This window comes from Kribbella rubisoli (assembly GCF_004217145.1).
Taxonomy (GTDB): Bacteria; Actinomycetota; Actinomycetes; order Propionibacteriales; family Kribbellaceae; genus Kribbella; species Kribbella rubisoli.
The window spans coordinates 115344-171297 of the sequence record NZ_SHKR01000013.1; the positions used below are offsets into that span (position 1 = coordinate 115344).

54 protein-coding genes and 1 riboswitch (2 of these 55 only partly in view) are annotated in these 55954 nt (G+C 68.2%); of the genes, 27 read left to right on the forward strand and 27 right to left on the reverse strand.

Translation table 11 applies throughout. The annotated features are described in order from the left end of the window. The 3 genes from EV645_RS20555 to EV645_RS20565 form a co-directional block, all read right to left on the reverse strand. On the reverse strand, positions 1-1763 hold the 5' portion of the coding sequence (locus EV645_RS20555) for an ABC transporter ATP-binding protein (protein WP_130445590.1). Its footprint begins 34 nt before the window's first position; 1763 of the gene's 1797 nt are visible here — the first part of the coding sequence; its start codon is at positions 1761-1763; the stop codon falls past the left edge of the window. A 59-nt stretch (positions 1764-1822) separates the two neighbouring features. Then, positions 1823-2827 carry a zinc-dependent alcohol dehydrogenase family protein gene (locus EV645_RS20560; protein WP_130445591.1) on the reverse strand — a complete coding sequence of 335 codons (1005 nt, stop codon included), beginning with the start codon at positions 2825-2827 and terminating at the stop codon, positions 1823-1825. 76 nt (positions 2828-2903) lie between these two features. Further along, positions 2904-3971 carry a PDDEXK nuclease domain-containing protein gene (locus tag EV645_RS20565; RefSeq protein ID WP_130445592.1) on the reverse strand — a complete coding sequence of 356 codons (1068 nt, stop codon included), beginning with the start codon at positions 3969-3971 and terminating at the stop codon, positions 2904-2906. A gap of 105 nt (positions 3972-4076) precedes the next feature. Here EV645_RS20565 and EV645_RS20570 point away from each other — a divergent pair, with 105 nt between their 5' ends. Continuing rightward, the gene (locus EV645_RS20570) at positions 4077-5135 is read left to right on the forward strand and encodes an adenosine deaminase (protein ID WP_130445593.1); all 1059 of its coding nucleotides are present in this window, start codon (positions 4077-4079) and stop codon (positions 5133-5135) included. On the opposite strand, the gene EV645_RS20575 is transcribed toward EV645_RS20570, so the two are convergent. The 6 genes from EV645_RS20575 to EV645_RS20600 form a co-directional block, all read right to left on the reverse strand. Next, a complete protein-coding gene (locus EV645_RS20575; protein ID WP_130445594.1) occupies positions 5127-5897 on the reverse strand; it encodes an ABC transporter permease in 771 nt (256 codons plus the stop codon). The genes EV645_RS20570 and EV645_RS20575 overlap by 9 nt on opposite strands. Beyond that, positions 5897-6877, reverse strand: coding sequence for an ATP-binding cassette domain-containing protein (locus EV645_RS20580; protein ID WP_130445595.1), 981 nt, complete (start codon positions 6875-6877; stop codon positions 5897-5899). Before EV645_RS20580 ends, EV645_RS20575 begins: the two co-directional genes overlap by 1 nt. A gap of 146 nt (positions 6878-7023) precedes the next feature. Next, complete coding sequence (locus tag EV645_RS20585; protein WP_130445596.1) at positions 7024-7719, reverse strand: helix-turn-helix transcriptional regulator; 696 nt, start codon at positions 7717-7719, stop codon at positions 7024-7026. Positions 7720-7776: 57 nt separating this feature from the next. Beyond that, positions 7777-8841: an acyltransferase family protein gene (locus EV645_RS20590; protein ID WP_157997117.1), complete on the reverse strand. Its 1065-nt coding sequence runs from the start codon at positions 8839-8841 to the stop codon at positions 7777-7779. 78 nt (positions 8842-8919) lie between these two features. Further along, entirely contained in the window at positions 8920-9291 is a 372-nt protein-coding gene (locus EV645_RS20595) for a GNAT family N-acetyltransferase (protein WP_242000541.1), read from the reverse strand. 44 nt (positions 9292-9335) lie between these two features. Beyond that, complete coding sequence (locus EV645_RS20600) at positions 9336-10289, reverse strand: helix-turn-helix domain-containing protein (protein ID WP_130445599.1); 954 nt, start codon at positions 10287-10289, stop codon at positions 9336-9338. A gap of 82 nt (positions 10290-10371) precedes the next feature. Between EV645_RS20600 and EV645_RS20605 the strand changes: the two genes are divergently transcribed. Further along, positions 10372-10635, forward strand: coding sequence for a hypothetical protein (locus EV645_RS20605; RefSeq protein ID WP_130445600.1), 264 nt, complete (start codon positions 10372-10374; stop codon positions 10633-10635). Here EV645_RS20605 and EV645_RS20610 read toward each other — a convergent pair. Then, complete coding sequence (locus EV645_RS20610; RefSeq protein WP_130445601.1) at positions 10623-11795, reverse strand: DUF418 domain-containing protein; 1173 nt, start codon at positions 11793-11795, stop codon at positions 10623-10625. The genes EV645_RS20605 and EV645_RS20610 overlap by 13 nt on opposite strands. 103 nt (positions 11796-11898) lie before the next feature. Here EV645_RS20610 and EV645_RS20615 point away from each other — a divergent pair, with 103 nt between their 5' ends. After that, entirely contained in the window at positions 11899-12723 is an 825-nt protein-coding gene (locus EV645_RS20615; RefSeq protein ID WP_130445602.1) for a class I SAM-dependent methyltransferase, read from the forward strand. Here the strand turns inward: EV645_RS20615 and EV645_RS42300 are convergent. Next, positions 12717-12857 (reverse strand): hypothetical protein, encoded by a 141-nt coding sequence (locus EV645_RS42300; protein ID WP_166678253.1) that lies wholly within the window; start codon positions 12855-12857, stop codon positions 12717-12719. The genes EV645_RS20615 and EV645_RS42300 overlap by 7 nt on opposite strands. Before the next feature lie 102 nt (positions 12858-12959). On the opposite strand from EV645_RS42300, the gene EV645_RS20620 reads away from it, so the two are divergent. Further along, positions 12960-13817 carry a DNA-formamidopyrimidine glycosylase family protein gene (locus EV645_RS20620; RefSeq protein ID WP_130445603.1) on the forward strand — a complete coding sequence of 286 codons (858 nt, stop codon included), beginning with the start codon at positions 12960-12962 and terminating at the stop codon, positions 13815-13817. Positions 13818-13866: 49 nt separating this feature from the next. On the opposite strand, the gene EV645_RS20625 is transcribed toward EV645_RS20620, so the two are convergent. Next, positions 13867-14703 carry a hypothetical protein gene (locus tag EV645_RS20625; RefSeq protein ID WP_130445604.1) on the reverse strand — a complete coding sequence of 279 codons (837 nt, stop codon included), beginning with the start codon at positions 14701-14703 and terminating at the stop codon, positions 13867-13869. A 124-nt stretch (positions 14704-14827) separates the two neighbouring features. Here EV645_RS20625 and EV645_RS20630 point away from each other — a divergent pair, with 124 nt between their 5' ends. After that, a complete protein-coding gene (locus EV645_RS20630; RefSeq protein ID WP_130445605.1) occupies positions 14828-15151 on the forward strand; it encodes a rhodanese-like domain-containing protein in 324 nt (107 codons plus the stop codon). Here EV645_RS20630 and EV645_RS20635 read toward each other — a convergent pair. Genes EV645_RS20635 through EV645_RS20645 form a run of 3 tightly spaced genes read right to left on the reverse strand, consistent with a single transcriptional unit; the run spans position 15138 to position 17984 of the window. Beyond that, positions 15138-16265, reverse strand: a complete 1128-nt coding sequence (locus EV645_RS20635) for a sensor histidine kinase (RefSeq protein WP_130445606.1) — start codon at positions 16263-16265, stop codon at positions 15138-15140. The genes EV645_RS20630 and EV645_RS20635 overlap by 14 nt on opposite strands. A gap of 5 nt (positions 16266-16270) precedes the next feature. Next, the gene (locus tag EV645_RS20640) at positions 16271-17428 is read right to left on the reverse strand and encodes a sensor histidine kinase (RefSeq protein WP_130445607.1); all 1158 of its coding nucleotides are present in this window, start codon (positions 17426-17428) and stop codon (positions 16271-16273) included. A gap of 13 nt (positions 17429-17441) precedes the next feature. Next, positions 17442-17984, reverse strand: coding sequence for a hypothetical protein (locus tag EV645_RS20645; RefSeq protein WP_130445608.1), 543 nt, complete (start codon positions 17982-17984; stop codon positions 17442-17444). A gap of 156 nt (positions 17985-18140) precedes the next feature. Between EV645_RS20645 and EV645_RS20650 the strand changes: the two genes are divergently transcribed. The 3 genes from EV645_RS20650 to EV645_RS20660 all read left to right on the forward strand — a co-directional run bounded on the left by EV645_RS20650 (position 18141) and on the right by EV645_RS20660 (position 23179). Further along, positions 18141-18800: a response regulator gene (locus EV645_RS20650; RefSeq protein WP_157997118.1), complete on the forward strand. Its 660-nt coding sequence runs from the start codon at positions 18141-18143 to the stop codon at positions 18798-18800. 94 nt (positions 18801-18894) lie between these two features. Then, positions 18895-22260: a phosphodiester glycosidase family protein gene (locus EV645_RS20655; protein WP_130445610.1), complete on the forward strand. Its 3366-nt coding sequence runs from the start codon at positions 18895-18897 to the stop codon at positions 22258-22260. Between the two features lie 10 nt (positions 22261-22270). Further along, complete coding sequence (locus tag EV645_RS20660; protein ID WP_130445611.1) at positions 22271-23179, forward strand: S66 peptidase family protein; 909 nt, start codon at positions 22271-22273, stop codon at positions 23177-23179. On the opposite strand, the gene EV645_RS20665 is transcribed toward EV645_RS20660, so the two are convergent. The 3 genes from EV645_RS20665 to EV645_RS20675 form a co-directional block, all read right to left on the reverse strand. After that, a complete protein-coding gene (locus EV645_RS20665) occupies positions 23151-24929 on the reverse strand; it encodes a S9 family peptidase (RefSeq protein WP_242000542.1) in 1779 nt (592 codons plus the stop codon). The genes EV645_RS20660 and EV645_RS20665 overlap by 29 nt on opposite strands. An 84-nt stretch (positions 24930-25013) precedes the next feature. Further along, positions 25014-26792 carry an ABC transporter ATP-binding protein gene (locus tag EV645_RS20670; protein ID WP_130445612.1) on the reverse strand — a complete coding sequence of 593 codons (1779 nt, stop codon included), beginning with the start codon at positions 26790-26792 and terminating at the stop codon, positions 25014-25016. Next, positions 26789-28549, reverse strand: coding sequence for an ABC transporter transmembrane domain-containing protein (locus EV645_RS20675; protein ID WP_130445613.1), 1761 nt, complete (start codon positions 28547-28549; stop codon positions 26789-26791). The genes EV645_RS20670 and EV645_RS20675 overlap by 4 nt, the downstream gene beginning before the upstream one ends. 139 nt (positions 28550-28688) lie before the next feature. On the opposite strand from EV645_RS20675, the gene EV645_RS20680 reads away from it, so the two are divergent. Next, on the forward strand, positions 28689-30098 hold the full coding sequence (locus tag EV645_RS20680) for an MFS transporter (protein WP_130445614.1): 1410 nt from the start codon (positions 28689-28691) through the stop codon (positions 30096-30098). Here the strand turns inward: EV645_RS20680 and EV645_RS20685 are convergent. Continuing rightward, a complete protein-coding gene (locus EV645_RS20685) occupies positions 30085-31089 on the reverse strand; it encodes a GTP pyrophosphokinase (RefSeq protein ID WP_130445615.1) in 1005 nt (334 codons plus the stop codon). The two genes, EV645_RS20680 and EV645_RS20685, sit on opposite strands and share 14 nt — an antisense overlap. 161 nt (positions 31090-31250) lie before the next feature. On the opposite strand from EV645_RS20685, the gene EV645_RS20690 reads away from it, so the two are divergent. The 6 genes from EV645_RS20690 (at position 31251) to EV645_RS20715 (ending at position 37164) form a co-directional block, all read left to right on the forward strand. Then, positions 31251-32444, forward strand: coding sequence for an ATP-binding protein (locus EV645_RS20690; protein ID WP_130445616.1), 1194 nt, complete (start codon positions 31251-31253; stop codon positions 32442-32444). A 49-nt stretch (positions 32445-32493) separates the two neighbouring features. Continuing rightward, on the forward strand, positions 32494-33342 hold the full coding sequence (locus EV645_RS20695) for a DUF3152 domain-containing protein (protein ID WP_130445617.1): 849 nt from the start codon (positions 32494-32496) through the stop codon (positions 33340-33342). Positions 33343-33411: 69 nt separating this feature from the next. After that, positions 33412-34242 (forward strand): hypothetical protein, encoded by an 831-nt coding sequence (locus EV645_RS20700; RefSeq protein WP_130445618.1) that lies wholly within the window; start codon positions 33412-33414, stop codon positions 34240-34242. Next, positions 34239-34901: an alpha/beta fold hydrolase gene (locus EV645_RS20705; RefSeq protein ID WP_130445619.1), complete on the forward strand. Its 663-nt coding sequence runs from the start codon at positions 34239-34241 to the stop codon at positions 34899-34901. Before EV645_RS20700 ends, EV645_RS20705 begins: the two co-directional genes overlap by 4 nt. Before the next feature lie 18 nt (positions 34902-34919). Continuing rightward, positions 34920-35038: riboswitch (TPP riboswitch) on the forward strand. Continuing rightward, complete coding sequence (locus EV645_RS20710) at positions 35034-36359, forward strand: purine-cytosine permease family protein (RefSeq protein WP_130445620.1); 1326 nt, start codon at positions 35034-35036, stop codon at positions 36357-36359. (Overlaps the previous riboswitch by 5 nt.) A 121-nt stretch (positions 36360-36480) precedes the next feature. Next, a complete protein-coding gene (locus EV645_RS20715; RefSeq protein WP_130445621.1) occupies positions 36481-37164 on the forward strand; it encodes a class I SAM-dependent methyltransferase in 684 nt (227 codons plus the stop codon). Positions 37165-37254: 90 nt separating this feature from the next. Here EV645_RS20715 and EV645_RS20720 read toward each other — a convergent pair whose 3' ends face one another. Next, positions 37255-37821 carry a methylated-DNA--[protein]-cysteine S-methyltransferase gene (locus EV645_RS20720; RefSeq protein ID WP_130445622.1) on the reverse strand — a complete coding sequence of 189 codons (567 nt, stop codon included), beginning with the start codon at positions 37819-37821 and terminating at the stop codon, positions 37255-37257. After that, positions 37814-38308 (reverse strand): RNA polymerase sigma factor, encoded by a 495-nt coding sequence (locus tag EV645_RS20725; RefSeq protein ID WP_130445623.1) that lies wholly within the window; start codon positions 38306-38308, stop codon positions 37814-37816. Before EV645_RS20725 ends, EV645_RS20720 begins: the two co-directional genes overlap by 8 nt. A 281-nt stretch (positions 38309-38589) precedes the next feature. On the opposite strand from EV645_RS20725, the gene EV645_RS20730 reads away from it, so the two are divergent. Genes EV645_RS20730 through EV645_RS20750 form a run of 5 tightly spaced genes read left to right on the forward strand, consistent with a single transcriptional unit; the run spans position 38590 to position 43027 of the window. Next, positions 38590-39132: a flavin reductase family protein gene (locus EV645_RS20730; protein ID WP_130445624.1), complete on the forward strand. Its 543-nt coding sequence runs from the start codon at positions 38590-38592 to the stop codon at positions 39130-39132. Further along, positions 39125-40168: an ABC transporter substrate-binding protein gene (locus EV645_RS20735; protein ID WP_130445625.1), complete on the forward strand. Its 1044-nt coding sequence runs from the start codon at positions 39125-39127 to the stop codon at positions 40166-40168. The genes EV645_RS20730 and EV645_RS20735 overlap by 8 nt, the downstream gene beginning before the upstream one ends. Then, positions 40165-41004, forward strand: a complete 840-nt coding sequence (locus EV645_RS20740; RefSeq protein ID WP_130445626.1) for an ABC transporter permease — start codon at positions 40165-40167, stop codon at positions 41002-41004. Before EV645_RS20735 ends, EV645_RS20740 begins: the two co-directional genes overlap by 4 nt. After that, complete coding sequence (locus EV645_RS20745) at positions 40980-41693, forward strand: ABC transporter ATP-binding protein (RefSeq protein ID WP_130445627.1); 714 nt, start codon at positions 40980-40982, stop codon at positions 41691-41693. The genes EV645_RS20740 and EV645_RS20745 overlap by 25 nt, the downstream gene beginning before the upstream one ends. Next, the gene (locus EV645_RS20750; protein WP_130445628.1) at positions 41690-43027 is read left to right on the forward strand and encodes an LLM class flavin-dependent oxidoreductase; all 1338 of its coding nucleotides are present in this window, start codon (positions 41690-41692) and stop codon (positions 43025-43027) included. The genes EV645_RS20745 and EV645_RS20750 overlap by 4 nt, the downstream gene beginning before the upstream one ends. A 207-nt stretch (positions 43028-43234) precedes the next feature. Here EV645_RS20750 and EV645_RS20755 read toward each other — a convergent pair whose 3' ends face one another. Further along, positions 43235-44215 (reverse strand): zinc-binding alcohol dehydrogenase family protein, encoded by a 981-nt coding sequence (locus tag EV645_RS20755; RefSeq protein WP_130445629.1) that lies wholly within the window; start codon positions 44213-44215, stop codon positions 43235-43237. A 39-nt stretch (positions 44216-44254) separates the two neighbouring features. On the opposite strand from EV645_RS20755, the gene EV645_RS20760 reads away from it, so the two are divergent. From EV645_RS20760 to EV645_RS20770, 3 genes are all read left to right on the forward strand, one after another. Further along, the gene (locus EV645_RS20760; protein ID WP_130445630.1) at positions 44255-45079 is read left to right on the forward strand and encodes a glycerophosphodiester phosphodiesterase; all 825 of its coding nucleotides are present in this window, start codon (positions 44255-44257) and stop codon (positions 45077-45079) included. 240 nt (positions 45080-45319) lie between these two features. Then, positions 45320-45736: an ATP-binding protein gene (locus EV645_RS20765; RefSeq protein WP_130445631.1), complete on the forward strand. Its 417-nt coding sequence runs from the start codon at positions 45320-45322 to the stop codon at positions 45734-45736. 39 nt (positions 45737-45775) lie between these two features. After that, positions 45776-46744 carry a DUF5926 family protein gene (locus tag EV645_RS20770; RefSeq protein WP_130445632.1) on the forward strand — a complete coding sequence of 323 codons (969 nt, stop codon included), beginning with the start codon at positions 45776-45778 and terminating at the stop codon, positions 46742-46744. Positions 46745-46976: 232 nt separating this feature from the next. On the opposite strand, the gene EV645_RS20775 is transcribed toward EV645_RS20770, so the two are convergent. Both EV645_RS20775 and EV645_RS20780 read right to left on the reverse strand, forming a co-directional pair. Then, entirely contained in the window at positions 46977-48194 is a 1218-nt protein-coding gene (locus EV645_RS20775; RefSeq protein WP_130445633.1) for an arginine deiminase, read from the reverse strand. 93 nt (positions 48195-48287) lie between these two features. After that, entirely contained in the window at positions 48288-48875 is a 588-nt protein-coding gene (locus tag EV645_RS20780; RefSeq protein ID WP_130445634.1) for a dihydrofolate reductase family protein, read from the reverse strand. Between the two features lie 197 nt (positions 48876-49072). Between EV645_RS20780 and EV645_RS20785 the strand changes: the two genes are divergently transcribed. Both EV645_RS20785 and EV645_RS20790 read left to right on the forward strand, forming a co-directional pair. After that, the gene (locus EV645_RS20785; protein ID WP_130445635.1) at positions 49073-49864 is read left to right on the forward strand and encodes a glycosyltransferase family 2 protein; all 792 of its coding nucleotides are present in this window, start codon (positions 49073-49075) and stop codon (positions 49862-49864) included. Then, the gene (locus tag EV645_RS20790) at positions 49861-51405 is read left to right on the forward strand and encodes an MptA/MptB family glycosyltransferase (protein ID WP_130445636.1); all 1545 of its coding nucleotides are present in this window, start codon (positions 49861-49863) and stop codon (positions 51403-51405) included. Before EV645_RS20785 ends, EV645_RS20790 begins: the two co-directional genes overlap by 4 nt. Here the strand turns inward: EV645_RS20790 and larC are convergent. Both larC and larB read right to left on the reverse strand, forming a co-directional pair. Beyond that, positions 51402-52730, reverse strand: a complete 1329-nt coding sequence (gene larC, locus EV645_RS20795) for a nickel pincer cofactor biosynthesis protein LarC (RefSeq protein WP_130445637.1) — start codon at positions 52728-52730, stop codon at positions 51402-51404. The genes EV645_RS20790 and larC overlap by 4 nt on opposite strands. After that, a complete protein-coding gene (larB, locus tag EV645_RS20800; RefSeq protein WP_130445638.1) occupies positions 52730-53446 on the reverse strand; it encodes a nickel pincer cofactor biosynthesis protein LarB in 717 nt (238 codons plus the stop codon). Before larB ends, larC begins: the two co-directional genes overlap by 1 nt. Positions 53447-53557: 111 nt before the next feature. Between larB and EV645_RS20805 the strand changes: the two genes are divergently transcribed. Then, a complete protein-coding gene (locus EV645_RS20805) occupies positions 53558-54040 on the forward strand; it encodes a DUF4446 family protein (protein WP_130445639.1) in 483 nt (160 codons plus the stop codon). Positions 54041-54126: 86 nt separating this feature from the next. On the opposite strand, the gene EV645_RS20810 is transcribed toward EV645_RS20805, so the two are convergent. After that, the gene (locus tag EV645_RS20810) at positions 54127-55719 is read right to left on the reverse strand and encodes a bifunctional phosphatase PAP2/diacylglycerol kinase family protein (protein WP_130445640.1); all 1593 of its coding nucleotides are present in this window, start codon (positions 55717-55719) and stop codon (positions 54127-54129) included. A 94-nt stretch (positions 55720-55813) separates the two neighbouring features. Between EV645_RS20810 and serS the strand changes: the two genes are divergently transcribed. Then, positions 55814-55954, forward strand: the start of a protein-coding gene (gene serS, locus EV645_RS20815) for a serine--tRNA ligase (protein WP_130445641.1). It continues 1134 nt past the right edge of the window; the window shows 141 of its 1275 coding nt (coding positions 1-141); the start codon lies at positions 55814-55816; the stop codon falls past the right edge of the window.

Here is a 55954-nt window from a genome sequence, read left to right on the forward strand (position 1 = left end):
ACCTCGGCCGTGAAGCGCTTGGCCTGCAGGTCGAACATCGTCCGGTACCGCCCGTCGAGGAGCATCAGTTCGTCGTGGCTGCCGAGCTCGACGACCCGGCCGTGCTCGAGGACGCAGATCCGGTCGGCATGCCGGACCGTCGAGAACCGGTGCGAAATAAGGATTGTGGTCACCTCGCGGGTCGCCGTCAGGATCCGGTCGAAGATCGCTGCCTCGCCGCGAACATCCAGCTGAGCCGTCGGTTCGTCAAGCAGCACGAGACCGGCGCCCTGCCGTACTGCGCAGAGCGCCCGCGCCAACGCGACGCGCTGCCATTGCCCGCCGGAGAGATCGGTGCCGTCGCCGTACCCCGTGGCCAGCCGGGTGTCCAGGTCGGCCAGATGGTCGGCGCCCGCGTCGGCGAGGGCGGCACGGATGTCCGCCTCGGGCGCTCCGCCGGGCGCGACGTTGTCCCGCAGGGGTAGCTCGAGCTTGAGGAAGTCCTGGAAGACCGCGGCGACACGCGTCCGCCACGCGTCGACATCGAGGTCGCGCAGGTCGCTCCCGTCGACGCGGATCGTGCCGTCGTCCGGGTCGTACAACCGGCAGAGCAGCTTGGCCAAGGTCGTCTTGCCGGCACCGTTCTGACCGACGACCGCGAGCGACGAGCCGGCCGGAATGGTCAAATCCAACCCGTCGAAGACCGGTTGAGTGGCATGTGGATAACGGAACTTCAGGCCGCGGAGATCGAGCTCGACGGCGCCCCGCGGAACGGTGAGGCGACCTGGCGTCAGCGCGCCGGCCGGCGCCATCGCAGGCTCCAGCCGATGTACGGCGGCGACCGGTGCAGCTGCTCCGTCGAGCGCCCAGTTCAGTCCGCCGAACGCGATCATGCCGACGCCGATCGCGACCTGGGCGAACACGACCAGCCGGTCGAGCTCCAAGCGGCCGCCGATCGCCGCCGCGGCGAGGGCCCAGAAGACGAGACCGTTGGCGACCGCGATGATCAGCAGGCTCCAGATCATTGGTCGCTCCCGCAAACGGGTTGCGGCGTACTGCAACTCGAACAGCCGGCGCCGCCGTTCGGTGAACCGCTGGACCGTCCAGTCCGCGAGGCCGAACAGCCGCAGCTCCTTCGCCGGATCAGGCTCGACCGCCAACTCATAGGCGTAGTGGGCGTGCCGTTGCGCCGACCGGACCTCGGCCGTGTTCCGGTCCTTCCAGACACCGCTCTCGCGGAGCAGCCAATGCGTCGACGCCCAGGCGGCAACGAGCAGCAACGGCGCCCACCAGCTGAACCCGAACAGCACCACCGCGGACGCGACCCCGCCGACCAGCTCAACCAGACTGCCGGCGACGAAGTCGACGTTCAGATACATCGGTGGCCCGGTCTGCCCGTGATCGAACTCCCGCGCAACCGTGAGGTCCTCACTCAGCGCCGGATCCTCGAGATGCCCGATCCCCGGCGGCCCGACACAAGCCTCAGCCAGCCTGTCGTTGAGGTACGCCGACACGCGGCTGCCGAGGTTGGCGCTGACCGCCTGATGCACCGGGGTCAGCACCTGCAGCAAGATGAACGTCACGCCCATCAAACTCAACGGCGCCGCCAGCGCATCGCCATGCTGCACCGCGCCGACCACCCACCCCATTGCGATCGCGAACACCGCAGGCAAAGCCCCGCGCGCCAGCAGCAGCCCCCACCAAGCCGCAGCCAACCGCGCATCAGCCCGCGGCAGCACCCCGAAGAACTGCCACTCAGCCCGCCCGCGCAGCCGTTTCACCATCTGCTCACCATGGCACGCCCCGCCGACGGAAATCTTGAACGTTTGCCGGATCGCGGGGATCAAGCTGCGTGCGAGATCACGACCTTGCCGAACCCGCCGCCGTCGATGTAGTAACGGAACGCCTCGCGGGTCTCCTCGAACGGGAAGACCCGGTCGATCACCGGACGCAGGTCAGCTGCGGCGATCGCCTCGTTCATCGCTTGGAAGTGCGCCCGGTGTCCCAAGGCGATCGGACGCAGTGTGACCGAGGATGTGAACAGCAATCGGGCGTCGATCGGGTCCGCACCACCGAGTGAGCCGACGAAGGCGACCTCGCCGCCGGTCGCCGTAGCCCGCAACGACTCGTTCAGGGTCCCGGCGACATCCACGACGTGGTCGACACCGCGTCCGTCGGTCAGTGCACGCACCTGCTTGGCCCAGTCCGGCGTGAGGGTGTGGTTGATGACCGCATCGGCGCCGAGCTCGAGGAGCCGCGCCGCCTTCTCGTCGCTGCCTGCCGTCGCGATCACCCGAGCACCGAGCAGCTTGGCGAACTGCAGCGCAAACAGGGACACCCCGCCCGACCCCAGGGTCAGGACGTGCTCACCCGGCACCAGACCCTGCCCGCCGACCAGGGCGTTCCACGCCGTCACAGCCGCACACGGCAGAGTCGCTGCCTCGTCGTACGTGAGCTGACCCGGGATCGGTACGACGCCGTCCTGGTCGAGTACGGCGTACTCCGTCAGCAGACCGTCGAGCGAACCCCCGAGCTGGTCCGCGTGGGCGAGGTCGAAGCGGCCGTCGAACCAGCGCTGGAACACGACCCCCATCACCCGGTCGCCGACCCGCACCCGATCCACGTCCGTGCCCACCGCAACGACCTCGCCTGCTCCGTCCGACGCGGCGATGATGTCGTCAGCCACCGGCAGCGGGTAGCGGCCGCACAGGATGTTCAGCTCGCGCGCACTGAGCGAGTTCGCCCAGATCCGAACCAGCACCTCGGTCGGACCCGGCACCGGCACCGCATGCTCCCGCAACCGCAAGCTCTCGAGCCCACCGCCGTACTGAATGTGATAACTCTTCATCGTCTCCACCCGCCAACAGTGCGACCACGCCCCACCCACCCTCAATTCCCGCCCGGGAATGAGGCCACGTCACCGCTCAGTCCTCGCCTGCGGTGGAGCTGAGTTCAGCCTCCAGTTCAGCGACACTCGGCAGTGCAGACTCGAATTCCTCAGGCAGCGAGCTGTTGATCGCGTCGGTCCACTCCGCCACGCCGATCGGCGCCTTGAACCCCTTCAGCGCGTACTCCGCGACGACCTTCTTCTTGTTCCGGCAGAGCAGCAGACCGATGGTCGGTTTGTCGCCCTCCTTCGCCAGTACGTCGTCGACCACCGCCATGTAGAGACCTAGCTGACCCAGGAACGCCGCGTTGAACTTCACCGCCTTCAGCTCGACAACTACATAGCAACGCAGTTCGAGGTGGTAGAAGAGCAGGTCGCAGAAGAATTCCTCGCCGTCCAACTCGAGCCGGACCTGCTGACCGACGAAGGCGAATCCTTGCCCAAGCTCGATCAGGAACTTCCCGACATGCTCGACCAACTTCTGTTCCAGCTCGCGCTCGCGCCAGCCTTCGGTGCTGCCGAGGAAGTCGAAGAGGTACGGATCGCAGGTCGCCTGCTGAGCGAGATCGGACTGCTCCGGCGGCATCGCTGTGACGAAGGTGGTCACGGCCTTCCCGGACCGCTCGTGGAACCGGGCGTCGATGTGCAACGCGAGCACGTCACGGCTCCAGCCGCGCTCGACCGCGGCTGCGGCGTACCAGAGCCGGAGCTCGGCGTCGTCGAGTTTGTCGAGCAAGGCCACGTGGTGGCGCCAGGGCAATTGTGCAACGGTGCGTTGCACAAACGTCGGGTCCGGCCACGCAGCAGCGAAGGCTCGCATGTACTTGAGGTTGCGGGGTGAATATCCGGTCGCGCCGGGGAAGCGGGTCTTGAGGTCCGTGGAGAGCCGGTCGATGACCTTGGTGCCCCAACCCTCCTCGTGTTGGCGCTTCAGGATCTCCTGACCGATCGACCAGTAACTCGCGAGCATCTCCCGGTTCGCGGCGGTGACGGCACGTCGGTGGCCGGTGGCGACATGTACGGAGACGCGGTCGAGCAGTTCCGGGTACCAGGCGGGGAGGGAGGAGCGGGCAGGGGCGCTCTCGAAGCGCGGCTTGTCGTTCATGGCAGTAACGCTTTCGTGGCGACACCCCGGAAACCGAGGGCCTTTCCGGGGCAACCCGGGGCAACTAGGGGCAGATTCTGGGCGAGGCGCTGCGAAGATGGCTGGATGATGACTCCGGAGCAGGTGAATGCGGCGCCCAAGGTTCTTTTGCATGACCATCTTGATGGGGGCCTGAGGCCGGAGACGGTGTTGGAGTTGGCGGGGGAGATCGGGCATGCGTTGCCGCGGGCGGAGGCGCCGGAGTTGGGGGCGTGGTTCGTCGAGTCGGCGGACTCGGGGTCGTTGGAGCGGTACCTGGAGACGTTCGATCACACGGTCGCGGTGATGCAGACGACCGAGGCGATCAAGCGGGTGGCCAGTGAGTGTGTGCAGGACCTTGCGGCGGATGGCGTGGTGTACGCCGAGGTTCGGTACGCGCCGGAGCAGCACCTGACCAAGGGGCTGAGCCTCGAGCAGGTGGTCGACGCGGTCCGGGAAGGGTTCGAGCACGGGATGGCGGTCGCCGAGCGGCCGATCGTGGCGCGGCAGCTGCTGACGGCGATGCGGCACAAGGCGCGGTCGATGGAGATCGCCGAGCTGGCGGTCGCCTACCGGGACGCCGGCGTGGTCGGGTTCGACATCGCTGGCGCCGAGGCCGGCTACCCTCCCACCCGGCACCTGGACGCGTTCGAGTACCTGCAGCGCGAGAACGCCCACTTCACGATCCACGCCGGCGAGGCGTTCGGGCTCCCGTCGATCTGGCAGGCGATCCAGTGGTGCGGCGCCGACCGGCTCGGTCACGGCGTACGGATCATCGACGACATCAACCACGACGGCGACAAGGCCGAGCTCGGGCGGCTGGCGGCGTACGTCCGGGACCGCCGGATCCCGTTGGAGATGTGCCCGAGCTCCAACCTGCAGACCGGCGCGGCCGCGTCGATCGCCGAACACCCGATCGGCCTGCTCGCCAAGCTCCGCTTCCGGGTCACGGTCAACACCGACAACCGCCTGATGAGCGGTACGTCGATGAGCCGCGAGCTGACGCTGCTGGCGGAGGCGTTCGACTACGGGCTAGAGGACTTCCGCTGGTTCGCGATCAACGCGATGAAGTCCGCCTTCATCCCCTTCGACGAACGCCTCGCCATCATCGACAACGTCATCAAGCCCTGGTACGCCTCAAACTGACCGCTGGTACGTCCGGAAAGCCCGAGTGGAAAGCCAGCCGACGATCAACGTGAAGGCCAGCAAATAGGCGGAGTGCCGCCAGACCGACGACCAGTCAGGGCTGGCGGCCAGTGACTGGCGGGCGGCGATCGTGGCCCAGTCGACCGGGTTGTAGCGGGCGGCGACGTTGACCCAGTGCGGCGCGACCGCCGGGTCGATCATGATCGACGACATGAAGGTCAGCGGCAACGAGACGAACTGCGAGATCCCGATCAGCGCCTCCTGCTGCCGCGTGAGCAGCGCGACCGCGTTCGACAGCGACCCGAAGGCCGTCCCGATCAGCATCGACGCGACGATCGTGATCAGGTAGCCGCCGGCCCCGCCGTCGTACCGAGCTCCCGCGGCGAAGCCGATCGCGAACACCAGGATCGTCTGGATCAACGTCGTCGACGCGTTGCTGAGCAGCTGCCCCGCCATCAGTCCGCCCCGGCTCACCGGTGACGCCAGCAGCCGATCCATCACGCCGCGTTCCATGTCCTGGATGAACGCCGTACCGCTCCAGCCGCTCGTCATCAGCGCGGTCATCATCACGATCCCCGGCGTCAGGAACGCGATGTACGACGAATCGCCGAACCCCGGGATACGCACGACCCCCTGGAACAACTGCCCGAACAACAGCAACCAGATCGCCGGCTGGATCAACGTGAACGCGATCAGCGCCGGCTGCCGGTACGACGCCCGCGTCCACCGGCCGAAGACCAGACCCGTGTGTGCAACAGACATCACGCAGCCTCCTCGGCGACCCTGAACGAACGACCGGTGTGCTGCAGATAGACATCGTCCAGTGAAGGACGCGACACCGTCACCGCAACCACCGGAATCGCCTTGTCCTCAAGGACTCCCAGTACGGCGGGAACCGCCGTCGCGCCGCGATCCACCCGCGCCCGCAGAGTGTTGCCCTCGACAACTATCTCGCCGACCCCCGGCAACTGCCTCAACAAGACGCGGACCGAGCCGTCGGTATCCGGATCGACCAGCTCGACCTGCACCGAGTCACCCCGCAACGCCGACTTCAGCGACTCCGGGGTGCCCTCGGCAACGATCTTGCCGTGGTCGACGATCGCGAGCTGCCCCGCCAGCCGATCGGCCTCCTCCAGGTAATGCGTGGTGAGCAGCACGGTCAGGCCTTCCTGGCCGGACAACCGCAGTACTTCGTTCCACAGGTCGGCGCGTGCCTCCGGGTCGAGACCTGTGGTCGGCTCGTCGAGGAACAGCACGCGAGGCTGGTGGACCAGACCGAGCGCGACATCCAGCTTGCGCTGCATGCCGCCGGAGTACGTCTTCACCGCACGACCGCCGTGCTCAGCCAGGCCGAACCGCTCCAGCAACTCGGTGGCCCGGCCCGTAGCGTCCTGCCGGGACAGTCCGAAGATCCGACCGCTCAGGACCAGGTTCTCCAGGCCGGTCGCCATCGGGTCCGAGCTGGACTTCTGCGGTACGTACCCGATCGCGCGCCGGACGCGGTCCTGCTCGCGGACAACGTCGTACCCGGCGACACGCGCCGTACCGGAATCGGCCCGGGACAGCGTGGTGAGGATCTTGACGGTGGTGGACTTGCCGGCGCCGTTCGGCCCGAGCAGGCCGAGTACGACGCCCTCCGGGACGCTGACGGTCAGACCGTCGAGGGCGCGCAGAGGTGGTTTCTTCCGGCCGGCCGGGTACGTCTTGACCAGGTCGACCGCTTCGAGGGCATGCGTAGCCATCAGGTGACTCCCTTGTGTGCTGGGAGCCGGTCCGAGCTGGCTATCCTGATGGATGCGCCTTGGGTGCCAGGTCTTCGGACCGACTCGAGGAACCGCGGCCCTTGACTCCTGGTGTTGCCGCACCGATGAGTCGAGGGCCGCATCTCTTAGTGGGCTTCCGGCGGGATCGCCTTCATCCAGGCGAACTCCTGACCGAAGTACTTGGCCGGATTCTTCAACTGCTCGGCCGGACTGATGCCCTCCTCGAGGAAGAGCTTCCACGCCTGCCGCCAGAACACTGCGCCGCCGAGAGAGCCCGTGCGGATCTCCTCGGCGAGTTGGTGCACGTACGCCGACTCCGCCTCGAGCAGCGCCAGCCGGAACTCCGACTCGACCCAGAAGATCCGCGGGAACTCCATCGCGGTCATGTGCTCGTGCAGCGCGGTCATCTCCGTGATCTCCGCGTCGACCGCCCCGAGCCGCTGCTCGAGCAGCTCGACGGCACGATCCGGAGGCAGCCCGGGCAGATACGCGAGACCGGCCTCCAACGGGTGGAACTCGCGCGACGGCGTACCGAGCAGCTCGGTCAGCCAGTCGCTGAACTCGGCCTGACCGGCCGGGGTGATCTGGTACACGGTCCGCTCCGGCCGGTTGCCCTCCCGGACCGTCTCCAGCGCCTCGATGAAGCCGTGCTTCTCGAGCGCGGACACGACCGAGTAGAGCGAGCCGTAGTTGACCTTGATGCTCTGGTCCTTGCCGCGGGCCTTCAGCATCGTGGAGATCTCGTAGGGGTGCATCGGCCGCTCGCTCAGACTCCCGAGCACGGCGAACGCCAGCGGATTGCCGACCTTGCGCCTGGCCATGAGGCCTCCTCGATCTCGCTTACTCGAAATCGAGTATTAGGTTACGAGTATCCGGTGTCAAGTATTGAGCCAGGCGAACGCTCGCGCGCCGAGCCCGCGCACCCGGAGCTCCGCCAACCCGCGGTACGCCGGCTCCTCGACGTACTTCGTGAGCAGCCAGGCCAGCGCGATCACGCCGACCACTGCGCCGGTGATCTGGGTCAGCCGGCTCGCGCCGAGCTCCATCAGCCGGTACGCGATCAGGTAGCCGACCACCTGGTTGAGCAGGTACAGCCCGAAGGAGATCCGGGCGAGGAACTGGATCGGCCGGCGGAACCGTGCGAACGCTGTCCAGTCCGGCCCTCGTGCGGCGCCGGCGACGAAGACGAGCAGCAATCCGATGCCTAACGAGGACGGCAGGTCCGCCGTGTGTGCGTGCTGGGCAAACACGGTCGCGACCAGGAGGGCACCGAGATGCAGTACGCCGATCCGCCGCTGCGACCAGAGCCAGATCGCGATGCCGATCGCGAACAGTTGCAGGCGATGCAGTCCGAGCCCGTTCCATGTTTGCTGGACCCAGAGTGGGCTGTGGCCGATCCGGTCGTCCCACTGCAGGATCACCGGCGCGATGATCATGATCCAGAGCAGCGTGGTGATCCGCGGCTCGAATCCACGCGGCCCCAGTCCACGCGGCCACAGCAGCGCGGCCGCGCCGAACGCCATCAGCTGGAGCGGCAGCGTCCAGTACGAACCGTCTATGAGCTGGATGCTGGAGTCGAACGAGGCTGCCAGCGTCAGGTTGCCCCACAGGTCGCGCCGCGTCGGCAGGATCCAGTTGCTCGGGCCGAACAGCACCACGACCGTGTAGGTGAACAGCACGGCGACCAGGTACGGCGGGAGCACGCGGCAGACGCGGCGCCACAGCCACCGCGAGGTCGAGCCTCTGCGGATCGTCACGCAGACGAAGTACGCGCTGATCACCAGCAGGATGCTGGCGCCGACCTGGAACGGGTACCGACCGAGCGGTGCGCCGAGCTCAGGGTGCAGGAACGGGCCCTGGTACGTCACGTGGGTGAAGATCACCGCCAGCACCGCCACGACGCGGACCACGTCCCAGCTCAACCTGCGTTTGGAGTCACTCACTGCGTCCGACCCTAGCCAGAGCGTGGGGGGCCGACGCAAATCGAACGTGCCACACGTGTGCGGCGTCACGTCCTCCGGCTAGAGCGGCTTCACCCAGCGAGACCACTCGGGCTGACGCGCATACCCGGCGGTCGACCAGACCCGATGGGCCGGCTCGTTGTCGTCCAGCACCATCGCGTCGGCCCGCGTCCCGCCGTACGACGCGAAGCGGGCCTCGGCCCGGGCGACCAGCTCGCGGCCGATGCCCTGGCGCCGGTGCGACGGAGCGACCGCGAGGCGGTAGAGATGGCAGCGCCAGCCGTCCCAGCCGACGATGATCGAGCCGACGACGACATCGTTGTCCACAGCAAGGATCAACGCTTGTGGATCACGGTCGATCAGCCGCAGTACGGCGTCGGCCGAGTCCGGCGGGCGATGGGAATCCTCGGCGGCATCGGCCCAGAACTCCATTACTGCAAGGGCATCCGACGATTCAGCGTTGCGGTAGGCAACCATCAGCTGGCGGTCTGGAACGTGCGGCGATAATCCTGTGGGGGCACGCCCACCACTCTACGGAAGTGATGACGCAGCAAGGCCGCCGTCCCGAATCCTGATTCGGACGCGATCTGCTCGATGCCCATCCGGGTCTGTTCGAGCAGGATGCGGGCGCGCAGCACGCGCTGGGTGGTGACCCACTTCAACGGCGTCGTACCCGTCTCGGCGACGAAGCGGCGGGCGAAGGTGCGCTCGGACATCTGCGCGCGCCGGGCCAGCGCGGGCACGGTGTGATCGGTGGTGAGGTTGTCGATCATCCAGTCGAGCACCGGCTGCAGGCTCTCCCCCGACGACTCCGGCACCGGTACGTCGACGTACTGCCGCTGGCCGCCGTCGCGCTGCGGCGGGACGACCATCCGGCGGGCGATCCGGGTCGCGACCGCGCTGCCGAGCTCGCGGCGGACCAGGTGCAGGCAGGCGTCGATGCCGGCCGCCGTACCGGCGCTGGTGATGATGTTGCCGTCGTCGACGAACAGCACGTCCGGGTCGACCTTGGCGGTCGGGAACTGCTGCTGGAAACTCTCGGTGTACCGCCAGTGCGTAGTGCACGGCCGGCCGTCGAGCAGCCCGGCCGCGCCGAGGACGTACACCCCGGAGCAGACGGTCAGCAGGATCGCCCCTCGGGCCTCGGCCCGGCGGAGTGCTTCCAGGACCCGCTCGTCGTACTCGTGCCGCCAGGTGGTCGCCGGAATACCGATCAGGTCAGCGTCCTCGAGCTCCTCCAGCCCGTACGGCGCGATCACCTGGGAGAAGGTGCTCGTGTCCATCGGCACGCCCGGGGTGGTCGAGCACACCTTGAAGTCGAACGGTGGCACGCCGTCGGCGGTCCGGTCGAGCCCGAACACCTCCGCGAGCACTCCGAACTCGAACAGCGCGACATCCTCCATGAGCACGACGGCGACTTTGTGCAGCATCTGGCCAGTATGGCAGGAATTTGTCGAACTATGTCAATAGTGCCACTGGTGGCAGGATCTGAATGGTAGAATCATTACTGCCATGACCGGATACGTAGTTTTCGTAGTACTCGTGCTGGCTGTGATCGCAGCTCTGGAGATCAGCAACAGGCGCCACGCGACCGGTCCGGCGACCGGCCCGAAGGGCTCCTGGATCGCCGACGACCGCGACCTGGCCCGGACCAAGCTTGACCTGCTCGCGCTCGGCGCAGCGGCCAAGCCCTTTGCCCACAAGCCCGCCTCGACCACCGGGACCGTGCACACGATCCGCGCCGCCCGGCTGCACCACGGCCGTCACGCGGCCTGATCGAGCCACTTGGGGGCGGTCGCATTCGTGACCGCCCTCAGGGCTCCTTCAATGGGGCCGTAACGGAAGTTGTTGAGCCACAGGTGGCTCAGAATCACCTGCAGGACGAAGATCCCGACGGCGAAGCCCACCATCTCCAGTGGCGACACCTGACCCACCAGGCCGAACCCGACGCCGGTGAAGAGCAACAGCGTCGCCACTGATTGCCCCAGGTAGTTGGACAGCGCCATCCGACCAGCCGGTGCCAGCAGGCGGCGGATGTCCTCGCCGCGATCGGTGTGCATGAATCGCAGCAGCGATGCGGCGTACGCGGCCGACAGGAACGGTGCGGTGAGCACGCTGATCAGCACGCCGCGGGTGTCGCCATTACCGCCGAGCGACGCGTAGTACACGCCGCCGGTGATGCCGACTGTGAAGCCGACCAGTTGGATCAGTCGCAGTACTGCCTCGTCGCCATTGAGATTCTTGAGCAGGCGATGCCGTCCGACCACCATGCCGACCAGGAACGCAGCAAGTGTGGTCGGGCCTTGCACAGCCAGCAGAGACAGCCCGTACGTCGGCAGGGCGCGCACGTGCTCGCCGATGACCTCGCTGAACGAGCCGGCGAGGTTCGCAGTCGTCTGCTGTGCGGCGGCGACCGCAGTACTCGGGTCGAGGATCGCTGAGGTGTCCAGGAACATCGAAGCGACCGCCAGCGTGACGAAGAGGTACGCGTAGATCGCACCGGCGACCAGGAGCGCCGTACGGTCCTTCACTCGACGCATGCCCAGCAGGACGAGGCCGATGATCGCGTAGACGCTGAGGATGTCGCCCGTGATCAGGAAGACTCCGTGCAGTGCGCCGATCACGAGCAGCCCGCCCAGCCGCCGCAGCATCCGCGGCCGGAAGGCGGCGCCCGCCCGCTGCGCCGCCTCCATCTGCAACTGGAAGCTGTACCCGAACAGGAACGAGAACAGCAGGTAGAACTTCATATCCACGAAGGCCGTCGAGAGCCAGCGCACCGACTGATCGAGCCAGGAGTTGTACGCCGGGTCCTCCGCAATGTGGATCGGGAACCCGGAAGCGGCGAAGGTGATGTTGACGACCAAGATGCCCAGCAGGGCGAATCCACGCAGCGCGTCAATGTCCTGAATACGCGTCCGATCGAGTACCCGGCTCATGCACTCCAGCACACCAGCCCAGCCCCCCGCGCACACTCACCCTGAATCCCGTTCGGGGGTAGAGCTACCTCTACCCCCGAACACCCCGAATATCCTCGGACGCGTGACCGACTACAGGGACGTGAACCGGGCCAACTGGGACGAGCGGGTGCCGGCGCACGTGGCGTCGCCCAGCTACCACGTGCAGCAGTTCCTCGCGGATCCGTCGTACCTGAGCGAGGTGGTCCGGTTCGACCAGCCGCGGCTCGGTGAGATCGGCGGGCTCCGCGGCGTGCACCTGCAGTGCCACATCGGCACCGACACCGTGTCGCTGGCGCGGCTGGGCGCGCGGATGAGCGGGCTGGACTTCTCCGGGCCGGCCATCGAGCACGCACAGTCACTCGCCGAGCGGCTCGGGCTGGCGATGGACTTCCACGTCGCCGACGCGTACGACGCGGTGGAGGTGCTCGGCGCCGCGGCGTACGACTTCGTCTACACCGGGATCGGTGCCCTGTGCTGGCTGCCCGACATCCAGCGCTGGGCGCAGGTCGTCGCCGGGTTGCTGAAGCCCGGCGGACGGCTGTTCATCCGCGAAGGCCATCCGATGCTGTGGGCACTCGGCGCCGGTCCGGAGGTCCCCGAGGTGCGGTACACGTACTTCGAGACCGCGGAGCCGATCGTCTGGGACGAGGGCGGGACCTACGTCCAGACCGAGGTCGAGTTCACGACCACGGTCACGCACGAGTGGAACCACGGGCTCGGTGAGACGATCACCGCCTTGCAGCAGGCTGGGCTGGTGTTCGATTCACTGGCCGAGCACGACAGTGCGCCCTGGAACGCCCTCCCCGGTCTGATGACCGAGGACGCGGATGGTGAGTGGCGTCTGACGGTGAATCCACACCATCTGGCCGCCACCTACACCCTCCAGGCCCATAAACCCGCTCAGTGAGCGCGGCGTTGCTGAACCTTCTGGAACGCCTGCTTGATCTTTTGCTGGTTCTCCGGCTTGCTCAGCTCGCGCTGGGCTACCTGGACCAGCTTGGCGACCACGGCGCCCTTCACCAACGTCTTCACGAACCCCATCAGGGCCTCCCTACTCTGTTGTCCACGACGTTACCGTCCGCCACAACCCCCTTCTATGGGTGATCCGCCGGAACTGTCCCTGGCGTCGGGCACACTAGGAGCGTGCCTGAGTTGCCGGAGGTGGAGTCGCTCGCCACGTTCCTGCGGGAGCGTGCGGTCGGGCACGCGTTCGTGCGGGCCGACATCACGGCGATCAGTGCCCTGAAGACGTACGACCCGCCGGTGTCCGCGATGGTCGGGCTGCTGATCGACGATGTCCAGCGGCACGGCAAGTTCCTGGACATCTCCGCCCAGGGCGTGCACCTGGTGATCCACCTGGCCCGCGCCGGCTGGCTGCGGTGGAAAGAGGAGCAGAACACCGGCCTGGTCCGGCCTGGCAAGGGGCCGATCGCGCTCCGGACCGTCCTGGACGACGGCTCAGGGTTCGACCTGACCGAAGCCGGCACCCAGAAGAAGCTCGCGGTGTACGTCGTGCGCGACGTCGACGAGGTCCCCGGGATCGCGCGCCTCGGGCCGGATCCGTTCACGCTGTCGCTCGAGGACTTCAGCGACATCCTCAAGCGCCAGGGCCGGGTCCAGCTCAAGGGCGTCCTGCGCAGCCAGTCCGTGATCGCCGGCATCGGCAACGCCTACTCCGACGAGATCCTGCACGTCGCGAAGATGAGCCCGTTCAAACCCGCGTCGAACCTGTCCGAGGACGAGCTCAAGACGCTGTACGACGCGATGCGCGAGACCCTGCAGGACGCGGTCAACCGCTCCGCCGGCCTCGCTGTGCAGGACCTGAAGTCGGAGAAGAAGTCCGGCCTCCGCGTCCATGGCCGCAAGGGCGAGAAGTGCCCGATCTGTGGCGACATCGTCCGCGAGGTCAGCTTCGCCGACTCCTCCCTGCAGTACTGCGCAACCTGCCAAACCGGCGGCAAGCCCCTGGCCGATCGCCGGTTGTCCAAGCTGCTCAAGTAGTCATCGCGTCGGGCCTGTCCGGCGTTGACAGGTCTCAGAATGCAAGCGGTTACAGGGCAACGACGTACGGCGAGGAGGCCGACCGTCTGCCCGCCTCCAACCGGACCCGCAACTCGTGCCGGCCGGGTGGACCGGCAACCCGGGTCGCCCATCCGACGGACCGGCCCCCCTCGAGTCCGTCGAAGGTCCACGCCTGCTCGGTCGCGGACCAGTCCGATGGCAACGGCAGCTCGACCTCGCCGCGCGCCGGCGTGCGGCCGAAGTTCGTCACGACCACGGTGACCTCGTCGCGGCCCGGGTGGATCGAGGCCAGCACCGTGCCGACCTGCGCGACGAGCACCCGCCGTACGCCGATCGGGATCGCCAGCGGTACCACCCGAAGCGCAGGCATCGGGAACGGACCGATCGTGGTGCGGGTGAGCTGCTGGCCGGTCACGCCGTACCGTCGGCGGGCCAGGCGGATGTGATGCTGGCTATCCGGCTCGGCCATGCCGACGAACCGTACGGCGACATCCATGGCTCGCCGCGCGACCAGGTGGGCCTTCGCGCCAGTTGGAGTGAGGTCCCAGACGCCGTCCGCATTGGCGGTGACCGTGTCCTGCGGGACGATCCGCAGCTTGCCCTGCAAGGCGACGCGGACGACAGGTGACTCGCCGGAGTCAGGCAGCCGGACGACCAGATCGTCGCCGTCGTGGCGCCAGGTCAGCGCACGACCGGTGTGGTCCTCGACGACGTGCAGCGGGGCGGTGGCCAGACCAGGGAGGCGTACTTCGTGGTCCGGTGGACGGCGGGCGATTCGGAGCAGCAGAAGCTCACGACTCCGCAGAATTGCCTCACCCCAGGGTTGCGGTTCGAACTCTCCCGGGATTCCCTGAATCAGCGCCACCGCAACCTCCCTTCGAGCCACGGTCCGAAATCCCCCGCCCGGTGTCAATAGCTTTCCGGACTCCGGGCAACCGCCTTCCGGAACCGGCCGCCTGCGGGTACCGCCGGTCTGCCATGCTTGGGGCATGTTCCGGAACCAGGAGATCCCCGCGGTGGTCGTGGCCGAGCTCGACGACGAGCTGCTCGCCGAGGCGTTCGTGCTCGACGTGCGGGAGCCGGACGAATGGGACCGCGGGCACATCGAGGGCGCCGTGCACATCCCGCTCGGCCAGCTGCAGGACCGGGTCGGCGAGGTGCCGCTCGACCAGAAGGTGCTCTGCGTCTGCGCCGTCGGCGGCCGTTCCGGCATGGCCACCCAGTTCCTGAACCAGCTCGGTCGCGAGGCGATCAACCTCGACGGCGGCATGCACGCCTGGCAGACCTCCGGCCGCCCGGTCAGCACGAACTGAGTCGTTTGCCTTCGGGCAGCACGGCTTCCACCCGCCAGCCGTTGGTGATGGGGCCGGCGGTCAGTTGACCGCCAAGATCCTGGACGCGATCACGCAGACCGGCAAGACCGTAGCCGGTGCCCGACAGTTGCGGACGCTCGTTCACGGAGGCGCCGTTCTCCACGCGAACACTCAGGTCCCGACCTGATCCACGAACGACGACTCGTACTGCGGCACCCGGTGCGTACCGCAGCGCGTTCGTCAGACTCTCCTGTACAACGCGGAAGGCCGCGTGCGCGACGGGCGCCGACACCCCGTCACGCGAACCCTCGAACCGGCACGAGACGTCCAGCCCGCTCCGCGCCGCCCGCGTAACGATCTCCTCGATCAGCGACAGATCCGGCCCGCCGACCTCCACGCCACCGAGCAGCTCGACCAGCCGTCGTAGATCCTCGTGCCCCTGGCGCGCCGACTCCGCCAGCCCGGCGAACACCTGCGACGTACCGACCGGATCCCGGTCCACCAACCGCTGCCCGGCCGCCGCCTGGATCACCATCACGCTGATCGCGTGCCCGACGATGTCGTGCAGCTCGGACGCGATCCGCGCCCGTTCATGCCGTACGGCGAGCTCGGCGAACAGCTCGCGCTCCTCCTCGAGCTCACGCCCCCGCCGCGCGAGCGCCTCGGCCGACTCCCGGTGCAACCGCAGTACCGTGCCGGCCAGGAAACTCGGGACGCTGAACATGACCAGCGGGACCTCGATGTTCTCGCCGAGGACGAACCACAGGACGGCCAGGTACGCCGCCAACACCCCCGCGACAACCCATGAAGCCCGCCCGGACCAACCGAGCGCCGCGACGAGCGTAAGCAGCGCGAGGATCGCGAACGCCGTGTCCGGGAACCAGCCGTAGGCGTTGAGCACGACCGGCACCATCAGAAACGCACCGCCCAGTACGGCGACCAGCCTAGGATGCGTCCGCCACCACATCAGCATGAGCCCGCTCGCCACGAGGCCCGCGGTGAACAGGTTCCCGCCGACCGACGTAGGCCAGCCGTGGATCGCAGTCGGCAGGGCGATGACCGCGGCGACCAGCACCACGATCCCCAACTGCTCGAGCCTGCGTCCGCCGTTCATGTCGCTCAGCCGACTACCGGCAGTTGGGCGACAGCGCCCGCCCGCCCCTTGGTGACCTTCACGTCGACAGAACCGCCCAGCAACTTCGCGCGCTCCTTGGCCCGGGCAACCGCCGCCTTCAGCTCGGCCGCCTCGCCCACTTGTCCGTTCACACGGATCTCGAGCGCATCGTCTTCGAACCGCACCGACACCACGATCGGAGCATCGGCCTGATCGGCCAGCGCGGTCACGAGATGCTCGACGATCCGGTACGCCGAAAGCTCAACAGTTGCAGGCAATGCGCGCGGGTCGCCGGTCACGACCAGCTGCGAGTGCGCCGTACGAAGTCGTGCGAGCAACGTGTCGAGATGAGCCACTGTCGGCGTCGGCGCGAACGCGACATCATCGCCGCGCAGCAGCCCGACGATCTCCCGCATGTCGTCCAGCGTCTGCCGGCTGTCCGACTCGATCGACTCCAGCACCGCCCTCGCCTCCGCGGGCGACAACCCGTCCGCGGACTCGGCCGCCGTGGTCAGATCGGCGAGCCGCTCCTGCAGCAGTCCGTCGAGCTGACGCGAGAGTCGCGCCCGGTCGTCCGCCACGTCGAGCGCCGCCCGCTCGTCCCGCAGTTGCCGCAACTCCGCCTCGCGGTCCGCGAGCTCCTGGTTCAGCGCCGTACGACGACGAGCCGCGAGCCCGACGCCGAACACGATGCAGACGATCGGCAGCGCCAGGATGATCGCGCCCGGTCCCGTGGTCGCGTCGATGACCAGCACGAAAAAGGTCAGTACGACGCTGAGCCCGCACACGATCCACGCGGTCCTCCGCTTGGACGCCTGCGCCCCGAGGAACGCGACCACGAACGCGAGCGGGAGACCCGCACCGCAGCGGGTCACCCAGCCGAACAGCAGGTCGTGCGAGGCCATCGCCAGCACGGAGACTGCGGCGACGGCGAGGATGCCTCGCCGCCACCACAGCACCGGAATCGTCGCCGCCGCGAACACCGGAATCATCCAGAACGAGTGCGAGCTCTGTGCGTGCACCATCGATCCCTCCGCGATGGCGTTGCGCACCTGGGCGTCGGATGTCTGGAGGTTCTCGACCATCAACAGGACGCCGAGCAGGGTGAGACCCCCCGCGATCCCCCAATCGCGGAGCTTGACCCTTCTGAAGACCCCACCCATGACCGGCTCCTACTCAAGCGGCCGTGTGCTCGTGGACCGTCGCCACCGCGGCGGACTGCTTGGTGACTCGATTCTGCACGAGTACGCCGATCCCGTAGAAGAGCGCGATCCCCGGCAGTGCGACCGCCAGTGCGCCCGCCACCGTGTCGATCGACGCGTCCCGCCACAGCATCACGAGCTCGAGCACCACAACGCCTCCGAGACCGATCAGCTGGTTGAGCCACGAGCCGGCGAACCGCGCAACGGCGTACGCGAGCGCGAAGCCCAGCGGAATGACGACGCCGCAGCGCGTCACCCAGCCAAATGCGAGCACATGCGCCAGCGTGGTGACGGCGGTGACGCCGACGACCGCGAGGATGTTGCGCCGGCGCCACAGGATTGGCAGCGTCACCAGCAGGAAGACCGGCAGCATCGCCCACGTGGTCGTCGACAGCGGATGCGGCAGGCCGGCGTCGGTGGCCGTGATGTTCTCGACCATCAGCAACGCACCCGCAACGGTCATGAGGCCGGCCAGTACGTAGTCGAGGGGCCTGATCCCCTTCAAGATCTCGTTCATCGGTTTTGTCCCTTCGTCCCCGGGTCTTATGACCCCATGCAGCGAAGGTAGATTTCGGCGCCCGTCGTTTACGTCTGGCGCAAGAACGATCCTGCGAAGCTCGCGTCGTCCGCAGGGATGACGGCGTAGGCCCCACGGATGACGCACAATCAGCCTGTGTCCGAGAAGATCCGTGTGCTGGTCGCCGACGATCAGACCCTCGTGCGTACCGGGTTCCGGGTGATCCTGGAGGCCGAGGGCGATATCGAGGTGGTCGCCGAGGCCGACACGGGTACTGCGGCCATCCGGCAGGCTCAGCTGGCCGCGCCGGACGTGATCCTGATGGACATCCGGATGCCCGAGCTCGACGGGCTGTCCGCGACCGAGGAGATCCGCCGGCAGCCGGACCCGCCGACGATCATCGTGCTCACGACGTTCGACCAGAACGAGTACGTCTACCGCGCCCTGCGAGCGGGTGCGGCCGGGTTCCTGCTCAAGGACTCACCGTCGACGCGCCTGATCGCGGCGGTCCGCGCGGCCGCGACCGGCGACTCGCTGATCGAGCCCGCGATCACCCGGCGGCTGGTCGAGCGCTTCGTCGAACCGGTCGTCGCTCAGGGACTGCCCCCCGAGCTCGCCACGCTGACCGACCGGGAGCTCGACGTACTGCGGTTGATCGCGCGCGGGCTCTCCAACGCCGAGATCGCGGCCGAGCTCGTGGTGGCCGAGACGACCGTGAAGACACACGTCGCGCGGCTGCTCACCAAGCTCGGGGTCCGCGACCGGGTCCAGGCAGTTGTGGTGGCCTACGAGACCGGATTCGTCAGCCGCCGCTGAGCTGGATTCAAGCTGAACGGTAAGTGAAAGACCTTCCGAATCGGTCGGCGAGACGTTAGTTTGTCACAGCTGTCCGTCCGTTGGGGAGGCTCCTGTGTCGCTCGTCCGTGCATTGACCACAGCAGTAGGCGTCGGCGGTCTACTCGCCGGCGTACTCGTCGATCCAGTCCTCGGGCAGACCGCTCGAGGCATCACCGACGCCGCGATCGCCGAGGACGGCGTACTGACGTCGCGGGTCGACAGCCCGGTCGCGCCAGGCGTGAACTACACGTCGTTCGACCGCCTCGACCCGAAGGGCTGGCAGCGCGGCGACATCCTCGACACCGACCTGAGCAAGCACGGTGTCACCGTGGACCTGGTCAACAACGGCGGCAAGGTGTCGGGCGGCCAGCCGCTCAGCCAGCAGCTTGCCCGCAAGGGCGCGATCGCCGGCGTGAACGGCGACTTCTTCGACATCAACGACACCACCGCGCCGCTCGGCGTCGGGGTGGAATCCGGGAAGCTGACGAACGCGCCGGCCGCCGGCCACAACGACACCGCGGTGATCGGTAAGGACGGGCTCGGCAAGATCGCCGAGTTGTTCCTGCAGGGCACGGTGACCGACGGCGCCACCAAGCTCGAGCTGACCAACCTGAACTCGCCGGCCGTCAACACCGGCGGTATCGGCCTCTACACCCCGGAGTGGGGCGATGCGGCCCGGACCCGGACCGTGGACGGCCTGCCGACCGTGCGCGAGGTGATCCTTCGCGACGGTGTGGTCGTCTCGTCGGCAACCACTCCGGCAACCACCCCGCTGGCAGCCGGCGAGCAGGCGCTGATCGGCCGCGAGGCAGGTGCTGACGCACTGACCGCGCTGCAGGTCGGCGACCATGTCGACGTCGCGTACGGCCTGCGTCCCGACGCCGGCGCTGTCGCGGCCGCGGTCAGCGGCAACTCGCAGCTCGCGAAGGACGGCAAGGTCCCCGACGACGTACCGGACGCTGACCTCGCGCCGCGGACCGCGATCGGGTTCAACGCCGACGGCAGCCGGATGATCCTGCTGACCGTCGACGGCCGGGCGACCGGATCGCGCGGGCTGTCGCTCAAGGAGATGGGCCAGCTGATGATCAGCCTCGGGGCTGACGACGCGCTGAACCTCGACGGCGGCGGCTCGTCCACGATGCTGGCCCGGACGCCGGGCAAGGCCGCGCCGGATGTGGTCAACGACCCGTCCGACGGCGGCGAGCGGCTGATCCCGAACGGTCTCGGCCTGCTGCCGGTCAAGGGCTCCGGCAAGCTGAAGGGCTTCCGCGTCGAGTCGGTCGGCACCTCCCAAGAAGGCCCCGACGCCGACATCTCGCGCAGCTCCCGCGTCCTCAGCGGACTCAGCCGAGTCCTGAGCGCCACCGGGTACGACGAGACCTACGCACCCGCTTCCGGTACGCCGTCGTGGTACGCGGGCAGCAACGTCCGCGTCGACCAGCACGGCGTCGTCACCGGCCGCCGCGCGGGCGACGTGATCGTGACCGCGACCCGCGGCCCGGCGAACGGAAGGTTCCCGATGACAGTCCTCGGTACGCCGACCCGCCTCGCCCCTTCGACCCGCCAGGTGTCTCTCGCCGACTCCACCGCCAAGGGCTTCTTCGAGGTCGACGGGTACGACGCCGACGGGTTCTCCACCTGGATCGAACCGCGGGACGTCAAGCTCAGCTACGACCCGGCCGCCGTCAAGGTAGTTGCCACACGCAACGGTTTCGAGGTCAACGCGCTGACCGACGATGCGGTCTCGACCGTCATCACCGCGAAGGTCGGTGCCCTGAGCACCCAGTTGAGCGTGACGTCGGGTCTGACCAGCACAGTGGTCGACAAGCTCGACGACCTGACCAAGTGGGCGGCCAACGCCGTACCGGTCGGTGCGGCGACGGCGTCGCGATCTGCTGCTGAGGGGCATGACGGCGGGCCGGCGATCGCGCTCGACTACTCGTTGACGGGCAGCACCGCCACGCGGGCGGCGTACCTCTCGCAGACTCCGCAGCAGACGCTGCCGGGTCAGCCGCAGAAGCTCGGCGTCTGGATCTACGGTGACGGCAAGGGGGAATGGCTTCGGGCGAACGCCTACGACGCGGCCGGCGGTACGGCGCAGACGCTGAACCTTGCGGCCACGGTCGACTGGACCGGCTGGAAGTACGTCGAGGCGGACATCCCGCCCGGGCTGACGTACCCGCTGCGGTTCTGGCGGATCTACGTCGTCGAGACCTCGCCGACCCGGCAGTACTCGGGCCGGATCATCATCGACGACCTGACGATCCGGAGCGCACCGCCGGTGACGATGACGCCGCCGGCGAAGGTGATCGACCCGATGGTCGTCACCGACGGGACGGTGACCGGCGACGGCCGCTGGCGGTTCGCGGTGATGTCGGACGCGCAGTTCACCTCCGACGACCCGAACTCGGACTACGTGAAGCAGGCCCGGCGGACGATCCGCGAGGCGCTCGCGCAGAAGCCGGATTTCCTGGTGATCAACGGCGACTTCGTCGACCGGGCGTTCGGGCCGGACATCGCGCTCGCCAAGCAGATCATCGACGAAGAGGTGGCCGACAAGGTTCCGGTGCACTACGTGCCGGGCAACCACGAGACCTACGGACCGGGCGATCTGTCCGAGTGGAAGAAGGTCTTCGGCGCGGCGACCAGCACGTTCGACCACAAGGGCACCCGGTTCATCCTGCGCGACTCGTCGCTCGGGTCGCTGCGGGCCGGCGGGTTCGACCAGATCCTGGATCTGCGCAAGCAGCTCGACTCTGCGGCTACCGATCGGTCGATCAAGAACGTCGTGGTGATGGCGCACCACCCGATCGACGATCCGTCGCCGACGCAGAACTCGCAGCTCGGCGACCGCAAGGAAGCCGCCATGATCGTTCAGTGGCTGGCCGACTTCCGTGCTTCGACGGGCAAGGGCGCCGCGTACATGGCGGCTCACGCCGGGACGTTCGCGGCGACGCGGACCGACGGTGTGCTGCTGCCGCTGACCGGCAACTCGGGCAAGAGCCCGGCCGCTGCGCCGGATGCGGGCGGCTTCACCGGCTGGGCGCTGGTCGGGATCGACCCGCACGCCACGGCTGCGCCGGCCGGGGAGCGGAACTGGTCGGCGCCGGAGCGGTCCTGGTTCCAGGTCGAACTTCGGCCGCATGTCGACTCGCTCGAGTTGGCCGCGCCTACGTCACTCCGCCGCGGCCAGTCCGCCATCGCGTCCGCCACGGTGATTCAGGAGGACCGGAGGGTTCCGGTCAGCTTCCCGGTCTCCGCGGACTGGTGGGGCTCGACCTTCCTGTACATCGGTCCGGCAAAGGCTGCGCCGTTCTGGGCGGTCGCGTCGTACGACCCGGCGACCGGCCAGCTGACCGCTCTGCACCCGGGCACCGCGCAGCTGGGTGTGACGGTGAACGGCGTCTCCAAGAGCACCACGCTGCGGGTCGATTGGTAGCGTCCTCGGCGTGACTGACGTGGTGGTGCCGCAGCGACTGCGGAGTGGTGATCGGGTTGCTGTGGTGGCGCCGTCGGGCCGCGTGGACGGCGCGCGCCTCCAGATCGGCCTGGAGCACCTGAGGTCGTGGGGCCTCGAGGTCGACGTGATGCCGTCGGTGCTGGCCGGGCACGAGCGGTTCCAGTACCTGGCCGCGGACGACAAGGCGCGCGCCGAGGACCTGCGGAACGCCTGGCTCGATCCGCAGTACGCCGCGGTGTTCTGTGCGCGTGGCGGGTACGGCGTGCAGCGGATGCTCGAGTACGTCGACTTCGACGAGCTGGTCGCCGTACGGAAGTGGTTCCTCGGGTTCAGCGACATCACCGCACTGCACGAGCCGCTGAACGCACGTGGTCTGGTGACGCTGCACGGTCCGATGGCTGCTGCTGTGGAGCAGTTGGAGAACGAGGTCGGCCGGGAACGGCTGCGGGCGCTGCTGTTCGAGCCCGCGGGCGTGACTGATCTCCTGGCACCGCGTGGCGCGCGCACTGTGGTCGGTGGGGTCGCTGAGGGACGGCTGTGCGGTGGCAACCTGGCCTTGCTCGCGTCCAGCGTCGGTACGCCGACCTACGCGCCTCCTGCCGGTGTGGTCGTGCTGGAGGAGGTCGACGAGGCCGGCTATCGCGTGGACCGGATGCTGACGCAGCTGTTGCGCGCCGGGTGGTTCGATGAGGTGACGGGTTTGGTGATCGGCGACTTCAGCGGCGTCCAGGATCCGGTCGATGTCGTCCGCGAGCGGCTCGAGCCCCTCGGCGTACCGATGGTCGAGGGTGCGGCGATCGGGCACGAAGCGCTGAATCTCGCCGTACCGTTGGGGTTGCCGGTGCGGCTGGACGCGACCGCCGCGACGCTCACCCCAGGTGCTCTCGCAGGAAGCTGAAGGCCTGCGGGTACGCGTCGAGGCGGTTCTTGAGCTTGGCGAGGCCGTGGCCCTCGTCGGGGTACACCAGCAGCTGGCATGGCACGCCGCGCTTCGTCAGGGCCTCGGTGATCTGCTCCGCCTCCGACAACGGCACGCGCGGATCGTTGGCGCCGTGGATGACGAACAGCGGCGCCCGGATGTCGTCGACCCGGCTCAGCGGGCTCGCTGACTCCAGGAACTCGCGTTCGGTCGCCAGGTAGCCGTACTCGCGTTCGCGCATTGTCCGCCGATAGTCCGACGTGTTCTCCAGGAACGTCACCAGCGAAGCGATTCCGACGATGTCCACACCGGCCGCCCACAGGTCCGGCTGGAACGCGACGCCGGCCAGCACCATGTACCCGCCGTACGAACCGCCCCACAGCGCAGCCCTCTTGGGGTCGCCGCCGATGGTTGGCAGCCAAGCGTTGATCGCGGCCAGATCCTTCACCGAATCCAGCCGCAGTTGCCGGTCGTCGAGTGTGTACCAGCGCTTGCCATACCCGGCCGAGCCGCGGACGTTCGGCACGATGACCGTGTGCCCCTCACCGGCCAGCGCCGAGATGATCGGGCTCCACATCCGCAGCGCCGCACCCTCCGGACCGCCGTGCACATGGACCACGGTCGAGCCCAGGTCCGCCGAGGTAGGCCGGAAGACGAATACCGGCACGTGCTCGCCGTCGAACGACGGCACGCGCAGACTCTCCGGATGGTTCAGCTCGACAGGAACCTCCACTGGTCGAACTGCAGTCAGCTCACCGCTCGGGACAAACCGATACACGGTCGGCGGCGTGACCGGCGAGTTGTAGGTGATAGCCGCGAACGAACCGTCGGACGACCAGATCGGGTCCGGCGTCGCCATCGACAACGCCGCGACGCCGCCGGCCGGCAGGTCAAGCGGTGCGACGAGCGAGCCGTCCTCCAGCCGGTGCAGCGCCACCGCCACCTCGCCGTCCTCCAGCACGGCGACCAGCAGGTGCTCGCCGTCCGGTGAGGGCCACCCAGCCAGGTCGCGAGCGTCATCCACGAGTACGTCGCTCCACGAGGCGTCGACCACGTCGTACCGGCGCAGGGCCATGCGGTCGCGGTCCGCGTTCGTCGACACGAGGAACGCCGACGAGTCCGGAAGCCAGGCGACGGCGCCCTGGTCGTTGTGCGCGTCCTTTGGGGTGAGCTCCGTGATGGTCCGGCTCGACGTCTCGACCAACAGCAGTTGCATCGAGTTCGCCGGGGTGCTCGCCTTCGCGAGGACGACCCACTTGTCGTCCGGGGACGGGTTGACGCCCATCACCCAGCCGCCCTCGTCGTACAGGACGGTCTCGCGACCGGTGGCGAGGTCGCGTGCGACCAGATCGAAGTCGACGCCGTTGCGGCGATTCGTCGTGTAGAGCATCCGCCCGGCCCGCGCGTCGACCAGGTGATGGATGTACTCCGAGTCGTGGACCAGAGGGGTCAGCGTAGGCAGACCGGGCTCTTCGAGATCCAGCACGGAGAGCTGACCGCGCTCGTCACCGCCGGTGTCGTGCTCGATGACTACGCGGCTGCTGCCCGGCACGAACCGGGCGCCACGGCAGGTGTCACCGAGATCGGTGAGCGCTCGCCAGGACCCGTCAGGCGCGACTTCGTTGACCTGGCGGGTGCCGGTGCCGTCATACAGCACGAGCATCCGGCCCTCGTCGTCCACATCGAGGGCCATCGTGGTGGGCAAGGAGAACAGCGTCGTCAGCAGCACGCGTTCATCCTCACACGGCGACGGGTGGATCCGCCGGGATCGCAGTTGATCCTGTGGATAACCGCGGATCCACCCGTCCGTGTGTCAGCGTTCGCCGTGCCAGGAGTGCCACAGAGCGGCGTACGCACCCTGGGCGTCGACCAACTCGTCGTGGGCGCCCAGTTCGACGATCTTGCCGTCCTCGACGACCGCGATCACGTCCGCGTCGTGCGCTGTGTGCAGCCGATGCGCGATCGCCACCACGGTCCGACCCTCCAGAACGGTCGCCAACGACCGCTCCAAGTGCCTCGCCGCGCGCGGGTCCATCAACGAGGTCGCCTCGTCCAGGACCAGCGTGTGCGGGTCTGCGAGCACCAACCGAGCCAGAGCGACCTGCTGCGCCTGAGCCGGCGTCAGCGAGACCCCACCAGAGCCCACCTCGGTGTCCAGCCCGTCTTCGAAGCCGGCCACCCAACCATCGGCGTCGACCGAACGCAGTGCTGCCCACAGGTCGGTGTCCGTCGCGCCCTGCTTCGCCAACCTCAGGTTGTCGCGGACACTGCCCACGAACACGTGGTGCTCCTGGTTGACGAGGGCAACATGGCTGCGGACCTGCTCGGCAGACATCTGGTCCAGCGCCGCACCACCCAAGGTGATGTCACCGACGCGTGGCGAGTAGATGCCGGCCAGCAGTCGACCGAGCGTCGATTTCCCTGCACCAGAAGGCCCTACGAGCGCCACGCGCGCTCCCGGCTCGACCGTCAGCGTCACACCGTGCAGTACGTCGCGACCCTCGAGGTAGCCGAACCGCACATCGTCCGCCAGCACAGTCCGGCCGTCCGGCTCGGCATCGCCATCCGTCGCGGCAGTCTCCACCTCACGGACGCCGACCAGCCGCGCCAGCGACACCTGGGCCACCTGCAGCTCGTCGTACCAGCGGATCATCATGTTGACCGGCTCGACCAGCATCTGGATGTACAGCGCACCCGTGGTGAGTGCGCCGACAGTGATCCAGCCCTGGATGGCGAAACCGCCACCGATCACCAGCACGGCGGCCAGCGCGACCGTGTGGGTCATGTTGATCACCGGGAACAGGATCATCCGCAGGTAGAGCGTGTACCGCTCCCACGCGACCCACTGACCGATCCGGGTGTCACCGAGCTTGATCCGGCGGTCGCCGAGCCGGTGCGACTCCACGGTCCGGCCCGCGTCGACGGTCTCGGCCAGGGCGGACGCGACAGCGGCGTACCCGGCTGCCTCCGACCGGTAGCCGGATGGTGCGCGCCGGAAGTACCAGCGGCCGCCGATGATCAGGATCGGCGCGGCGATCACCACCGCCACAGCCAGCGGCGGCGAGGTGACGACCAGTGCACCGATCAGCAGACCGGCCCAGATCACAGCGATCGTCAGCTGCGGTACGGCGTCGCGCATGGCGTGCGACAGCCGGTCGATGTCGGTCGTGATCCGGGACAGCAGGTCACCGGTCCCGGCGCGCTCCAGCACGCCGGGCGGCAGCCCGACCGAGCGGACCAGGAAGTCCTCGCGCAGGTCCGCGAGCATCTCCTCGCCCATGACCGCCCCACGGAGCCGAGTCATCCGGACGAAGATCGTCTGGACGACCAGGGCGATGACGAAGCCGAGCACGACGTACGGGAGCTGCACATCGGTCTTGCCCTGCGAGAGCTTCTCGACGACGTTGCCGAGCAGCCAGGGCCCGACCATGCCGCTCAGCGCCGCCACTGCGTTGACCAGCGTGAGCCAGCCGAACGCACGGCGGTGCCGGCGGAACAGCATCTTCAGGTAGGCGCGCACAGTCGCGCTGCCTGCCACCGGGAGCCGCACTACTTCCTGCGGGGCTGCCGGGTCGTACAGAGGGCGCTTCACGCCAACTCCTCAACGGTTTGTTCGTCTTCACGGGTTACTGCGGCGCGGTACCGCGGGTTGGTGTGCAGCAGGTCGTGGTGCGTCCCGACCGCGTCGACGCGGCCGTCCGGCACGAACACCACTCGCTCCGCCCGGTCCAGCATCAGTGGGCTCGACGTGAACACCACAGTGGTCCGGCCGGCGCGCAGCAGCTGCAGACCGTCGGCGATGCGCGCCTCGGTGTGCGCGTCCACCGCACTGGTCGGCTCGTCGAGCACCAGCACCTGCGGGTCGACGTACAGCGAGCGAGCCAATGCCACGCGCTGCCGCTGGCCACCGGACAAGGAGCGTCCGCGCTCGGTCAGCACTGCGTTCATCGCGTCGGACTCACCACCAGGCAGCGTCTGCCGCAGTACGTCGAGAATGTCGGCGCACTGCGCGGCGTCGAGCGCTGTCTCCGGAGAGACCGCACCACTCGCCGGCACGTCGAACAGCTCGCGCACCGTCCCCGACAACAGCACGGGGTCCTTGTCCTGCACGAGTACGACGGTCCGCGCCGACTCCAGCGGGATGTCGTCCAGACCGACGCCGCCCAGCAGGACGGACGCCTCACCGTCAGCTGTCGGGCTGTGACCGCCCAACCGGTCGGCCAGCAGGCCACCGGCATCCGGGTCACCTGCGACGACCGCGGTGAAGCTGCCGGCCGGGACGTGCAGGCCGGTGACCGGGTCGAGCAGGTCACCCTGCGGCAGCTGCGCCTCGGCGGTGCCCTTGGTCTCGTCGGTCCGCTGCAGCGACAGCACCCGCGCGGCCCGGCGGGCCGACACCTTCGAGAAGATGAACGCGCTCGCGGTCTCCTCGAACGTGTGCAGCGGCACCAGCATGAACGTGATGAACCCGTACGTCGTGACGAGCTCGCCGACCGAGATCCGGCCCGACGTGACGAGCCGCACGCCCATCCAGACGACGACCACCAGGAACACTCCGAACAGCAGCACCTGCAGCGCCGCGATCAGCGACCACATCCGCGCGCTGCGGACCGCACTGCTCCTGTACTGCTGCGATGCCTCGCGGTAGCGCTCCAGGAAGAGCTGCTCGCCGCCGATGCCACGCAGTACGCGCAGACCGGCGACGGTGTCGGCAGCCAGCTCGGTGGCACGGCCGCCCTTGGCACGCTGCTCGTCGGCGCGACGCTCCGCGGGACCCATCAGCGGGACGATCGAGAACGCCAGCACCGGCACAGCGATGGCGACAACCAGGCCGAGCTGCGGCTCGTAGAACAGCAGGCCGATGACGACCGCGAAACAGGTCAGCAGCGCGGCGGCGAACCGGCCCAGCACCTCGACGAACCAGCCGATCTTCTCGACGTCGCCGCTGCTGACGGCGACAACCTCACCGGCGGCGATCCGGCGGGTCAGCAGGGAGCCCAGCTCTGCAGCCTTGCGCATGAGCAGCTGCTGCAGACGGGACGCAGTGCTGATCCAGTTCGTCACCACGGCGCGGTGGAAGAACGAGTCGGCGCCTGCCTTGGCCGCGCCGAAGGCCAGCAGCAGCCCACCGGCCAGCATCAGCTTGGGCCAGGACAGGTCGATCGCGGCCTGGACGGCCAGACCGACGGCAACCGGAGCGGCGGCGATACCGCCGAAGTAGACAAGCCCCCAGAAGACTGCGAGGGCTTGCCCGCGCAGCTGCTGGTGCTCCAGCCAGATGATGAGTCGGAGGCCGGAGCGGGTGTCCGGCACACCCGGGTCGGCGAATGGGATGAGGCGCAAAGACATGACGTCTCACAAACAGGCATAGAGGGATGAAAGAAGGCACCTGACCAGGCGAATAGATCAAGCCTAGGTGGCCCCGCCGACAGTCCGTCAAACCGTTTTCCCAGCCGGTAGTACAGTCTTCAAGCATGGACGGAGCCAGGTGGAGGATCTGACCCGCGGCCGGCGGTTGCTGGTGCTGGCGATCTGCTGTTCCAGCCTGTTCATCGTCGGCCTCGACTCGACGATCGTGAACCTGGCGCTGCCGGCGATCCGGTCCGAGTTCGGGGCCTCGGTCGCGAAGCTGCAGTGGACGATCGATGCGTACACGCTGGTGCTGGCGAGCCTGCTGATGGTGTCCGGGTCGACGGCGGACCGGGTCGGACGGCGGCGGACGTTCCAGGCCGGTCTGGTGCTCTTCGGGATCGGGTCGTTGCTGTGCGGGGTCGCGTCGAGCATCGACCTGCTGATCGCGTTCCGGGTGCTGCAGGCCGTCGGCGGGTCGATGCTGAACCCGGTGGCGATGTCGATCATCACCAACACGTTCACCAATCCACGCGAGCGCGCCCAGGCGATCGGCGTCTGGGGCGGCGTGGTCGGGCTGAGCATGGCGGTCGGACCCGTCGTCGGCGGTGCGCTGGTCGATGCGGCCGGGTGGCGGTTCATCTTCTGGATCAACGTGCCGGTGACGATTGCCGCCGTACTGATGACTGCGTTCTTCGTGCCGGAGTCTCGCGCGGCGGTCCCACGACGGATGGATCCGGTCGGGCGGGTGCTCGTCGTACTGCTACTTGGCGGGCTGACCTACGGGATCATCGAGGGCCGTTCGGCCGGGTGGGGCTCGCCGCTGATCATCGGGTGCTTCTTGGTGTGCGTATCGGCCGCGGTGACGCTGGTGTACTACGAACGCCGCCGGGAGGAGCCGCTGCTCGAACCGCGGTTCTTCCGGAGTGCGCCGTTCTCGGGAGCCACGCTGATTGCGGTGTGCGGGTTCTCGGCGCTGTCGGGGTTCCTGTTCCTCAACTCGCTCTATCTGCAGTCGGCACGTGGTTTCACGGCACTGCACGCCGGACTGCTGACGCTGCCGATGGCGGCGATGACTGTGGTGTTCGCACCGATCTCTGGCTGGCTGGTCGGCCACCGTGGTCCGCGCGTACCTCTAGTAGTCGCGGGGACGATGCTGACGGCGTCCGGGCTGATCCTGTCGCGGCTGGGGACCTCTACGTCCACCGTGCAGTTGCTGATCGGCTATCTGGTCTTCGGACTCGGCTTCGGCATGCTGAACGCACCCATCACCAACGCCGCCGTGTCTGGCATGCCCCGCTCCCAGGCCGGTGTCGCAGCAGCCATCGCCTCGACCAGCCGCCAGGTCGGCGCCTCACTGGGCGTCGCAATCGCTGGCACTGTGCTCACGGCCCGTCTGGTCGGCCCACTCGAAACAGGCTTCGTCGACGCCGCCAGGCTGTGCTGGTACATCATCGCCGGCTGTGGGGCGTTGGTCCTGATCCTCGGCCTCATCACGACCAGCGCCTGGGCTCGGCGTACTGCGGACGCTCTCGTCAAGGCTGGATGATGGCGGCGCGGGTCAGGGCCTTGAGGCGGCCGCGGAGGATCTTCTGGCGGCGCTCTTCGTCGGGGAACAAGGCCAGGTAAGCGGGGCCGTTTGCTGCGAGCAGGTCGTCGTCCAGCCGACGTACTGTCCCGGCTGGAGCCCTGTGGTTCATCGCGGTCTGGACTGCTTCGCTGTCGATGCCGGTCAGGTGCTCGGTGAGCTGCTCCTCGGTGGTGACGCCGAGGCGGTGCAGGATGCCGAGGATCCAGGCGTAGTGCGTGGTCTTGGCGTGCGGCGCGTCCGGGTAGCGCCGGGTCAGGTACGTCGTCAGCGTGCCGGTCGTCAGGTCCAGCGGGGCCTTGTCGTCCGCCGTGGCCGCCAGCTCGCGGTACAGCCGGTCGATCTCGGTGAACTCGTTGTCGGCCAGCTCCATCAGCGCAGCGGCGAGCAGGAAGCGCCGGTCGAACTCCGGCCTGCGGCCCGGCGGGATGTCCAGCTTGTACCTGATGTCGTGCTCGAACTCGGCCCACGCGTGCTGGACCGCCGTACGGACCTGGATCTCCATCACCAGGTTCTTCAGTACGGCGTACTCCGGCAGCTCGCGGCGGTGTGCGTTCAGCCGGACCAGATAGTGCTTGCTGGCGTATCCGAACACGCCCTGCGCCCGCGTGTGCGCGCCCATGTCGGTGTGCTCGACGATCTCGAACTCTTCCTCGATCACCTCGCACACCCGGTCCACCGCCTCGACCAGGAACGTGATCACCCGCGCCGCCACCAGGTCGGTGATCTGGTTCAGCGGATCGTCGTACTTCGGTCGGCTCGGATCGTCCGGATGCGGCTTCGACGCCTTCGCGAGGAACGACTCCGGGTCCTTGGCACGGGCGGTCGCGGTCAGGTAGTTGATGCCTTCTTCTTCACCGATCAGCTCGTTGATCAGCGCCTCGAGCTTGCGCGCGCCACCGACGTACTGCTGGTGCACCCGCTCGTACACCGCCCCCGCCTGCTCCGCCATGCCGGAACCCTAGGACATGTCCTGGTGGTCTTGCGGTCGCTCGTGGTGTCTACCGCTTTCTAGTCAATTTGCTAGAAAGTTGTAGAGAGTCCTCGCGACACGCTCTGGTTCTTGATTGGTCAATCTACGGAAAACGCTAGACGGGCTCATACAGTGAAAGCATGGATCCGATCCGGAATCCCTATGCGCCCGGCGCCGGCCAGCGGCCGCCTGAGCTGGCCGGACGCGACATCGAGGTGCGGCAGTTCGAGGTGGTCCTCGAGCGGGTCGCGGCAGGCAGACCGGAGCGGAGCCTCGTGCTCAGCGGACTCCGGGGCGTGGGTAAGACAGTGCTGCTCAACACGTTGCGTTCGCAGGCGATCAAGCGGGCCTGGGGCACCGGGAAGATCGAGGCACGGCCGGAGCAGAGCATCCGGCTGCCGATCGCGCAGGCGCTGCACACCGCGATGCGGGAGCTGGGCCATCGGCATCGCGACGATGAGCGGGTCGACCAGTTCAGCGCCGTACTGAAGGCTTTCGCGCTGCGGACCGGGGCGGAGGACCGGAAGGGGATCCGCTGGCATCCGCCGGTGGACGTGGCCGCGGCGAAGGGGCGGGCGGACTCCGGTGACCTCGAGATGGACCTGATCGAGCTCTTCACCGACGCTGCTGATCTGGCTGGTGACCTGTCTGTCGGGGTCGGGCTATTCATCGACGAGATGCAGGACATCAGCCCGGACGACCTGTCCGCGCTGTGCGCCGCTTGCCACGAGATCTCGCAGCAGAGCGCGCCGTTGGTTGTTGTGGGTGCCGGGCTGCCGCATCTGCCCGCCGTACTTTCGGCCAGCAAGTCGTACTCCGAGCGGCTGTTCCGGTATGTCCGCGTCGACCGGTTGGCGCGTGACGCGTGCGACCGCGCGCTGATGGTGCCGGCGGAGAGCGAAGGCGTCCAGTACGACGAGGAGGCGCTGGACGAGCTGTACGCCCAGACCGACGGCTACCCGTACTTCGTGCAGGCCTTCGCCCACTCCACCTGGGACCACGCGCCGACGTCACCCATCACCATCAAGGACGTCGCCGTAGCTGCTCCTGAAGCGTCTGCCGAGTTGACCGTCGGCTTCTTCGGCTCACGGTACGAACGCGCCACCCCGGCCGAACGCGAGTACATGCGCGCAATGGCCGAGCTCGGCATCGGCGTAGACGACGGCTCCGTCCCCACCGCCGAAGTAGCCAGCACCCTAAACCGCAAACCCCAGTCGCTGTCACCCGCCCGAGACGGCCTCATCAAGAAAGGCCTAGTCTTCTCCGCCGAACGAGGAACCGTAGCCTTCACCGTCCCCCACTTCGGAAAATTCCTCCGCACTCGTACGGCTTAACGGAACTGGGGTTTCGTGAGGGGGCAGGTAGTCGATAGGGTCGAGTGTCATGACCACCCGGCGGAGCGGCCAGCGTGCGGGCACGCGTGGGCGGCATAGTCGGCGGAAGTCGTATCGGGGGCAGTGGTTCGCGGTGACTGCCCTGGCGGTGCTGGGGACCGTGGTGGTGGCGCATCCGGATGTGGCGCATCGGGCCAGCCTTGCGGCTGAGGTGGTTGCGGGGGCCAACGAACCCGTGAGTGCGGCGCCGGTGGTCGAGACGCCCAGTGTGACGCCGACGCCGGTGGTGACCCCGACGCAGAAGTTCACCACCCCGTTGCGGCCGGCACCGACCTTGACGCGGAAGCCGAAGAACGCGAAGCCGAACGTGCTGGTGTCGACCGGGAAGCTTGCCGTCGTGCCTGGGTTCAACAAGGCGAGCGGCGTCCGCGACAAGCTCACCTACCGCGTCGAGATCGAGGAGGGGCTGTCGGTCAACGGAGCCGCTGTCGCCGCGGCGATCCACAAGACGCTCACGGACCCGCGCGGATGGCAGGCGCTGCACCCGGTGAGCTTCGAGCGGACCGACAAGGTCGACGCCGATCTCCGGATCATCCTCGCGACGCCGGCGCTGACCGACAAGCTGTGTCTGCCGCTCGACACCGGCGGTGAGGTGTCCTGCCGGGTCGAGGACCGCGTGGTGCTGAACGCGAAGCGGTGGATGTACGGGATCCCGTCGTACAACGGGAACGTCGAGCTGTACCGCAGCTACCTGGTCAACCATGAGGTCGGTCACGCGCTCGGGCACGGGCACTCGACCTGCACCAAGCCGAAGACCCCCGCGCCGGTGATGATGCAGCAGACCAAAGGCCTGGCAGGCTGTCTTCCGAACGCCTGGCCGACCATCAAGGCAACCTGAGAAACAGAGTGTCCCGCAAGCGAGCTACCTCACTTGCGGGACACTAGGTACGACGGGAGGGAGCAGCGAATGTCGTCACAGGACTTCCCGACGTACGGCCGGGGCGATCAGCCCCAGCAGCCCGAGCAGCAGCCCGGCGAAGAGCACCACTACCCCCCGCCCACCCCGTACGGCGGTGGCACGTACGGCACTGGCCGCGGCACTCCGCCGGTCGAAGGCCCGTACGCGCCGCCCCAGCCCTACGGCACCCCACCAGGTCAATACGGCGTCCCGCCGCACGCGCAGGCTGGTCCGCACCACGCCCAGCCGCCCAGCTACCGCCCCGGCATGCCGTACGGCGCTCCGTCGAGCCCCGAGCCGCACGAGCTCCCCGTGTACGGAAGGGAGCAGCCGCGCGACCCCCGTGCTGCCCGCGTCGTCGGTCTGGCCACTGTGATCGCCGGGTTCTACGGTCTGCTCGTCATCTCCGTCCAGCGGGTCTCGCTGCGCGACATCTCGCAGGCGCCGGGCTCACCGCTCAACCACCCGCTCCGCACCGACGTGATCGACGCGATCGGCCAACTGCTGCTCGTGGTCGTCGGGGCGGGCGCGCTGTTCATGTGGATCCGCGACGTACTCGCCCGCCGCAAGGCCGGCCGCCAGCCGGAGCCGGCTGAGCTGGTCGGACTCGGCCTGGTCGCGCTCTCCGCAGTACCGATCCTGGTCTGGCTGATCATGGTGCTGACCACCGGCCTGGGATCCATCGACGGCGCGGTCGACCGGCTGCCCACGGCGTACGGCTGGGGTGGTGCCGGTCTGCTGATCCTCGCGGTCGGTCTGTTCCTCGGGTACCGCGAACTGAAGCCCGACGTGCCCAACCCGGTCGTCCAGGGCCCACCGGTCAAGGCACCCTGGGAGTGAGCGCACCGGTCGTCCTGGTGCCCGGCCTGGGCCTCGGCCCCGAGTCGTACGCCCGGACCGTAGAGCATCTCGTCACGCCGTACCACGTGGTCACCTTGCCCGGGTACGGCGAACCGGCCGGTGCCCGCGAGGACCTGCACCCGCGCGCACTGGCAGTCGCCCTCGCCGAGAAGGTTCGCGGGCGCTCCGTCCTCGTCGGCCACTCCGCCAGCTGCCAGATCGTCGTCGAAACCGCAGTCAGGTACGCCGACCTCGCGCACGCCGTCGTACTTGTCGCGCCGGCAGGTGACGCCCGCATGTCCAGCTGGGTCGACCGTACGGTGCGCTGGCTGGGCTCCGCCGTACCGGACTCGCCCAAGCTGATCCGGACCGTGACCCCGCAGTACGCGCGGACGACGCTGCCGACGATCGCCCGCGCGGTTGAGGCCTCACGGCATCACGACCTGGCCGAAGTGATCTCGCAGGTCAAGGCACCGGTGTTCATCGTCCGCGGCAAGTACGACCTGCTCTCGACGGCGGAGTGGGTCCAGCGGCTCGCCGAGCTGAGCCACGGTGAGGCCCGGAGCTTCGCCACCGGCGCCCACATGCCGGTCGTCACCAACGGTCCGGAGCTCGCCGCTCTCATAGAACGAGCAGCCGCCCTGCCGGAAACTAGCTGACGCGTTAGACTCCAAAGCACAAACCTATGCGGGAGCTCGCACCGAAGACGCGCGGGCTGAGAGGGCGACAGCTTGGGTCGCCGACCGCCTGAACCTGACCGGGTAATGCCGGCGTAGGGATTGGGGTCACTCATGACCGATACCGCTGTTCGTCCTGCCAGCACCACTGAGGCGCCGCTGGTCCTCACCACCGATGCGCCGCGGACGCTCGGCTTCTTCGACCAGTTCACGCTGTGGGGCAACTTCGGCATCTCGCTGTTCGGCCCGGTGACCGGTGCGCTCGTGGCGGCGTACACGGGCTCGCTGTGGCAAGGGCTGCTCGCTGTCGTCGTCGGGTGCGGGATCGGGGCGCTCGTGCTGGGTGGCGCGGCCGTGTTCGGGTCGCACACCGGTGCGCCGGCGATGGCGAGCCTGCGGGGGCTGTTCGGCCGTCGCGGCTCGATTGCGCCGACCATTCTGAACATCGCGCAGAACGTCGGCTGGGCCACGATGGAGATCATCGTGATCTCGCAGGCCGCGGTCGCGGTGACGAGTGAACGCTGGCGCTGGCTGTTCGTCGTACTGGCCGGGATCATCGCGACGACGATGGCGGTCCGGCCGCTGGGCAGCGTGAAGATCCTGCGGAAGTTCATGGTGTGGCTGGTGCTGATCGCGTCGGTCTACCTGTTCGTGCAGGTGCTCAGCAAGCCGGTGCACGCTCTGCCGCAGGACAGCGTCTTCGGCTTCTGGCCGGCCGTCGACCTCGCCGCCGCGGGTGTCGTGTCCTTCGCCCCGCTGGCCGCCGACTACACGCGGCACTCGCGCACCAACAAGGCTGCGTTCGGTGGATCCGCACTCGGCTACGGCCTCGCAGCGATCGGGTACTACGCCCTCGGCGTCGTCGCAGTGGCCACATTGCAGACCAACAGCGACGACGTGATCACCGCACTGGTCACCCTGCCCGCCGGTGCGATCGCACTGTTCGTACTGCTGGTGGACGAGGTCGACGAGGCGTACGCGAACGTCTACTCGACCACGATGGCCGCGCACAACCTGGTCGGCCACATCGACCGCCGGTGGATCTCGGTCGCGATCGGCGTGCTCGCCACCGGGATCGCGCTGATGGTTGACCTAGGCAACTACACACAGTTCCTGTACCTGATCGGCTCGGTCTTCATCCCGTTGTTCGCGGTCGCGATCGCCGACTTCTTCGTTGTCAGCAAGATGAACTGGGACGTGTCCGGTACGGCGAAGTTCCGTTGGCAACCGACGCTCGCGTGGCTGATCGGATTCGTCGCGTACCAGCTGGTCAACCCGGGCACTGTCGCAGGCTGGTCGCCGTTCTGGACCGACGTACAGCAGGCCGTCTTCAACAACCACCCGGTCCCGACCTGGCTCGGCGCGACGTACACGTCGATCGTCATCTCGATGCTGGCCGCGATTCTCCTCGGCCGGATAGGCCGCCGACAGACTGCCTGAACAGATTGCAGGTCAGTCGCGTGGTCCCGGCGTACGGCCGGCGAGGTGACCGACGTACTCGCGTACTTCAGGAAAGGCAGGGCCCTGGTCACTGACCCGGAGTAACCGGAATACTTGCGGCATGCTGAATTCCGCACTGCGCAGCCGGGCCGAGTACGCGGAGCTGGGGGCCGACGGGTTGGCCGCGCGTACGACGCCTGAGCGGGACGCGCTGATCGTCAAGGCCGTCGAGGAGCTGCTGGACGGCAAGGAGTCGGTGCTCGACCTGTGCTGCGGGTACGGGCGGGTCGCGTTGCCGTTGCGTAAGGCCGGGAAGGTCGTCCGCGGGCTCGACATCTCGCCGAACCTGATCGAGGCCGGCCAGGCGAAGGCGGCCGAGGAGGAGCTCGCGATCGACTGGGCGATCGGCTCGATGACCGATCTGCCGTACAAGTGGGACTCGTTCGACGCGGTGATCTGCCTGTGGACGGCGTTCCACGAGCTGTTCGCCGAGGACGAGCAGATCTCCACGATCTGCGAGATCTCCCGGGTGCTGAAGCCGGGCGGGATCGCGATCATCGAGGGCCCGGCCTGGGGACCGGCGACCGCGGCCGAGATCGCGAACGGGATGCGGCAGGGGCCGGAGCACCGGATCGTCACGACCGAGTTCAGCGACAACCGCAGCGGTGTGCACTTCATCCACGACGAGATCAGCTACGGGCGCCTCTGCGCGGCCGCCGGAATCGACGACTACAAGGTCTACAAACGTGACTGGGGCGGACGTCGCCGGCTGATCCTCGAGATCCACCAGCCCGCAACTGACTGACACGTCAGGAGGAGCAGATCCCCACTCCACATTGGGGACCTGCTCCTTGTTTTACCGAGTCTAAAACCGTTCCGGGCAATTCCGGAAAACTCAGCTTTTTGCTTCGAGATTCAGCAAGAATCGTTTGGCGTCCAGCCCGCCGGCGTACCCGGTGAGGGCTCCGTTCGCACCCACGACCCGGTGGCACGGCAGGACGACGCAGACCGGGTTCGCGCCCAGCGCCGTACCGACCGCACGGGCCGCCTTGGGCTTGTCGATGTCGGCGGCAACAGTTCCGTACGTCGTCGTCGCGCCGTACGACGTGTGCGTCGGCAGATCCGTGAGGACGAGCCGCTGGAACGGCGTCGCCAGCGCGAGGTCCACCTCGAGGTCGAAGGTCTGACGGCTGCCGGCGAGGTATTCGTCGAGCTGTCGTCGTACGTCGTCCAGCGGGCGGGCCTGCCGGAGTACGCGCGGGGACACGGCCCGGGCGAGGCGGGTGGTCATCGTCTCCTCGTCGCCGAACGAGCTGGCGACGACGCGGCCGTGGGCGATCGCGAGCAGCATCGTCCCGATCGGGGTGTCGTGCAGCGTGTAGGCGACGTCGGCGTCCGGAAGAACGGGTGGTTCGAGGTCGGGCATGGCGAGCCGGGTCAGCCGGCTCTCGAGATCAGTCATCATCTACTCCGAGTTTGCTGCGCAGGGTCGCGAGCGCGTCGCTGACGAGCCGGCGCGATGCGGCGGGCGTGGTGTCCAGAGCGGCGGCCACGCCGTGGTGGTCCAGGTCGCCGACGTATTTGAGCGTGACCGCGAAGCGTTGCCGCTCCGGGAGCTCGTTGACCGCCCGCCAGAGGTCGGGGTCCGGCCAGGCGGCGGCGTCCGGGCCCTCGACTGTCACCGGCGGCGCCTCGTCCAGCGGGCGCTGCGGTTTCCGCGCCCGGTGTACGTCGGTCGCGCACCGGGCCGTGATGGTGAGGAGCCAGCTGCGCAGGTTCTTCGCCGACGTCAGCGCCGGGTACGCCGCGTACGCCTTCTCCCAGGCGCGTTGCGCCGCGTCGTCGCCGTCCACCGGCCCGGCCATCGCCCGCGCCAGCCGGGCAACGTCGCGCCAGTGCGCGTCGATCAGCGCCTGGAACGGCGGCAGCTCGACCTTCTCCCGAGTCATCACGACAGTAGAACGCACGCAGCGGCCCGCGTGTGAGGGTGGCCGGTCCAGATCACGAGATTGTCTAGTTAGCCAATAGACAATGATGCGAAGATAGCTGACATGACGACGACACTCCTCACCCGCCGTCGCGTCATCGATCTGCTGCGGACGGCGAGCGCCACCTGTCGGTGACGCCTGTTCTGCCACTTCGCTCTGCATGAGGCCCCGTCGATGCCGGCCTCCACCTCCCGCCCGGTAGTTGCTGCCGGTCGTCCCTGCCCCGATTCCGAGGGAGAGACATGTCTTTGCCTGCCCTGAATCGTCCTGCCCTGTCCGTCGTACCCGACCATGCCGAAGAACGGGTGGTGGACGCCGATGTCTACCGGTCCGTCTTCCGTCGCCACGCCGCCGGTGTCGTGGTGATCACCGCGGACGCCGGCCACGGCCCGGCCGGCTTCACCGCAACCTCGCTGGTCTCGATCAGCCTGCTGCCGCCGCTGGTGTCGTTCGCGATCGCCACCAGCGCCTCCAGCTGGCCGACCGTCAGTACGGCGAACAGCCTGGTGATCAACTTCCTGTCCGCCGACCAGCACGGGATCGCGGGCCGGTTCGCGACCAGCGGGATCGACCGGTTCGCCGAGCCGACCAACTGGTCCCGCCTGGCCACCGGTGAGCCCGTTCTCGACGAGGCCCCGAGCTACCTGCGCGCCCAGGTGGAGCACCGCTTCGCCGTCGGCGACCACTACCTGGTCGTCGCGCGCCTTGCCACCCACACCGAACGACGTGAACACGAGCCGCTGCTCTACCACGACGGCCACTACGCGAAAGCCCACCATGTCTAGAAAACGCCTGTACGCCGCCCTTGCCCTTCTCGCCCTGGTCACCGGCTGCAGCGGCAACGCGGCCGCCGACGGAGCCGCCAAGCTCTCGCTGGACGCCGCTCTGCCGACAACGGTCCCCGACGGTACGAAGATCGTCGTCGGCGATCCCGCAACCGAGGTCGCGCTCAAGCTGTCCGGTCAGTACGACAAGGTCTCGAAGTACGTGCAGTTCGCGAACCTGAGCGGCGGTCCGCAGACCACCGAGGCGTTCCGGGCGCACGCTCTCGACGTCGGCTCGGTGGCCGAGATCCCGCCGATCCACGCGACCTGGACCGGGCTGCACGTCAAGATCGTCGCCTCGAAGTTCCGCCAGGACCCGCTGAACCACCCGATCTACCAGCTCGGCATCGCGCCGGGAACCACGGTGAAGACGCTGTCCGACCTGCGCGGCAAGAAGATCGCGTACAGCCCCGGCCAGGCGCAGGGCGCGCTCGTGCTGAAGGTGCTGCAGAAGGCCGGTCTGACCAAGAACGACGTGAAGCTGGTCGAGCTGCCGAGCACCGGTGACGTCTACACGAACGCGCTGGCCGCCAAGCAGGTCGAGGTAGCCCCGATCGGCGGCGTGCAGATCAAGCGGTACCTGGCGAAGTACGGCAAGGACGGCGCGACGACGATCCCGCACGGGATCCGCGACGACGCCGGCCACCTGTACGTGCCGACGGAGTCGCTCGAGGACAGCGGCAAGGCGGCCGCGATCCGTGCGTACGTCGCCGCGTGGGGCGTCGCGCAGATCTGGATCGACACGCACCCCAAGGAATGGATCCAGGGGTACTACGTGAAGGACCAGGGGCTGACCGAGTCCGATGGTCAATGGCTGGTCGACAACGCCGGTCACCCCGACATCAGCGCCGACTGGAGTGGTGCGATCCAGCGCCAGCAGGCCACCATCGAGCTGCTCGCCAAGGAGACCGGCAACAAGGTGATCCAGGCCAAGGACCTGTACGACCTGCGGTTCCAGACCGTTGCCGCGGACGCGATCAAGGCAGGTGCCAAATGAGCGCGACAACCCTCCCCGGGCTGCGGTCCCGCGAGGCGGCGGCGCGTCCCGTCGTACGGCGTCGTCGGCTCGGACCGGGGAAGCCGATCAGGTTCGGGGCCGCGATCGGCCCCGTGCTGTTGCTGGCGATCTGGAGTATCGGATCGGCCACTGGTTGGATCGACCAACGAGTCCTGTCCGCGCCGTGGACCGTGGTGACCACGGCCGCTGACCTGATCGCGGACGGGCGGCTGCAGTCGAACCTGTGGACATCCGCCCAGCGAGCCCTGATCGGGCTCGCACTCGGGATCGTGCTCGGCGTCGTACTGGCGCTGATCTCCGGCCTCTCCCGCCTCGGCGAGGCCGTGCTCGACGGACCGATCCAGATCAAGCGGGCGATCCCGTCGCTGGCACTGCTGCCGCTGCTGATCCTCTGGCTGGGCATCGGCGAGTCGATGAAGATCGTCACGATCCTGCTCGGGGTGTTCATCCCGATCTACATCCACACCCACAACGGCTTGCGCACGATCGACAGCCGGTACGTCGAGCTCGCGCAGACGGTCGGGCTGTCCCAGTGGGAGTTCATCCGGCGCGTGGTCCTGCCGGGTGCGCTGCCCGGGTTCCTGCTCGGACTGCGGTTCGCGGTGACCGGCGCGTGGCTGTCGCTGGTCGTCGTCGAGCAGATCAACTCCACCAGCGGTATCGGCTACATGATGGAACTGGCCCGCACGTACGGACAGACCGACATCATCATCGTCGGCCTCGTCGTGTACGGCGCCCTGGGCCTGCTCTCCGACGCCGTCGTCCGCCTGATCCAGAGGAGGGCCCTCTCATGGCGCCGAACGCTAGCCTCGTAAGCACGGTCCAGGTCCGCGATCTGGTCCGCCGGTACGACGATCGCGCCGTACTGGACGGGCTCGATCTGGACATCGAACCGGGTGAATTCGTTGCCCTGCTGGGGAAGAGCGGCTCCGGGAAGAGCACGCTGTTGCGGGCGCTGGCCGGGTTGGACTACGACGTCGACGGGTCGGGTGAGCTCGCCGTACCGGAGAACGTCTCGGTCGTGTTCCAGGACTCACGGTTGTTGCCATGGGCAAGGGTGCTCGACAACGTCGTACTCGGTCTGAACGGAGCTTTCGATCGCGGTCGCCGCAGTTTGGACGAGGTCGGGCTCGCGGGTCGCGAGCAGGCCTGGCCGAACGAGTTGTCCGGTGGTGAGCAGCAGCGTGTCGCTTTGGCGCGATCGCTGGTTCGGGAGCCGGAGCTGTTGCTCGCGGATGAGCCGTTCGGGGCGCTGGATGCGCTGACCCGGTTGAAGATGCACGTGTTGCTGCGGAAGTTGTGCGCCGCGCATCAGCCCGCCGTACTGCTGGTCACGCACGACGTCGACGAGGCGATCGTGCTGGCCGATCGGGTGATCGTGCTCGATGCCGGCCGGATCGTCGCCGAGGAGACGATCTCGCTGCCCGCGCCGCGGAGTGCGGCCGATCCAGGATTCGCCGCGGTCCGGTCGCGGCTTCTCGACGCTTTGGGAGTTTCGGTATGACCAGACAGCTGCACTTGAACGCGTTCCTGATGAGCACGGGCCACCATGAGGCTTCGTGGCGGTTGCCGGAGAGCAACCCGTTCGCGAACACGTCGGTGGCGCACTACCAGGCTTTGGCGCAGCTGGCCGAGCGCGGGAAGTTCGACTCGATCTTCTTCGCGGATTCGCCCGTGCTGATCGGTACGGTCGGGCGGCGGCCGGCGGGTTCGCTGGAGCCGACGGTGCTCCTCACCGCGATCGCGGCCGTGACGTCGCGGATCGGGCTCATCGCGACGGCGTCGACGACGTACAACGAGCCGTACAACCTGGCTCGGCGCTTCGCCAGCGTCGATCATGTGAGCGGTGGGCGCGCGGGCTGGAACGTGGTGACGACGGCTGGTCCGGATGCGGCGCTCAACTTCAACCTCGCGGACCAGCCGGCGCATGCCGAGCGCTACGAGCGGGCGGCGGAGTTCCTCGAGGTCGCGTACAAGCTGTGGGACTCGTGGCAGGACGACGCCGCGATCGCCGACAAGTCTTCCGGTGTGTGGGCGGTGCAGGAGCGGGTCCAGCCGATCGATCACGTCGGACGGCACTTCCAGGTCCGTGGGCCGCTCAACCTGCCGCGGTCGCCGCAGGGGCATCCGCTGATCGTGCAGGCCGGGTCGTCCGAGGACGGGAAGGGTCTCGCGGCGCGGTACGCCGAGGCGGTGTTCACCGCGCAGCAGACGCTGGAGGACGCGCAGGACTTCTATCGCGACCTGAAGGCACGCACGGCCGCTCTCGGGCGGGACCCGTCCGGGGTGAAGATCCTGCCCGGGATCGTGCCGGTGATCGGCTCGACAGTCGCCGAGGCCGAGCGGCTGGAGCATCAGCTGGATTCGCTGATCCGGCCCGAGTACGCGCGTCTGCAGCTGGCGAAGACGCTCAAGGTGTCGCCCGAGGACCTGCCGTTCGACCAGCAACTCCCCGCGGACCTTCCCGACGAAGACGAGATCGAGGGCGCAAAGAGCCGCTACACGCTGATCGTCACCCTCGCTCGCCGCGAGAAACTAACCGTCCGCGAACTGATCGGCCGCCTCGGCGGTGGCCGCGGCCACAGGACGTTCACCGGCACCCCGGAACAGGTCGCCGACGCGATCCAGCACTGGTTCGAGGCGGGCGCGGCGGACGGCTTCAACATCATGCCCCCAGTCCTCCCGTCCGGCCTCGAGACCTTCGTCAACGAGGTGATCCCGATCCTCCAGTCCCGAGGCCTCTTCCGCACCGAGTACACCGGCACCACCCTCCGCGACCACTACGGCCTACCCCGCCCCACCGGCCGCACCGCATCACTACAGGAAGCAACCGCCTGAACCCGGGCTGGTGCTGGGCCCGCCAGGTGGCCGGCCCAGCACCAACCCGCCGTCAGACCCGGATCCCCACGCCATCACAACTCCTCCAACTCCCGAGAGCCCCGCAGGAGTTCTTACGCCGGCGCAGATTGTGATGGCCTGCAGATCCGCCCCTCCAGCCGACCAAGCCCTCACGCGCGCCGGCGAGCAGCCGCACGTGGGCTTACCTCAGGCCCCGACTCGTACCACGAGCTTTCCGATGGCGCCGCCGTCCTGCATGAGACGGTGGGCCTCGCCGATTTGCTCCATGGTGAAGACGCGGTCGATCCTGATCGGGAGCTTGCCTGCGGCGACCAGGTCGACGTAGCGCTGGAACGCGTCGGCCGGTAGGTCGGAGCTCTCGCCGCCGTACGCCGTCAGCCGGACGCCGTTCGGGATGTAGTCCATCGGGTAGAAGTCCGGGATCGTCCAGTTGTCGCTGAGCATTCCGGTGAAACACACCGTGCCGTGGATCGCGGTTGCTTTCAGCGTGTCCGGTAGGACATTCGTGCCGACGAGTTCAAGTGCTGCGTGAACGCCGTCCGGGAGAATCTCCCGCACCTTTTCCGCAACGTTGCCGTCGTCAACGATCGGATGATCGACACCGAGTTCACGAAGAACATCCAGCCGGTCAGGATTCCGCGTCGTCGAGAACACGGTCAGCCCGTGTTCCTTCGCCAGTACGGCGGCCGCGACGCCCACGGACGACGTACCGCCGCGAACCAGCAACGACTGCCCCGGCTCGATCGCGAGACCCGTGTAGAGCGATCCATGGGCGGTCTGCAGCATCTCCGGCAAAGCGCCGAGTGTCGCCCAGTCGAGGCCGGTCGTCACCGGGATGACCGACGACGCCGGTACGACGGTGTACTCCGCGTACCCGCCGTCGTACTCGCGCCCCATCCCGCCCATCATCGCGACCACCTGCTGCCCGACCGCGAACTCCCCGCCCGGCGCCGCATCGACCGTCCCGGCCGCCTCGATCCCGGGGATGACCGGGAAGCGCGCGTTCGTCGCGAAGCCCGCGCGGAGGTGGTACTCCGACCGGTTCAGCCCGAACGCCTCCACCTTGATCCGCACCCACCCGGCGCGCGGCTCCGGCACGGCGACCCGTCGTACCCGCATCTCCTCCGGCTCCATCGGCCCGTCCAGCACAACCGCCCGCATGTCCATGCCGCCAATCCTGACGCACCGTGTGAAAGAGTTTCCTTCATGCGGAAGCTCCCGCGCGTCGTAGCCCATCGCGGCGCCAGTGAAGTCAGTCCGGAACACACGCTTGCGGCGTACCAGCGGGCGATCGAGATCGGCGCGGACGGTCTCGAGTGCGACATCCGGCTCACCGCGGACGGGCATCTCGTCTGCGTCCACGACCGCCGGATCGACCGCACCTCGAACGGCCGCGGCGTGCTGTCCACGATGAGCCTCGCAGAGCTCGAGGCTTACGACTGGGGCTCGTGGAAGCGTCCGTGGGCCGACCTCGACGACGAGGCCGACCTGCCCGGTCTCGACGAGATGAAGGTGCTCACGCTCGACACGCTGCTGGCGACCGTCCGGGACGCGGGCCGGCCGGTCGAGCTCGCCATCGAGACCAAGCACCCGACCCGGTACGCCGGACTCGTCGAACGCCGCCTGATCGAGGCGCTGGACCGCTACGGCTGGGCCCGTCCGAAACTCGGTTCGGAGTCGCCGGTCCGGGTGATGAGCTTCTCCTGGCTGTCGCTGCGCCGGCTGCGTACGGCGGCCCCCGGCCTGCGCACCGTCCTGCTGATGGACCGCATCCCGCTGCGTTTCCGCGACGGTTCACTACCCACCGGGGTCTCGTACGCCGGCCCGAGCCTGGAGATCGTCACCGCGCACCCGGAGTACGTCGATCGCGCGCAGAAGCACGGGCACCAGGTCCACGTGTGGACGGTGAACGCCGAGGAGGACCTGCGCCGCTGCCGCGAGATCGGGGTCGACGTGGTGATCAGCGACCGCCCGGACGTCGCGCTGAGGGTTCTGGCGGAACCGCCGGAAGAGGTAGGACGTCGTACCTGACCACTTGGTTTGTGACACTTGCGAACGATTTCGTGTGTCATGTGTCACGTGGTCTGGATACGTAGTGAGACGAATGCGGGCGGTTATTGCAACGTTCAATTCCGTCGATTTCGTTACGGTTTCTTCGGATTTAGGCGCGATCTCCGATGCCCTATGTAACGGAATACCTGCGGTGGTTTTCCAGGGCCCGATCGTGGGCAGATGTTCCTGTGGCTGAACCGATCATCGAGGAGACCCTGCTTGTCCTCTGCGACCCTGCCCGCCGACGTTAGCGTCGTGGACGTCGTACTGCCGCATGAAGTGTCCGCGGTAGCGGACGCCCGTCGCCGTCTGGCCGCCTACCTGAAGCGCTACCGGATCACCGATTCCGCTTGTGACGATGCGCAATTGGTGCTCTCGGAGCTGCTGTCGAACGCGATCCGGTACGCACCGCCGTTGCCGGCCGGTGAGGTACGTGCGGCCTGGTGGATCGACCGGGCCGGGATCCACGTCGAGGTCACCGATGGTCGCGGGGACACCGAACCGCAGCGGATCAACGACACCCACCCGGAGTCCGTCGGGGGCCGTGGGCTGGCGATCGTCGACATGCTCACCTCCGGCTGGGACGTTCGTACGGCCGCTCACCACCGGACGGTGCACGCAATCGTCCCGAGCTAGTTCGCACTCGGGCACGTCCGGCTGCAAGACTGCGGGGTTATGGGAAAGAAGTCGCGGCAGCGCGCGAAGAACACGACGACTGTCACTCTGGATCCGGCCGACCTGATGGACGTCGGTCCGCGCGAGCCTTGCCCGTGCGGTTCGGGCAAGCGGTTCAAGCAGTGCCACGGCAAGGACCGGGCCCAGGCCGCGGACGCGTTCGTGGTGCGGCCGTTCGAGGGGCTGCCGGCCGAATGCGACCTGATCGCGTTCCGCGAGATCGTCCCGTCCGGCACCGTCGAGGTCGAGCTGACCGGCGACAACGCAGGCAGGACGATCAACCTCGTCACGCTGCTCCCGATGGCGATGCCGGGCCTGGTGCGCGACGACGAGACGATCTGGATCGGCCTGCAGACACACGCGTCGTCGGGCGATCCGAGCCGCGACCTCGGGCACGCGATCACCGCCGCTCTGCACACCGAGCCGGGCAACCCGATCCAGGTCGGCGACCTGATGAAGGACGGGCCGCGGCTGCAGGACCTGATCGACACCTCGAAGCCGCTCGAGGTCAAGGTGCACGAGGGCTTCGACTACTGGGTCGGCGAGAACGTCGAGGACCCGACCGGTGAGGTCGCCGCCGGCCTGGAGCGTGCGAACGCGGCGGCAGCTCCGACGGTCCGGCTGGAGTCGGTCGACGCGGCGTACTGGACGCAGATCGGCGACCGCATCTACCTGCGCTGGGTCATGCCGCACACCGAGGACACCCTGCTTGACGCGCTGGCCCGCCTGCACGCGGCCGGGTCGTCCACGCTGATCGACGGCAGCCGGTTGATCGGGTCGTTCCGTGCCCTCGGCGTACTCGCACCTGTCTGGGAGCTCCCGGCCGGCACCGAGGCCGCCGACGTCGAGAAGCCGGCGGCCGACTTCGCCACCGCGCTCGAGAAGGCGCTGGCCACCGAGGCACCGCTCACCACCGAGGAGCGGGCCGCTCGAGCCGGTCTCGCCAGCCGCCAGCTCACCATTCGCTGACCGAAACGACGAACGCCCGGCTGAGTCCTTCAGCCGGGCGTTTCGTGTACTTACAGTGGTCTAGGCCGCGAAGGTGATTCTGGGCCTAGGAACGTGGACGGCCCAAGTCCTGCTGACGGGGGAGCAACAGGGCCTGGGCCTAGACAGGAAGAGTACTCACGAAGGTCCTCCGCCACAACCCCCGATCTCACTCCGCGTGTCGTAGGGCTCACGTGACGGCCGGAGCGAGGACTCAGGCGGTCATCGGCGACCGGAGTACGGGGCACGACATGCACCGGGGTCCACCGCGGCCGGAGCCGAGTTCTGAGCCGGAGATCCGGATGACCTCGATCCCGGATTCCTCGAGGCGCGCATTGGTCTCGACGGTCCGCTCGTACGCGATGCAGACCCGCGGAGCGAGGGCGAGAGTGTTGTTCCCGTCGTCCCACTGCTCCCGCTCGGCGGTCACCGGGTCGAGGCCGGTGTCGATCCGCCGGAGGGTGTCGATACCCAGCGCCTTCGCGGCCGCGACCAGGAACGGCTCGGGCTCCGCGATGTGCAGTTGGTCGCCGTCGGTCGTGACCGCGAGCGCCCGCATCTCCTCGGCCATGTTCGGGTACATCAGCACGGCGTCCTTGTCGACCATCGTGCACACGGTGTCCAGGTGCATCGTGGCCCGCTGCTGAGCGATCGGTACGGCGAGAACCGTGTGGGCCAGGTCCTTCGAGAACACCCGTCGCGCCAGTCGCTCCACGCCCGCCGGCGTGGTCCGCTCCCCGACCCCGACCGCGAGTACGCCGGGACCGAGCGCGAGCACGTCGCCGCCCTCGACATGCTCCAGCTGGTGGTCGTACACCTTGTCCACTCCGGCGAACCGCGGGTGGAACGTGTAGATCAGCTCGGTCAGCTGCGTCTCGCGCATCCGGGCCGGCATCGCCAGCGACGTGACCGCCACCGTGTCCTGGATCCAGACGCTCGAGTCGCGGGTGAAGAGCAGGTTCGGCAGGGGGTCGATCAGGAAGTCCTCGTGCGCGAGCAGCGACGTCACGAGCCCGCCCGCCCGGACCTCGTCGTTCCGTACGCCGGCCATCAGCGCCTCGGCCAGCCCGGCCGGATCGAGCTCGCCGAGAGAGGCCTGCAGGTACTCGCGCAGGGTGTCGCCGAGCCGCAGGTCCTCGGTGGCGCCGGCGACCGCCTGGGCCCTGGCCGCCGGATCGGCGAGGGATTCGGTCAGCAGCTCGCCGAGGTACAGCACCTCGACGTCGCGGTCCCGGAGCGCCTGGGCGAACGCGTCGTGCTCGTCCTGGGCCCGGCCGACCCAGGGGATGCCGTCGAACAGGAGTTTGTCGTTGTTCCGTGGGGTGAGCCGGCGGAGCTCGTTCCCAGGGCGGTGCAGCATCACGGTCCGGAGCGCACCGACCTCGCTGTCGACGCCGTACGCCTTGCCGCTATCCTGCCGCGCCTCGGTCATTCGTCCGCCCCTTCGCTTCTGAATTGTCCCCACCAAGCTACGGTAGTCCAATCAATCTGTCTGATTGTCCGACAATATCCCAGGATGGGTGGATCAGCGAACCCGGTCATAAAGGAGGCAGAGGGCGCCGGACTCGGTGGGGGTGGAGTCGGTCAGCTTCCAGGAGGTGGCGGGTAGGCCGTCCTCGAAGAGTCGCGCGCCGCCGCCGACGAGCTCCGGGTCGAGGGTGATGCTCAGCCGGTCGACCTCGTCGGCGGCCAGGAGCGCCTGGATCACGCTCGTGCTGGCCAGCACGATGATGTCGCCGCCCTCCTGGGCACGCAGTTCCTTGACCACATCCGCGGGCTCGCCGTCAGCGATCCGGGAGTTCTGCCACGGTGTCTCGGTCATCGTCGTGGAGAAGACCACCTTCTCGGTCTCGTTCAGCCAGCGCGAGAAGGCTCGGTCCTGCGGCGCCGCGTTCTCGTCGTCGGCCACCGCCGGCCAGAAGCCGCCGAAGCCCTGGTAGTTCTTGCGGCCGAGCAGCGCCGTCGTGGCCGGCTCGGTCACCCGGAGCATGTGGTCGCGGGCACCCTCGGTGATCGCGTGGGGGACGATCCAGCTCATGTCGTAGTCGCCGCCTGCGCCGTTCACCCGACCGTCGAGCGAGAGCGAGATGTTGGCGGTCACTGTGCGGGTCATTTCGGTACCTCTTCCGGTTTCGCTTCGGTGTGCCTGACACCAGAAATCCTGCCGCCGCGGCGACCCCGGAACATCTGCCACCTGGCTGATATCGGCAGCCGCCTGGCTGACCCGTCTGTCGTACGAAAGGACGAATATCCACAGCCGACCGACGCTGACGAGGTCGATCGGCTGGAGAGGAACTAGGCTGCGGTGCTGTGTCCGGTCAAGATCTGTCCCCCGAGCCGTTCGAGCGTGCCGTCGCCTGTGTGATCCCGGCGAAGGACGAGGCCGACCGGATCGCGGCGACCGTCGACGCGGTGCACAAGATCATCGGAGTCGACTTGGTCGTGGTCGTCGACGACGGCTCGACGGACGGTACGGCGGAGGCCGCCGAGCGAGCCGGTGCCGTCGTGGTCCGCCACGAGCGCAACCGGGGCAAGGCGGCCGCGATGGAGACCGGCGCGGCCGCGGTCGCCGAGCGCGACGGCGCCCGCGCGCGCCACCTGCTGTTCCTCGACGCCGACCTGACCGACACCGCCTCGGGCGCGGGTCCGCTGATCGAGCCGGTGCAGACCGGCCGCGTGGACATGACCATCGGCACGCTGCCCGCACAAGTCCGGGCCGACGGGACCAAGGCCGGCGGCCACGGCTTCGTCGTACGGCTCTCGCGGGCAGGCATCGAGGAGGCGACCGGTTGGGCGCCGGAGCAGCCGTTGTCCGGGCAGCGCTGTCTGACGCGGGCCGCGTTCGACTCCGCCGTGCCGCTGGCTGCCGGGTTCGGGGTCGAGACCGCGCTGACGATCGATCTGGGTCGGAAGGGTTTCCGCATTCTCGAAGTGCCGATCGACGTCCGGCACCGGGCGACCGGGACTGATCTGCGCGGTCAGCTGCACCGCGCGAAGCAGTACCTGCACGTCCGGCGCGCGCTCGCCGCCCGCAGTGCGCTCCCCGCGGACGGTGGTGGCCCGTCGCTCCGCAGTCTCTTCCCGCGGAAGTCCGAGCAATGAGCACTGATCTCCAGCTCGGCCAGAAGTACGGTCGCCGGGCCGTCGCCCTCTACCTCGTCTGTACGGCGCTGATCGTCGCGGTCGGCCTGCTCGGACCGTCCGTGGTCGTGCTCACGTTGACCGGCCGGCACCCGTGGCTCCCGTCGTACTGGTTCGACGCGCACGCCAACGACTGGCTCGTGTCGGTGATGATCTACGTCGCGATCGCGCTCGGCGGGTACGGCGTTTTCCTTGCCACCAAGGCGCTTCGGCACGGCTGGGCCCCGCGCGTCGACCGGTTGATTGCCTTGGGCATCGGCACGACGGCGGCCATCACGTTGGTGCCACCCATGGCTTCCGGCGACGTGCTGATCTACGCGGCGTACGGGCGGATCATGGCGCTCGGCGGCGACCCGTACACGGCTTCGCCCGCCGACACGATCCGGCTCGGGTACGACCCGGTCATCGCCGCGACCGAGCGGCCGTGGCAGGGCGCGCGCAGTGTGTACGGCCCGATCGCGACCTGGATCCAGTGGCTCTCGTCGCTGATCGGCGGCAACTCGGCGCAGCTCACCGTGTGGATGCTGCAGCTGTCGGTCGGGATCAGCCTGGTGGTCACCGGTCTGCTGCTGGTCAAGCTGGTCGGCAAGGACCTGCCGGCGCGGCGGCGCGTGATCATGCTCGGCCTCGCGAACCCGCTGATCCTGTGGTCGGTGCTGGCCGGCGCCCACAACGACGCGATCGCGGTGATGTTCGCGGTGATCGCGCTGGTGCTGTTCCGGCGGCACGTGTTCTTGGCAGGCATCCTGATCGGCGTCGCAGGCTGCACCAAGCTGTCGATCGGCCTGGTCGGCGTCGCCATGCTGTGGGCGCTGCGTGCGGATCGGCGGAAGGCCGCGTTCTTCTGCGGCGGCGGTGTGATCGCGATGGGCGGTCTGTACGCGATCGTCGGACTGCAGGCGTTCCAGCAGGCGCGTTCGCAGACGTCGTTCATCTCGACCGGTACGCCGCACAAGGTGCTGCTGAGCTTCTTCACCCTGTTCCTGCCGAACGGACTGGTGCGCACCGTTCTGGCCATCCTCGCGTGGGTCGGCCTGATCATGGTCGCGATTCTGCTGACGCAGGTGTTCCCGAAGTCGCTGGTCCCGCAGACGCATCCGGACGACCCGACGCCGGCCGCGATCCGGTACACCGCGATCTACGCGATCGCGTGGGTCCTCACCGCGATGTACTCCCTGCCCTGGTACGACGTGATCGCCTGGGTCGCCCTCGCTGCGGTCGCCGCGTCGAAGGTGGACGGGCTGATGGTCGTCCGGACGACGATGCTCGCGATCGCGTATGTGCCGGGCCGCGACCCGAACGCGCGGCAGGTCGCAGCGAGCCTGTCGGACTCGCTGGAGTTCTTCAGCGCTCGACTGCGGGACACTCTCTGCCCCGCGGTCGAGCTGGCCGTGCTGATCGGGCTGATCGTCTGGGCGCGGCGCAGTGGTGCGCAGTGGTGGCCGTACGACTGGCCGCGCCGCAAACAAAAGGCTGTCCCACAGAAAGCCGAAGCGGTTTAGCCCCAGAGGTCGTGGCCGGCCGCGACTGCCTTGGCAAGGATGGATTTCACCGGCTTCTTGAGGGCAGACGCCGCGGCGGCCACGTCGTCGTACTCCGGCTGCACGTTGACCACCTGACCGCCGTACCGCGCGATCTTGACGTGGATGCGTTGACCTTCGACGTCGACCGTGGCGAACTCCCGATCCGCGGCATGCTTGCGGATGCCGAACTCGCGCAGGCCGATCGCGGAGGTCTCGGACAGGATCACGGCCCGGACCATCTCGGCGTTCGCACTGCCGACGAGGACCGACAGGGTGTGCGCCGGCCGGCCCTTCTTCATCAGGATCGGGGTCAGCCAGGCGTCCGCGGCTCCCGCCTCCATAAGCCGCGCCAGGACCTGCGGCCAGATCCGCGGGTCGAGATCGTCGACGTTGGTCTCGTAGACGAGCTCCGTGGCCGAACTCTCGGTCGATTCGCCGAGTACGACGCGCAGAATGTTCGGCACCTCGACCGGGTCACGCCCGCCGGCGCCCACGCCGGTCTGCTGGATCCGCATCGGCGGCAGCGTGCCGAACTCGTCCGCGAGGCTGGCCAGCAGGGCCGCCCCGGTCGGCGTCGTCATCTCGTACGGCGCTGTGCCGCCGGTAACCGGTGCTTGTGCCTCGGACAGGATCGCGAGGACCGCGGGACCGGGGATCGGGATCCCGCCGTGCTGCCCGCGAACCTGCCGCCCGCCACCCAGCACAACGGTCGACACCACAATCCGGTCGATATCCAGCGACACGGACGCCGCAGCTACGCCGACGATGTCCGCGATCGCATCCAGCGCGCCGACCTCGTGGAAGTGCACGGTGTCCGGCTCCACCCCGTGAGCCGCCGCCTCAGCGCGGGCAAGTCGCGCGAAGGTGTCGAGAGCCCGAGTCCGGACGGCGTCGTTGAGCGCCGCCTCCTCGAGCAGCCGCCGAACATCAGCCCACGCCCGCGTCGGGCCCGAGTGCACATGGGTTGCCTCGTGGCCGTGTCCGTGACCTGCTTCATCACCGGTGCCGTGGCGGTGCCCATGGCCGGCTTCGTCACCGCTGTCGTGGCTGTGGCCGTGGCCTGCTGCATGGCCGTGGCCGGCGTCCGGGGTGTTCTCCGGGTGGGGCTCGCCGTTGACTTCCACGGTGGCTTTGGTGGCCGCGATCTGGTGGCGGGCAGTCTGGCCGACCGTGACCGAGAGGGACGGGTCTACGGCGGCCACCGCGGCGTTGATGGCCGAGACGTCGGCCCCGGCGGCGATGAACGCACCCAGGAGCATGTCGCCGGACGCGCCGGCCGAGCAGTCGAGCCAAGCGATGCGCATCAGGCTTCCTTCGTCTCGCGCGGTACGGACTGCCGGGCCACTCGAGCGGCGAACACTCCGGCTCCGAACCCGTTGTCGATGTTCACTACTGACACTCCGGGTGCACACGAGTTCAGCATCCCGAGCAGCGCAGCCAGTCCGCCGAACGAAGCGCCGTACCCGACCGAGGTCGGCACGGCCACCAGCGGTACGCCGACCAGTCCGCCGACGACGCTCGGCAGCGCACCCTCCATGCCCGCCACGACGATCAAGCAGTCCGCAGCATCGAGCCGCTCGCGTACGCCGAGCACCCGATGCAGCCCAGCCACACCAACATCCGTGATGATGTCCACGTCGGCCCCGAACACACGAGCTGTCGTCGCCGCCTCCGCTGCGACCGGGGCGTCCGACGTACCAGCAGCAACCACGGCGACCGTTCCACGCAGTACGCCGGGCTCGCCGAGCACCGCCGTACGCCCGACCGGATCCACAACAGCTTCCGGCAGCGCAGCGGTCACCGCCTCCTGCGCCTCTTCGGTCAGCCGGGTCGCGAGTACGGCGTGTCCGGGGTGCGTGGCGTGCAACGTACGCAGCAGTTCCACCACCTGAGACGGCGTCTTACCGGCTCCGTAAACGACTTCGGCATCGCCGGTACGCTCCAACCGGTCCGTGTCGAGGCGGGCATATCCGAGGTCGTGGACGCCAGGTTGTGGGCCCTGATCAGGCAAATGTGTCACGCCGCGAATCTACGTTGCCCCGGCCCTAGGTACCGCATCGTCTCGTCTCACACACGCTGTGCGATCGCCTGAATACTCAGGCATAACACCGGATGCCTTAGGCTCTCGTGCGTGTCTTCGACGTTAGCCGGTGCCTTCGGGGTAGCCGCCCTGTTCGTGGCGGTGCTTGCCCTGGTCTTCGCAATCCAGGCCCTCCGGGCCAGAACCGTCACGTCGGACAAGTCCACACCCGTCGCCCTCCCGGAGCCGGAACCGCAAGCCGAACCCGAGGCCAAACCCGGCACGGTCAAGTCCGAACTGCGCAAACTCGGCAAAGAACTGGCCGTCACCCGCGGTGAGCTCAAGGAGACCCTGCAGCACCTGGCCGTCGTCCGGTACGACGCCTTCGGCGAGACCGGCGGCAAGCTGTCGTGGTCCATGGCGATCCTCGACAACAACGGCGACGGCGTCGTGCTGACGTCGATCAACAGCCGCGCCGATGCCCGCACGTACGCCAAAGAAATCAAGTCCTTCGCCAGCGAATCCAAACTCTCGCCCGAAGAAGAAGAAGCAATAGACACCCTCCGCAAAGAAGCCGGCCCCACGGTCACCTGAGCCTCACCCCCGCGTCCGTCCAGCTTGGGGAGGATCTTGTACCGATTCGGGGGCAATATCCTCCCCAACCCAGCAGCGCGTGGGGGCTACCGGCGCTTAGGGACGCGAGCGGTCAGCGCGCCGGGCTCGATCTCGCACACCAGATAGCGTCCGGGCCCGATCGGGTCCCCGTCGAGTTGTCGCTGGACATCGACCGCGGCGTGGATCTCCACCTTGCGGCCGGTGAAGCGTTCCAGATACATATCCGTCCGGTTCGTCCGCGTCATCAGACGCCACAGCACGATCGGCCACTGGGTCACCCGTCGAGGCGCGATCACAACGACATCCAGCAGCCCATCATCAGGCCGTGCGTCCGGAAGCAGTGGGATGTTTGCCTGCAGCATCCCCACATTCCCGACCACCACCGTCCGCACCCGCCGTTCGATCGGTTCCGCATCATCCAGCGCCAGCGTGACCCGCACGGACGGGTGGTTGATGTTCTTCGCGGCCGACACCAGGTACGCCGTCCAGCCGATCTGCTTCTTCAAGTGCGGCGGCGCGTCCGAGATGATCGCCGCGTCCAGCCCAAGCCCGGCCATCACCGCGAAATGGTCCGTGTCCAGCTGATCGCCGTGCACCCGGACCAGATCGATCCGTCGGTCGCGGCCTTCGAGCGTCCGTTCCAACGCGTCGTCGAGGTCGAGCGGGATGTGCAAGTTGCGGGCCAGCAGGTTGCCAGTCCCAGCGGGAATCACCCCGACCGGGATCCCCGTGTGCGCCAGCGCCGAGCAGACCACGCGGACCGTGCCGTCGCCCCCCGCGACCAGCACCAGGTCCGACTCGTACTCGATCGCCTGCTTGGCCATCGCGTTGCCCGCGTCGTCCTCACGGGTCTCGAGCCACAGTGGTTCGTCGTACCCGCGGATCTCGAGGGCTCGCGTGACCTTCCGGCGGAACGCGACGCCGTCGCCGACCTTGATCGGGTTCACGATCACCGCTGCCCGCGGGGGAGCCGCCGTACCGTCGCCATCTGACGGCGTACGGCGGCGTCGGCGGCGCAGCCCGGGTCGGAGGCCGAAACCGATCGAGGTCGCGGTCAGGATGCCGAGGCCGAGCGCCCAGCCGCCGAGTATGTCCGAGATGTAGTGGACGTTCAGCGCGATCCGGTCGGCGGAGGCGATCCACACCACCGCGATCACCGGCAGCAGGACCAGCAGCCGGAACCGTCGCCGCCAGCCCCGCACAGACGGCAGTACGACGCCTAGCGCGCCGGCCATCACGAACGCGGCCGTCGCGTGACCGGACACGTACGAGTAGCCACTGGTCTCGACGAGCGCCTGGGCCGGCGGCTGGCGCTCGAAGATCTGCTGGACCGTCTGGACCAGCACGAGCTCGGCGACCGCCGACGTGAGCAGCCAGAACGTCAGCAGTCGGGCCCGGCGATGCCAGAGGTACGCCGCGACGATCACGATCACCGCCCGTGACGTCCACGGCAGCACCACCGCTCCGATGACCTGCCAGAAGTCGACGACGCCCTCGTGAGCGGCGCCGTACGACGCGGCCCGGCCGGCGACCGACTGGTCCCAGCGCGCCAGCGGCGGCCAGTACTCGAAGACGAGCAGCGTGATCACCGTGAACGGCAGCGCACCCAGTACGACCGTGAGCACACGGCCGACCGGACTGGGTGGGTGGTGGTTCATCGCCCCCTCAGTTCCCCCTCCGTGATCAGGTGCACCCACCACATCATCCCGAATAGACTTCGCCGTCCATGACACGCCCCGATACCCTCAGGGTGTGATTGACGCGAAGCTGCTCCGTGAGAACCCCGATGTCGTCCGCGCGGCCCTGACCAAGCGCGGTGAGAGTACGGACCTGGTCGACCAGATTCTGGTCGCCGACAGTGAGCGTCGATCGTCCATCTCCGCCTTCGAGGCG

What these genes read in the sequence shown, in the direction of transcription:
- EV645_RS20635 (WP_130445606.1), bottom strand. Translation starts at nt 16,265, where the DNA reads ATGAACGGCGGACGCAGGCTCGAGCAGTTGGGGATCGTGGTGCTGGTC.
- EV645_RS20755 (WP_130445629.1), bottom strand. Translation starts at nt 44,215, where the DNA reads ATGGACATGCGGGCGGTTGTGCTGGACGGGCCGATGGAGCCGGAGGAG.
- EV645_RS20560 (WP_130445591.1), bottom strand. Translation starts at nt 2,827, where the DNA reads ATGAAGAGTTATCACATTCAGTACGGCGGTGGGCTCGAGAGCTTGCGG.
- EV645_RS20585 (WP_130445596.1), bottom strand. Translation starts at nt 7,719, where the DNA reads ATGGCCAGGCGCAAGGTCGGCAATCCGCTGGCGTTCGCCGTGCTCGGG.
- EV645_RS20640 (WP_130445607.1), bottom strand. Translation starts at nt 17,428, where the DNA reads ATGGGTGGGGTCTTCAGAAGGGTCAAGCTCCGCGATTGGGGGATCGCG.
- EV645_RS20595 (WP_242000541.1), bottom strand. Translation starts at nt 9,291, where the DNA reads ATGGAGTTCTGGGCCGATGCCGCCGAGGATTCCCATCGCCCGCCGGAC.
- EV645_RS20720 (WP_130445622.1), bottom strand. Translation starts at nt 37,821, where the DNA reads ATGACTGATCTCGAGAGCCGGCTGACCCGGCTCGCCATGCCCGACCTC.
- EV645_RS20745 (WP_130445627.1), top strand. Translation starts at nt 40,980, where the DNA reads ATGGCGCCGAACGCTAGCCTCGTAAGCACGGTCCAGGTCCGCGATCTG.
- EV645_RS20565 (WP_130445592.1), bottom strand. Translation starts at nt 3,971, where the DNA reads ATGAACGACAAGCCGCGCTTCGAGAGCGCCCCTGCCCGCTCCTCCCTC.
- EV645_RS20685 (WP_130445615.1), bottom strand. Translation starts at nt 31,089, where the DNA reads ATGGCGGAGCAGGCGGGGGCGGTGTACGAGCGGGTGCACCAGCAGTAC.
- EV645_RS20735 (WP_130445625.1), top strand. Translation starts at nt 39,125, where the DNA reads ATGTCTAGAAAACGCCTGTACGCCGCCCTTGCCCTTCTCGCCCTGGTC.
- EV645_RS20580 (WP_130445595.1), bottom strand. Translation starts at nt 6,877, where the DNA reads ATGGCTACGCATGCCCTCGAAGCGGTCGACCTGGTCAAGACGTACCCG.
- EV645_RS20600 (WP_130445599.1), bottom strand. Translation starts at nt 10,289, where the DNA reads ATGCTGCACAAAGTCGCCGTCGTGCTCATGGAGGATGTCGCGCTGTTC.
- EV645_RS20730 (WP_130445624.1), top strand. Translation starts at nt 38,590, where the DNA reads ATGTCTTTGCCTGCCCTGAATCGTCCTGCCCTGTCCGTCGTACCCGAC.
- EV645_RS20700 (WP_130445618.1), top strand. Translation starts at nt 33,412, where the DNA reads ATGTCGTCACAGGACTTCCCGACGTACGGCCGGGGCGATCAGCCCCAG.
- EV645_RS42300 (WP_166678253.1), bottom strand. Translation starts at nt 12,857, where the DNA reads ATGGGGTTCGTGAAGACGTTGGTGAAGGGCGCCGTGGTCGCCAAGCTG.
- EV645_RS20740 (WP_130445626.1), top strand. Translation starts at nt 40,165, where the DNA reads ATGAGCGCGACAACCCTCCCCGGGCTGCGGTCCCGCGAGGCGGCGGCG.
- EV645_RS20575 (WP_130445594.1), bottom strand. Translation starts at nt 5,897, where the DNA reads ATGTCTGTTGCACACACGGGTCTGGTCTTCGGCCGGTGGACGCGGGCG.
- EV645_RS20690 (WP_130445616.1), top strand. Translation starts at nt 31,251, where the DNA reads ATGGATCCGATCCGGAATCCCTATGCGCCCGGCGCCGGCCAGCGGCCG.
- EV645_RS20675 (WP_130445613.1), bottom strand. Translation starts at nt 28,549, where the DNA reads ATGTCTTTGCGCCTCATCCCATTCGCCGACCCGGGTGTGCCGGACACC.
- EV645_RS20760 (WP_130445630.1), top strand. Translation starts at nt 44,255, where the DNA reads ATGCGGAAGCTCCCGCGCGTCGTAGCCCATCGCGGCGCCAGTGAAGTC.
- EV645_RS20725 (WP_130445623.1), bottom strand. Translation starts at nt 38,308, where the DNA reads ATGACTCGGGAGAAGGTCGAGCTGCCGCCGTTCCAGGCGCTGATCGAC.
- EV645_RS20605 (WP_130445600.1), top strand. Translation starts at nt 10,372, where the DNA reads ATGACCGGATACGTAGTTTTCGTAGTACTCGTGCTGGCTGTGATCGCA.
- EV645_RS20630 (WP_130445605.1), top strand. Translation starts at nt 14,828, where the DNA reads ATGTTCCGGAACCAGGAGATCCCCGCGGTGGTCGTGGCCGAGCTCGAC.
- EV645_RS20610 (WP_130445601.1), bottom strand. Translation starts at nt 11,795, where the DNA reads ATGAGCCGGGTACTCGATCGGACGCGTATTCAGGACATTGACGCGCTG.
- EV645_RS20710 (WP_130445620.1), top strand. Translation starts at nt 35,034, where the DNA reads ATGACCGATACCGCTGTTCGTCCTGCCAGCACCACTGAGGCGCCGCTG.
- EV645_RS20750 (WP_130445628.1), top strand. Translation starts at nt 41,690, where the DNA reads ATGACCAGACAGCTGCACTTGAACGCGTTCCTGATGAGCACGGGCCAC.
- EV645_RS20695 (WP_130445617.1), top strand. Translation starts at nt 32,494, where the DNA reads ATGACCACCCGGCGGAGCGGCCAGCGTGCGGGCACGCGTGGGCGGCAT.
- EV645_RS20570 (WP_130445593.1), top strand. Translation starts at nt 4,077, where the DNA reads ATGATGACTCCGGAGCAGGTGAATGCGGCGCCCAAGGTTCTTTTGCAT.
- larC (WP_130445637.1), bottom strand. Translation starts at nt 52,730, where the DNA reads ATGCGCATCGCTTGGCTCGACTGCTCGGCCGGCGCGTCCGGCGACATG.
- EV645_RS20770 (WP_130445632.1), top strand. Translation starts at nt 45,776, where the DNA reads ATGGGAAAGAAGTCGCGGCAGCGCGCGAAGAACACGACGACTGTCACT.
- EV645_RS20780 (WP_130445634.1), bottom strand. Translation starts at nt 48,875, where the DNA reads ATGACCCGCACAGTGACCGCCAACATCTCGCTCTCGCTCGACGGTCGG.
- EV645_RS20715 (WP_130445621.1), top strand. Translation starts at nt 36,481, where the DNA reads ATGCTGAATTCCGCACTGCGCAGCCGGGCCGAGTACGCGGAGCTGGGG.
- EV645_RS20810 (WP_130445640.1), bottom strand. Translation starts at nt 55,719, where the DNA reads ATGAACCACCACCCACCCAGTCCGGTCGGCCGTGTGCTCACGGTCGTA.
- EV645_RS20775 (WP_130445633.1), bottom strand. Translation starts at nt 48,194, where the DNA reads ATGACCGAGGCGCGGCAGGATAGCGGCAAGGCGTACGGCGTCGACAGC.
- EV645_RS20790 (WP_130445636.1), top strand. Translation starts at nt 49,861, where the DNA reads ATGAGCACTGATCTCCAGCTCGGCCAGAAGTACGGTCGCCGGGCCGTC.
- EV645_RS20645 (WP_130445608.1), bottom strand. Translation starts at nt 17,984, where the DNA reads ATGAACGAGATCTTGAAGGGGATCAGGCCCCTCGACTACGTACTGGCC.